This is a genomic window from Clostridium sp. SHJSY1 (assembly GCF_031626875.1).
Lineage (GTDB): Bacteria > Bacillota > Clostridia > Clostridiales > Clostridiaceae > Clostridium.
Map to the genome: position 1 here is coordinate 1 of NZ_JANDMF010000046.1, position 42,954 is coordinate 42,954.

Below are 42,954 nucleotides of genomic sequence, written 5' to 3' on the forward strand. Positions count from 1 at the left end.
AGCTTATTTTCATATAAAAGTAGTTCGTAAAATACTATAAATACTATCTAATTTCCTACACTAGATTTCTTTTTAATTTTTAAACTTTTATTCAATCTTTTACCATTTATAGATACAGTATAGTAAAATATACCTCGCCTGTCAATGTATATTATATTTTAAAATATATTTTTTGGTGAATTATTTCTAAAAATAAATTATATAAAAAAGACACTGCTATTTATGCAATGTCTAAAAAATTATTTAATTCAATTTGCTATATTCTATTTTAAAATCTCTTTTTACTATTAAAAAATCTTCTAAATCATTTAAGAATTGAAATAGTATAGCTCTATTTTCAAATTCATTTCTATTCTTAGGTAAATCCATTAATTGATATTCCCCTCTAAGTGTTGTAAGCTTATTTATTAAGTCAACACAATCATTATCTTCACGAATATTTATAGCTACATTATTTGTAAACTCTGATAATATTCTAGTTTGTTCATATGTCATATCAAATCTTAAAAAGTGTCTCTCCATTCTTTTTATCGCCTCAAGCTGTGCTATTCTCATATCTATGTAACTTATATAATAATTATATTTTTTAAATATATGATTATTACTTATACTCTGAGCTATAATTCTAGTGCTTTTTATTAACTCTTCAACTTCCAATAATATCTTTTGCTCATGAATCGATACAGATTGAGTAACTAAACTAACTGCCATATCAGATAATATCAATCTATATCTCTCTTCAATTTTCTCCCTATTCTCTTCAAATTTATCTTCTAGAGATACTGTATATAAATTAAAAAGCATTGCAACTCCCATACCTATTATGGTTAACTTAGCTTCATTTATAATCCATGAAACATCAATATTTGTGCTTGTTAATAAGTGTGTTGAAAGTACTGCTCCTACAACCATTCCTTCTTCAATTTTCAATCCCTTTGTTATAGATATAAAAATTATTAGAAACAAGCCAAAAACCATTGGATTGTTTCCAAGCAAAATATATAAAAAGAAAGATAAAAGTATAGCTATTGTAGCTGCAAGAAGTCGTCTTCCACTAACTAATAATGCTTCTTTTTTTGTATCCTGAATGCTTAGTATTGCAATTATTCCTGAAGTTACCCCAAATTGTAAGCCTAAATAATTAGATATGGTAACAGCTATTGTAGCTGATAACGCCATCTTAAATGTTTTTGATTGTAAATATTTTATCATCTATTATAACCCTTCTCTTTTAATAATAATTATCTATTTTATTATAAACTAGCTTTCTATTTAAATGAATACATATTTACAACTTATATTTGGGGTAACTTATTTTCTAGTTTTAGTTACTCATCAATATCTTTCTATAAATTTCATAAGCTCCATATTAAACTTATCTTTTTCATCATAAAACAATCCATGTCCGCTTTGTTCAAATTTTACTAATTTAGAGTTTTTAATAAGTCTTTTCTGTTCTTCTGCTAATGGAAATAAACAAATTTTATCATGAATTCCATGTAGAATTAGAGTTGGTACTCTGATTTTTTTCATATCACTAAACAGAGCTTCTTCACCAAGCCAAGTATTTGCAACTAATGCAGTTGACCATCCTGCTGCTTGTAATCCTAATTGGAAAAACCAATCAGAAAAAGACTTACTCACCTTCTTATAAAAAAATGTTTCTCCAAAACCACTTAACATTTTAGGACGATCTACATATGTTCCATTAATTATTTCTTTTACTGCTTCTGTTCTTAGTCCATGAGGAAAGTATGAACGTTTAATAAGACTAGGGGCTGCTGCTGCAAAAAGTGCAAGCTTTGATACACCATATCCACTATGCCTTGCCATATACCTAATAGCTATAGCTCCACCTGTTGAGTGTCCTGCCAATGTAAAATCTTTAAGTTGAAGTTCTTCCACAACAGCTCTAACATCGTCTGACAATGTATCATAATCATAACCAGTCAAAGGTTTATCAGATTCTCCAAAACCTCTTTGGTCTAATCCAATACACCTATAACCCTTTTGAGGAAGGTAATCAAATTGATATTCAAATAACTTATGGCTACCTGGCCATCCATGAAGAAATAAAATAGTATTTTCCCCTTCTGGATTAAGATCTTCTACATAAATTTTTACATCAGGTTTTACTTTTAAATAATATCCCATAATATACCTCAGATAAAAAATTTCATAATGATATTGTATTCTTATTCATATGAAAAGTTTATTTATTATACAAATATTTAGAATTCTTTTATCTTTATAGAAATATACTGCTAAGAAGGTGGTGGTTAAAATGTATAATAAACCATTAATTAAAGCTTATTCTCAAAAGAAACTAAATCTAGAATTATATTCTTTTTATATAAATTGGAAAAATCGTTATATAAGGACTATAGAAAATTCTTCTCCTAAAAAAGAATATCTCTTTTACACCTTAGATCAAGTAACTCTAAATAGTGCAGTTACTTGCTCAGAAGCTATGGGATATGGAATGGTCATCTTCCCTATTATGAGCAAATCTGATTCTACAGCTAAAGATCATTTTCATGCAATTTATAATTATATAAAATCCTATCCAAGCTTTTATAATAAAAATCTAATGGCATGGCAACAAAGAAAGAATAGCCAAGGAGAGATTGTTAATTCTGATTCTGAAACATCTTCTGCCACTGATGGAGATATGGATATTAGTTATGGTCTGCTACTTGCTGATAAACTTTTTAATAAAAATAATTCAGCAAACTACAAAACTGAAGCACTTAAAAGAATCCATGGGTTAATGGATAGTTGTGTTAATAAGAAGGATTATATCTTAACTTTAGGCGATTGGGTGGATGAAATAGAAGATAAAAAATTTAGATATGTTTGCAGAAGTTCTGATTTTTCATCTTATATTATTAGAGAATTTATTAAAGTTGATCCTATTAATTGTGATAAATGGCAACATGTATTAAAGCGAATTAGCTCTATTATCGCTCACCAAATGAAAAGAGAAAGTAAACATAATGGATTAATGCCTGACTTTTTTATGAAAAATAAAGGAAATTATGTAGTTCCCAAATTTAAAGTTTTAGAAAGCAACCATGATGGTGATTATTATTTTAATAGTTGTAGAATTCCCTTTAGATATTCTATGGACATTATCCTAAATAATAGGCCCATAACAAAACAACTTCAAATTTTAAATAAATGGGTTAAATCTGAAACTGGCCTTCATCCTAAAAAAATAAAATCTGGCTATTATATAGCAAATGGTCATCCTGGAAAAAGTTTTGGTCATCATAAGGATTTATCTTTTGTAGCTCCATTTCTTGTTAGTTCTCTTATTGATAAAGAAAATGATGATTGGATTGTTTCTCTTTGGGATATTTTAATTAAGAAGCCTATAGAGAAATGTACATTTTATGAGAATACATTAAAACTTTTAGCTATGATAGTAGCTAGTGGTAATTGGCCTGACTTGTAATTTATTTTTATGTCCCTAAATCCTCTACAACCCGCATTTTACCAGCATATTCTGTAGAATATAACCATATATATGGTGAAGAATATTTCCATATTTATTCTTAAGAATATGCTGTTATAATTATCACAAGGCAATTAGTGCATGATTAGGAGGAGTGAAGATGAATGATATAAACATACTGTTGTGGTTATTTCCTATACTTTTTATTTTTCATCACTTTGAAGAAATAATTTTAACGAAATCTTGGATACATAAAAACAGATTATATTTATGGATATATTCATCAATTCGTAAAAAAAATATGAAGAACAAAGCTAAATGGCCTGTTTATCAAAAACAAGCCATTTAACTTTTTGATTATTCCCATATCTTATTGTTAGCATTTTTATTATTCTTTATATCAGCATATTTCATTTCAAATTCTACATGATCACCAACTGCATGAGGAACATTAATACTAATTCCAATAGAATCTTCAGTTAAGTAACAAGAAGTAGTTGGAATATTCATCATTTCCTCTTTTACATCTGACTTTTGGAAATCTGAAAGCAGAGAATTATCATCCATGGTAGTACTGACTATATTATTGATATTAGCTCTATATTCTTCTTCAGTTTTTGCATCTTCAGTATGAACATATGGAATAAACTTTCCTTTTCTAAAAGAATTCACAAGATTCTTATCTACTTTAACAAGGTCAGATAACTTCATTATTTTTTCATTATTTAAATCTATATTTGTAGTATAAAACACATTATCTGGATGCATGGAACTAGCGAAATTGGCTACACCTGAATATTGAATGCTCACTGCCTTTGAATTCAATAATGTTATTTTATAATTAATGTCCAAAGTTAAATTATCTTCAACACCCTTGCTAACATATGATAAAGCACCATCCTTAATCATTTTATTTATATTAGACTGTTTATTGCTATCACTTAAACCTTTAATTTGAGGATAGTAAATAGTTACTTTCTTATTTTTATACATTTCTTTAGTGGTTTCAAGCTTTTCTTTACTTGTATTTGTAGATTTTGTTTCATTAGTGGTTTTATCTTTTGTAGTGCTATCATCTACTGATTGCTGAGCTTCTGTCTTTGTTCTTTCTTGGGAATTGGTATCATTTGATGCTTGCTTATTACTGCAACCTACCATAAAAATCCCTACAGAAATTAACATAGTTATTAATATTTTTCTATTCATAATTCCTCCACTTTTTCTTGTATTTACTTGAAATCTCTTTACTAATTTTAATATCCTAATTTGCATAAAATGTATTTCAACTTATTATAACATTACTCAACATTTCTAAGAAGAGGATATTAATTCTATTTATTTGATTGTCCCTTATCTAATTCAATTACTATATCATCTAATACTATTTCTCCATGTGCTGGATGATTTTCATCTATTGGAAGATCAAAATTAACTATATTTCCATTTTCATCAGCTTTTGCTCCTCCCCCACCATTTCCCAATCGCATTTTAGGAGAAATTATAAGTTTAGTGGCCTTATCATCTAATTTTTCAAAAGTTTTGCTCCATTTAAACCTTTGTCCATCTGCATCTCTACGACCTCCATTCCCTTCACCCTTATAAACATTACCCAAGTCATCTCTTACTTCAATATCTAAGTCTTGCCAGAACCACTTTTTATCAAACTCTTTAGGTGTTTCTTGAGAGTAATTTATAATACATGACATTTCAGTTTCTGTTATACTGTCAATAAAAGCTTTAATTCCACTTTTTTCTGTAACTTTATTTATAATCTTTTTTTCACTTTCTACTGCTTTTAAGCTTAACTCAAAATCCCAATTTCCTTTTACAGATTTATCCTCACCTTCTTTTGATGTCATATCACTTATTTCTCTTATATTTATTTTAAAATTAACCTCATCCATTTCTTTATTTATAGTATTATTGTCTTGCCCTATATAAGTGTTTTCTCCAACTTTTTCAGTTATTGAACCTCCACCTGTTCCACCCATATATCCATCTATTGTAAGTATAGGTCCACCAGCACTTATAAATGGTTTTTCGCCTAAATCCTTATCACTCTTTATCTCATAGGTATAAATTATAGTTTGCCCATCAAATACTGCATCTTTAATAGTTACAGTAACTCCATTGCATTCTCTACTCATATTAATTTTACTTGCATTCTCTTTATATTTATCATATACTCCAGTCCTACCCCCATCTAAAAACCTAAATATATCCCCAATAACAGGAATCTCAGATGCATATGCTGGATTTGTAACACCAATTGTTACTATTCCTCCAACTATTAGAAACCCTGCAGCTACTGCAACTTTCCATCCTGTTTTGAATTTTCTATTCTTCTTCATTGCTTTTCTTAAATTAGTTTTAACCTTTTCTTTTTCAAAATCACTTACTTCCATTTCCTCTATCTCATTTTCATCTATATTAACCTCATTTAATAGTTCATAAACATCCTTCATCCCTATACCACCTCCAAATTTATGACTTTAGCACTTTTACTCAGTTTTTTCTTTCCTCTGTAAATCCTATTATCTACTGCTGCTCTAGTGATTCCTAACTTTTTAGCTATATCACAAGACTTTGCTCCTAAGAAAAATTTCATGATAAAAATCTCCCTATCTATTGGTTCAAGTTTATTTACTAATTTAAGTATTTCTTTTTTATCTTCACTATAAATAACTTCATCTTCTACTGAATTATTTATAGGTAAATTACTTTCATCAAAACTAACTTCTGAAATTTTATTAATTTTCCTATAATAATCGATAGCCTTAAATTTAGATATTTTATATATCCATTTCTTAAAATCTAAGTCCTCTTCTCCTGAAAACTTTTTTGCATTTTTCCATACAGAAAGGAATACATCATTTATGCATTCATCTACTAATTCTTCTCTATTTATAGGGAATAATACTTTATATACTGCAGCTTTAACTATTGGTAAGTATTTATCTACTATGAATTCTAATGCATCTTCTTTACCATTCTTTAATCTTTTAATATAATTCTCTTCATTACATCTCATATATACTCTCCTCTTTATTTTCTGTAAAAGCTCTTACATAGAATATAACGTAAAAAAATGAATTTTTTCTCATAAAATTAGAATTTCAATATAACTTTTATATATATATTTCCAAATAGTTTGTACAACGCTCTTGCTATAAGAAATATTTTCTTTAAAATATTTGCTTTTATTTTAACTTGCAACAATTAATTTCATAAATCATCTTGTTTTTCCCTATTTTTACATATATAACAAATTATGGTCATGACTTTTTCTATTCAGTTAACTGTACAAACGTTAAAAATACTAAACTTAGGGGGAAAATTTATATGAATAAGAAAAAACACTTACTTACATTACTTGGAACAATATTAATGTTCCTCTCTTTTGTTACTTCTAATATTGCTTTTGCTGCAGATGGAGCTACAACTCCAACTCTAAATATTACACCTAACAATGAAGGAAATTATGTTTCTTTAAATTGGACAAAGCCAGATTCAACACAAAATTATTCTTATATGATTTATTCTAAAAAATCAACTGATTCACTATTTCAAAGCATACCTGCTAAAAATAATGTCAAAGTCTTGAATGTTTATCCTGGCAAAGGAAATAACTTGAAAACATGGATGGAAACTAATGGCTATGGTAAGGGTCTCATATCTGTTGATGAAGTTGATATAGATACATTCAATTCCAGTCCTGATAGTTATTTAAAAGATGTAACTGGCAATTGGAAGTATGATGTTATATATGAAGGTGCTTGGGATTCCAATAATAATAAGGATTTTTCTGAAAACGCTGAAAAAACTATTGAACAATTTATCAAATCTGGACGAGGCTATTTAGCTGGACATGATACACTTTACTCTTCAGGTTCAACCCAAAGTAAATTATCTAGTTACGCGAACATCATTACAGGTGTCTCTACAGTTTATGGTAACACTTCTATAACAATAAATAAAAAAGGGTTACTTACAAACTATCCTTGGAATATAGGTGATGTAGGTAAAAACTTAACAGTTCCAGCTTCTCATACAAATCAATATGCACAAGGAGATATCTGGATTAAATATAATGGAAATTCTTTAAACAATAACACTGAAATAACTAGCTATAATGGTCAAGCAGCTACTAATAACTTCTACTTAACTACATGGAATAATACAGCTATGATTCAAACCGGTCATTCAAATGGTGAAGCTACCGAGGATGAACAAAAAATCTTAGCAAATACTTTATTCTACTTAGCTCAAGTAACAGATACAACAAGCTGGGACGACCATAAAGGACAAGATTTAGATGCCCCAACTAAACCAAACATAACAAAAGTATCAACTGATGTAGTTGGAAATAAAACTAACATAACTTTTGATCCTTCAACAGATAATGGTACTACTTATGATTATTATGTTGAAGCTAAAAATGCAACTACTAGTGCTACAACAAAATCAGATATTAAAACAGGAACTATAACTACTGGATTAAAAGGATATTCTGTTGTAGTTGACCAAAAGCCAGATACAATTCCTTCAAATACAATTACAACTACTTCAAATAACTTTACTGTAGATCAATCATATTCTAGTGATTTTTATGTTCATGTTGCTGCAATTGACAATGCAGGAAATATGTCTGAAATATCACATTATAAATACTCTTATCCAACACTTACATTAACTCAAAATCAAACTTCAGATCCAAGTGACCCTGTTACAATTACTGCAACAGCTACAAGCTCTACATCTGAAATTGAAAAGATTCAAACTCCTGATGGTAATTGGATTAACGCTTCAACTACAGATTATATAGTTAATGATAATGGAACTTATTCTTTCACAGCTATAGATAAAGATGGTCATAAAACCACTCAAAGCATCACAATTTCTAGCATCATTCCTAAAATAGTTTTAAATGTAGAACCTGAAAAAGATAAAATACACTTAAACGAAAATGTATCCGCATTATTAATTATGGATAACATTAAAGAAATCGCAGCTGAAGATGTAAGAATTAAATATGATAGTACTAAACTTCAATTCTTAGGATGTAACGAGCTAGATGGAATAAAATTAGCAAAAAATGATGTTCAAAATGGTGAATTAAGATTTATTTTAGTAAGCAAAGGATTACCTAATGTAGTTAATTCTAAAAAAGCATTATTAAAACTAAATTTCAAAGGAATTGCTCCTGGGGATGCTTTAGTTGATGTAACTAAAGGTCGTGTTTCTGATGGTATTGCAATGGAAAAAAATCTTAAGGACGCAGAATGTGGACAAGCTGTTATTAATATATCTGATAAAGAATTAATTGATGTTAATAATGATGGTGATTTCTCTCTATTAGATTTAGCTATTGATGGAAGACATTATGGTGAAGATCCTTCAACTCTTCCTCAATACAATACCGATGTAGTTATTAATGGTGCTATTGATGACAATGATTTTTCTGAAATAGTTAAACTTATGCTTAAAAATCCTAACTATAATTTCTAAAAATATAAAAAAGAAAGTGATATCTAAATCAGTAGATATCACTTTCTTCTATTTAAATTTCAACTTTTTCTTATGACAATAAAATTCTAAACTATTTCTTCAATTTCTCATTATATAATTTTGTCAATTCATCAACATATTCTTGTCCACCAGTTTTCAACCACAAATCTATTGCTTTTTTATATCCTTCTTTATCAATTTGTCCTGCAACATATTGTATCCTTGCATCAGTCATTATATTGGTCATTTGGACTCCCTTAGTTACAAATACATCTGACATTAATGGTTCTGTTTCATTAACTACCATTTTATTAAGTCCATCCTTCAATAACTCTTTTCCTCTCTTCTCTAGATTTGTTCCTTTATCTTCTTCACGAAGATCATAGTTTGCTACATTAGGCGACATTTGCCAGAATGAATTCAAATTCATAGTATTAGCTTGGTCAACAGCAGTATCTCCTGTTACTATATCCACATATTCATTGCCTTTAACTTCATATTGTTTTCCTTCTATACCTCTTTGCAATAAAATAGCAATATCCTCACTGTTTATTTTATCAAGAAAATCCAAAACCTTCTTTAGCTGCTTCTCATCTTTAACACTTTGTTTAGGTATCATCATCATTGATGAATATCCTGATGATGGTAGAACTTTATCTCCACCACTTGGTGTAGTGACATTACTAATCATGGTTACCCATTGATCACCATTTCCATCCTTTCTTCCATTTCTCTCTGCCATAGCTTCAGCTATTTGGAATGCTCTTGTTTGTGTATCAACTATGACTCCTGCTTTCCCATTTAAGAAGTCATCATTCCATTTATCAGTTTCTCTTACTGCAAAATCATTATTCATTAAACCTTCATCATATAGCATCTTAAAGTAATCTAGTGATTTCATATATTCATCTGTCATAAAATCCGGACTAACTTTACCATCTTCAACTTTTGTAACGTTTGGTGCACCAAACCAGACTGCCATTTGATCAAATGGACTAAATGCATTGATTGCTCCCCACTTTGGAACTATCATTCCATAAGTATCGTTTTTCCCATTTCCATCAGGATCATTATTTTTAAAAGCTTTAAGCATTGCTGTAAATTCTTCTAATGTTTTTGGCTCTTTTAACCCTAATTTATCAAGCCAATCTTTTCTTATTATTGTTGCAAAACGTGCAACATCTCTAATACGATATATGCCATAAGTTTCTCCATTAAATGAAGCATTTAATTTTATTTTTTCATCCTCTTTTGCTAAATTAGGATAGTCACCTAAATAATCATCTAATTTCCAAAAAGCTCCTTTCTTTACAAGATTAAGAGCAGCTGCTGACTTACCTGATACTATAATTTCAGGACATTTATCTGAAGCCATAGTTATTGAAAATTTATCAGCATAACTTGTATTTGGAACCCATGTAATATTTACCTTATATCCTGTTTTTTCTTCAAGGGCTTTAAGAATATCGCAATCATCTTTTGGAGCTGTTTCCATCATTAATGGAACCATTAATGATATAGTCTTGTCATTATTTTCAGTTTTGTTGGACCCACACCCTGCCAAAATATTTAATGACATAAGTGCCGTTAATATTAACCCAATTTTCCTAACTCTCATAAATTTCTCCTCCATAAAATCAATAATTTATAATTATAATATTTCTCTTAAAGTTATTTATTTTGTTTGGCATAATTGTTCTTTTAAATGCTTACATAATCTAATTTCTAGGAATAGGAACCTTTGACCAATCTATATCAGATCCAAAATAGAAACTTGTATATGCTGGTTGATTATAACCATCATTTTGTCTTGCCACATCTGTTCTATATTGGCGATCTTGCATTAAAGTATATAATTTATGATTTGTTATTTCTGTACTAAGATAAATACGTATAGCTGAATTATCTGTTTTTCTAAGCAATAACTCTTCTCTCCAGTCACCAAAAATATCAGCAACCAAACAAGGATTCCCCTTAGTACCATTGTTTGTATAAGTTCCATCAGCTGTGAGAATTGGAATACTCTTTTTAGTATCTTTATAATCCCACTTTTGAATAGTTGGAGTTGTTGCTTGGGAACCATCAATTATTTGTGTTGTCATATCTGCTCCCCACTTTATGTTTGCATTAGTTCCAGGGGCAGTACCTTCCATGACAGTACCATTGGCCTGCCAGAATCCATTTGACCAAAGCTCTAATCCTGGTTTAGTTGGATCAATATCTCCTATCATGCAACGTCCAGTATCTTTTCCTGAATAGGTCCCAAATATAGTCTTTCCAGCTTTTGCATCACGAAGAGAAGATCCATAAGGAACAGAAGTTCCGCCTTCATGACACATAAATATCTCCAAACCTTTTCTGCTAGGATCAATATCAGCAACATGTATTGAATCACCATGTCCAAGTTTGCCCTCTTTTCCTGGCGATGCACTGCCTTCTGGAAGTATATCAGAAGAACTATATAATAATTTCCCATTATGATCTATGGTTGCAGAACCATACACTATCTCATCTTTTCCATCATTATCTACATCTGCTGTAGTTAAAGTATGAGCCCCTTGTCCTGCTAGTGTTGCATACTCTGGATTTAATTCATCCTTCCAATTAGCTCCAGAATCATTAAATGGATTAGTCATCCTTGTCCACCCACTATCTACAAACCAATTTTGCTTAATCTTATTACCATTCCAAGTGTAGGTGGCAATAGTTGACCTTGTATAATATCCACGTGCAAATACAGCATATGGTTTTTTCCCATCTAGATATGCAACTCCTGCAAGAAAGCGATCTACACGATTAGCTGGTTCAATTCTTGTCCACGAATAATCTCCCCACCTAAGTCCATCATCCTCACGCCCTGGAGTGTATTTAACTGTATCCATCTCTTTTCCTGTTGCTCCATTAAATACAGATAAATATTCAGGTCCATCAACTATAAATCCTTCATATTCTCTTAATTTATTTTTTTCACTCCTACTAGGTGCATATACATCCATGAAGTAATCTGTTAACTTCATAGCATCTTCCTTAGATAATGGATAATTATATTGTTTTTCTATACCAAAACATTCCTCAAGAGTTTTTGGCCAGTTCCCATTTACAACTTCAGGATGCTTATCCCAATTCATAAACATATTTACCACATGGTCATAATAACCTTGTGCACTCAATCTATAGTCATCTTTATTACTGTAACCAGCCTCAATATCTTCTTTTGGCATAGTTATATATTTTTCTGAAGATATATTGCCCTTTTTATCATATCTAGTAATTTTTGTTCCAGGTGCAGTCTTTAACATTATTTCAGCTTTTCCATCTCTATCAAAATCATAAACCATAAATTGAGTATAGTGTGCACCTGCTCTAATATTTACACCTAAATCAATTCTATATAAAAGTGTTCCATCAAACTTATAGCAATCAATATAAGTTTTACCTGTATATCCTCTTTGGGATACATCTTTAGAATTTGATGGATCCCATTTTACAAAGTATTCATACTTTCCATCTCCATCTACATCTCCAACACTCATATCATTTGCATTATAAGTATAGGCTTCTCCATTTGGATAAAGTACACCTTTAGGTGTTACTCCATCTGCTGGTTTCTGTAATGGCAGATCATAATACTGATTCTTCCATGGAGTTACAACTTGACTTTTATCAACTTCTTTTCCTTTAACTACAGCTCTTACATAATATTTTGAAGAAGAATCTCCATCCTTGTCTTGATAGTTGGTGCTTTCTTCAACAGTAGCTATTTTCTTACCATCACGATATACATTGAAATTTGCACCTGTAAGTCCAGTATCAGAATGCCCCTTAACTTCATCTGCTGTTAACCTCCAGCTAAGAAATACCCCTTTAGATGAAGTAGTATAAGTTATTGTAGCAACTAATCCCCTATCAAGATGCTCTGATTTCATTAATGAATCACCTGCCCATTTCCCCTCCTTTGAATTAAAACTTTCTTCACTTGCAAATACACTAACAGACCCTGAAAAAAATATAGACATAGATAGAATACAAGATAATATCTTTTTGCTATACAAAGCTTTTTTCTTAAACATTCTTATCCCCCCTAGTATCACCTAATTGTTAATCTTTTTGTAATCGTTTTACTTAAAATGCTAATAGATACACTTTAAGCTACATAACTGCATCCCTAAAATGCTGTTATTAAAATCGAAGTATCTTTTCTTCTCTCCCTCCTTATATGGAACTATTTGTTAAATTTTACATATATATAATTATATCTCACCCTTATACATAGGTATACTAAAATTATTAGAAATAGACTATTAAAGTTTATTTTTATGAAAAATAAACAAAGAAAGTGATATCTCAAAAAATAAATAGATATCACTTTCTTTTTTATAATTAATTTTTCTCTATATTCCAAGATACCTTAAAGCTTCCCTTATGCTCTCCTTCTACCTTAATTTTATATTTACCATCCTTACTTATATTAATCTTTTCCTCTATAGTTTTTTCTGGATTCTCTGTGCTATAAATTTTATTATTATCCTCATCTGTTACTGAGACTTCTAAACTTCCACTTTCTGTTTTCACATCTATATTTAACTCAAGTATATCTCCTGATTGTAATTTTAATTCCGTATACTTATTACCACTAAAACTACTATATAACATTTTCATATATGATTTTCTACTATTTTCCCAACTTAATTTAGTTACATAACTCCCCCCACTACATCCTGTAAAATACATACAAACTAGTAATGTAAGAATTAATGATAATATTTTTCTTTTTAGCTTCATAAAGTCACCTCCAGATAAATCTATACTTCCTTATAAGTATATTAATATATCTATTTTTTATTTTTTCTCTTAAAATACCTTTTTCTGTATATCAAATAAATTATTGTTGGCCAGGGTGCTTGAACTAACCCTATAATTCCCCAAATCCAAGGATAAGGAATATCCTTTTTCATTGCATCTCTAAAAATAAGAGTTCCCTGTATAATAAGAATTATAGGAACACAAATCAAAGTAATTTTTGAACCTAATGTCACCGTGCTTCCCTCCTTGATTTCTTTCTTAAAAGAACAAAATTTATTATCAATAATAATATTAATAACACAGTTTGAACTATCATAATAATTTTTACTGAAGTCTTTATATATATAAATCCAATTAATGTTGCTACTAAAATAGCAAATATTAAAAATCTAAAAGTTGCTTTTCTAAGTTTTAAACTAAATCTTATCTCTTGCCCCTTTTCTACTACAGAACTCACATCAACATTAATAGGAACTTTATCATCAAGGCTACTTACAAGAGACATCTTATCTAGTGCTTCTTTTAATTCCAATTCATCAGAAGTAGATTCATCCAATGAACCATCATAATATTTTTCTATATTTTCATCAAAAGATTTCATTCTATCTACCTCCTTTAAATTTTGAAAGAATTTCTTTTATTCCATAATGTAATCTTGAGCGTACAGTACCAATTGGGCAATTTACCACAGCACTTATTTCTTCATAACTATATCCATAATAATGTTTTAATATAAATACAATTCTTTTATCATCAGGCATAGATTTTAATATTTTTAAAACCTCCTCTAATTCTTCCTTTCTAATTATTTCTTCTTCTAAAGAATAGGAAGATGGAATTATATCTAATAATATATCTGTTTCCTTAATCCTTCTTAAATAATCTCTATATTTATTTGTAGCTATTTTTATAAGCCATGTTGAAAACTTAGCTTTTGGGATAAATGAATCTATATGAACAACAGCTGATAATAATGTATCTTGAAGAATTTCTTCAGTTAAATCTTTATTGCAGGTAAGTTTTAATATATATCCTTTTAATAGTGCTAAATTATTACTAATGAGTATTTCAAAAGCATATTTATCTCCATCTCTAGCTCTTTTTATTAAGTTTTCTTCATTAAAATTATCTAAATCCATTTAACTTACCCCTTTTTGCTGTTTTCATATATTAAACGCAGAAGTTTAATAAAAGTTCACCCAAAATATTTTTATTTTATTATAGCAAAAATTCCCTTTGATGCATTTCTACACCAAAGGGAATTAAATATGTAATTTAAATTTATCTAATCTCTATATTAAATAGCAAATAATATAACAAATAACGCTGCAACAATGTATAATGGTTTAGGAATTTCTTTTCCTCTACCTGTAAATAACTTTATTAATACAAATGATATAAATCCAAATGCTAAACCATCTGTAATTGAATATGTTAAAAGAGTTAATATTAATGTTAAGAATACAGGCACTGCTTCTGTTATATCTGAAAAATCTATTTTGCTTATAGGTTCCATCATTATACATCCTAAAACAATTAATACAGGAGCTGTAGCATACCCTGGTATAACTGTTAATATTGGTGAGAAGAATAATGATAAGAAGAACATAGCTGCTACTGTAAGTCCTGTAAGTCCTGTTCTACCACCTTCTGCAATACCTGAAGCTGATTCAACAAATGCAACTGGTGTTGAAGTACCTAAGCAAGCTCCTACTGCTGACCCTATGGCATCAGCTGTTAAAACTTTGTCTGCATTTTGAACATTACCTTTTTCATCTAAATATCCTGCTTTTGAAGCTAACCCAATTAAAGTCCCAATACTATCAAATACATCTATAAATAACATAGAAAGAATAGCTGGAATTATTCCAATTACCATCGCACTCTTAAAATCAAATTGCATGAATACTGGTGCAACTGATGGAGGCATAGAAACTATTCCTTTTGGAAGTTCTGCAACACCAAAAATTAAACCAAGTATGTAAACAGCAGCCATTCCTATCATGAAAGCTCCCTTTACATTTTTGTATGACAGTACAGCTATTATAACTACTCCAAGTAAAGCTAATAATACTGTTATATCTTTCATATTTCCAATACCAACTAATGTAGATGGATTAGCAACAATTATCTTTCCACCTTGTAATCCTATAAATGCTATAAAAAATCCAATTCCTATACTAATCGCATGTTTTAATGATTGTGGGATACTATCAATAATAACTTGTCTTATTTTAAATACACTAAGTAATAAAAATATAATTCCTTCTATAAGTGAAGCTGCCAAAGCTGTTTGCCATGAAAAGTTCATTCCTAAACAAATTGAAAAAGTAAATAAAGCATTTAATCCCATACCTGGTGCCATACCAAATGGATAGTTCGCTAAAAGAGCCATAATAACTGTTCCTACAACTGAAGCTAACGCTGTTGCTGTAAATACTGCACTTTTATCCATTCCTGACTGACTTAAAATATCAGGATTAACAACTAAAATATATGCCATAGTAAAAAAAGTTGTTATTCCAGCTAATATTTCAGTCTTAACATTCGTATTGTTTTTTGACAAATGAAACATTTTTTCTAAAATGCCACTCTCTGTCTTGTTTAGCGATTCTTTTGATACATTGTTCACTATGAATTCCTCCTGTTTTATTAGGTGTACAACTATTGCTGACACTTAAAAAATAATAATTTTTATTAGTCCTAAAACTAACTTTTATATAAGAATTTAACAAGAATTTGCAAATATTAGTTAAAGAAACCCCTTTGTGTTATACAATACAAAGGGGTTTGAAAGCAAACTAAATACCTGCAAACACCCATAGTCAGACAATTTACGGTAGTCCGGTAGAAACACTTAGACCTTATCACTAAGCATATACGGGTAACTTTTATTTCGACACTATTAATGCTACAATAATTCGTCTCATAAATCAATAGAAAAACAAAAAAATCCGAATATTTTTTTGTTTTATTATTATATTATTTGTATTTTAAACTTAATTTATGTAAATTCCTTCTTAAAAATAGCAATTAATTTATTACAATTACCAAAATAAGTTTTGAAAATCTAATAAAGGTGAAGCATGATTTTCTCAATCTTCTCCACCTAATAATATTTAAATTGTATTTTTAATTGATGTTTGAGGATATAACGTTGTCCCTTTTATTGAAAAAATAATTTCTTTAGTTAATGGTACATTTTTTTCATCTATTATAGTTCTCCACCATTCCCATGCAAGGCCTGTACACTCTCCAACCTTTACCGATATATTCCTTGAATTCCCTTTTAAATATATCCGTGTATTAAAATGAGCTGTTTTACCTTTATTGTTATCTTCCCATGCTTTATGTTCAACAATTTCATTTCCATTTTTATCATAATTAACTTCATCCCATGTTACAATAAATTTTGCAACATAAGCTCCACTATGGTCAAGTATTATTTTTCCATCATTATGCTCTGTTGTAGTTGTCTCTATATATTCTGTTTTATTATTTGTGCAAGCAATTTTATTATCTTTTAAGAATGCAGTTGTATACGAAATTGGATATCCTGGATTTTGTGAACTATATACTGAATTATTCTTAATAACATTTCTTATATCATCAAAATTCTTAGAAATTATTTTATTATGTTCTTGTGCCCCTCCACCTAAAACTACTGCTGTAAATGAACTTTGATTAATTATATCTTGATATTCTGCATTAGTGCTTACTCCTTGATTCTCTATCAATGCATTAAATGCAGCTTTAACATTTGCACTCTTAGAAGTACTTTCAAGTTTAACATAAATGGTTCTCCCATATGAAACACTTGACACATATGCAGGTGGATTATCATTATTTACGCCCCTTACAGTTAAGTCATTATATGTTACATTATCTCCAAATAAATCAGATGGTCTTTGAGGTGAATCTATACTTGCTGTATAAAAAATTTGCTTATACGCTACTATCATAGCCTTTTTTTCACCTTTATATATAGAATCAAAATCTATATTCAATCCATTTTCTAAAATTTTAAAGTTTCCTCCAAACTTTGCAGCTAATTGCGACTTACTATAAACCATAGTATCTGTGTAACTCATTCTTGTAGGAATACTATATCTAGAAGAATATTTTGTATTCCAAGTATCTAATATTGAATTTAATGAAGAATTAACTGAAGAGTATGTAGGTGAATTAACAATTGTTCTACTATCATCACTCATACCTGGTAAATCAACACTCAATGTAATAGGTTTTCTTTCACATGCAATTATGTCAGGTTTATTTTCTATTAAATTTCTATTTGCAAGCTGAATAGCTCCTGGATAAGTTCTATTATTAGTTGAATCGATAACAGATATATCAGAACTTATATCTGAGATACTCTTTTTAGATCTTTTTATTTCTATGTATTTGTTATTATCTTGATACCCTTCAGATGGAACAAAACTTTCAACAGTTTCTCCATTAAATGATAGTATTTTATTAGAATCATAAGACAACCTATAAATATTATTATCTATATCTTTGCTATTATTCTGATTTGACAAAATATTAGCAGTTTGTCCATCATTAATTGATGTTATATCTTGTGTTTTATTAAGATTTATATTTCCATCTTTTATGGTATCAAGAAATGAATTATTTTCATAAGCATAAGCTACTTGTCCACTACTATAACCTAATACACAACTACTTGTAATTCCAATAACTCCCCCCCATAATGTTATTGATTCTAGGATTTTTTTTAATTTCTTCATAAACTTTCCCTCTCCCTGAAAAAATCCATGACATTTCATCATGGACTTAAGAAATATTAATTAAGCTCTTACATCTAAGTTCATACCTTTGCTTGTGTCTACAGCCATTTTTCCCATCATACTTGTCATTTCACTTGCCATCTCTTTACCATTATCCATTGCCATCTTCAATACAGATGTTGAAACAGCACTTTTAATAGATGATTGACTCATATACATCGATAATGCTGCTATATCCATACAACCCACCTTCTCTCTATATAACTTAAACCTACATTTAATTATCGTTAGTGGTATAAATTACTTAATGATTAGTCTTCTTTCTAGAACTAACAAATTATACTTAGAAGTATTTTAATGTCTATCCCTTCATAACCAAATCTCTATAGTATCCTCCACTCTTCACAAGCTTATCATGATTACCTATCTCTTGAACTTTTCCATTCTTCAAAACTATAATAATATCAGCATTTCTAATTGTAGAAAGTCTATGGGCAATTATTAGAGTTGTCCTTTCTTTAGTTATATTCTCTATAGCTTTTTGAATTAATATTTCTGTTTCAGTATCAATATTAGAAGTAGCTTCATCTAACACAAATATAGCTGGATTATGTGCTATTGCCCTAGCAAAAGAAATTAACTGCCTTTGCCCTGCTGAAAATGTACTTCCTCTTTCCATAACTGGTTCTTCAATTCCTTTTGAAAAACCTTTAATAACTTCTTTAGCATGAGATATTTCTAATGCCTTCTCTATAACCTCTTTTTCAATGTTATCATTTAATGTAATATTCTTTTCAATAGTTCCAGAAAACAAAAACACATCTTGAAGCACTACTGAAATATTCTTTCTAAGGTCTCTCTTTTTTATAGTATTAATGTTTACTCCATCAATTAATATCTCACCTTTTTGCACTCTATAAAATCCACTTATTAAACTTATTATAGTAGTTTTTCCTGCTCCTGTTTCTCCTACAAATGCAGCAGTTTGCCCTTTATCTAAGGTAAAACTTATATCTTTCAAAATCCAATCCTTATCATCGTAAGAAAACCATACATTTTTAAATTCTATTTTTCCTTGAAAATACTCCTTATTTACCCCTAAATCTAAATTTTCTAAATTCTCACCTTCATCTAACAATTCAAATATCCTATCTGCAGAAACTAAAGCTGATTGAATTGTTGTATAATTATCTCCTAAATCTGCTATAGGACTAAAGAATTGTTTTATGTAGTTTGTAAAAGCATATAGTACCCCTATGCTTAAAGTGTTATCTGAAATTCTTCCCATTCCATACCACACTAATATAGCTACTGCTAAACTTTGAAAAACATCTGCTGCAGGTTTTAGAAAACTATTCATCCATACTTGAAATAATGTAGCTTTAAAATATTCATTATTTAACTTTGTGAATTCTTCCTTCTTTTCATTTTCCCCATTGAATAACTGTATTATATTCATACCTGATATATTTTCAGCCATGAACCCATTTATTCTTCCAATAAGGCTTTTCATTTTTGCAAAGTTTCTCTTTATCTTAGTCTTTAGAAGAAATACTACTCCAAACATTATTGGAACTACACAAAAAGAAATTAAAGCAAGTTTTATATTTATAGCTAACATGGTATACACTATACCTATTATCAAAAAAACATCTTTAAACAAATTAATTAAAACATCTGTATACATTTCACTTAGAGATTCTACATCATTAGTTGCCCTAGTTATCAACTTTCCTGAAGAGGTTTTATCTAAGTACCAAAGTGGTAATAATTGAATAGTCTTAAATACTCGCCCTCTCAAATTTCTCATTATCTCTTGTCCTACTTTATTAATCAAAAGCACCTGACTTATTGAAAAAAATCCACTTAAAATAACAACTACAAAATAAAGAATTCCCATAGTTGTTATTGAAAAAATACCATTTTGCTCTATTTGTTTTGTTAAAAAATCATCTACTACTACTTTCAAAATATATGGTTTAACTAACTGAGTTCCATTTACTAGAAGTACACATATAGATGCTAAAATAATCTTCTTCTTATAAGGAAGCATTAACTTTAATAACCTTGTAAGTGTTTTTTTCTTGGGAGACTTCATTTCTTTATCACTTATCTCCTCCTTGGAATTGAGATTTGTAGATACCACAATATATCCCTCCCTTCTCAACTAATTCTTTATGAGTTCCTCTTTCTAAAATTTCTCCTTTATCAAGAACTATAATTTCATCAGCTTCTATAACGGCTGATATTCTGTGAGCAATTATTATTGATGTTTTATCTTTTCTTAATTTTTTTACATTGCTCAAGATTTGCTTTTCTGTAATAGTGTCCACAGCTGAAAGTGAATCATCTAATATCAAAACTTCTGGATTTTTTATCAAAGCTCTTGCAATAGCAATTCTTTGTTTCTGACCACCAGATAAATTAACTCCTCTTTCTCCAATAACAGTATCTAATCCCTTTGGAAATTTCATAATACTATCATAAATACAACTATCTTTAGTTGCTTTTATAACCTCTTCTTTTGAATATATACCCTTAAAAAATTTAACATTTTCTGAAATAGAATCATTAAATAAAAAATTCTCTTGCATAACAAATCCCAAGCTATCTCTATAACTTTTAAGTTCAAAATTATTTATGTCTATCTCATTAGAAAAAATATTTCCATTTGGAATATTATACATCCTTGCAATTAACTTGACTAAAGTACTTTTCCCAGAGCCTGTCTTTCCTACTATCCCTAAAGTATGTCCTTTAGGAATAGATAGATTTATATCATTTAAAACAATTTCTTCAGAACTTGGATAGCTAAAGGTTAAATTTCTTACTCTTATATCTCCTCCAGGTGAAATATTTATAGGCTTTTCAGCTTCTTTTATAAAAACCTTTGTATTAAATATTTCATTTAACCTATTAAAAGAAGCCATACCTCTTTGGAATATTGTAATAATACGCCCCATAGAGATTACTGGGGCCAATATCATAGTTAGATATCCATTAAAAGCAATAAAATCTCCTAAGGAAATACTTCCTCTTAAAACCATCTTCCCTCCAATAATTAGGTTTAGTACAAAACTGATTGCAAAACAAATTTCAATTAGAGGAGCTAGATAAGCTGATACTCTTATCATATCTATATTGGATTCTGCCATTTTATCATTCAGTTTTTCAAAATTATTTACTTCTTCATCTTCTTGAACATAAGCTTTAATTACTCTTATTCCATTTATATTTTCTTGAACCCTATCAGAAATAAGAGCAAAATTTTCTTGAACTCTTTTAAATCTTTTACGAACAATATTTCCTATTTTAAACATTACAAATATAATTAATGGGATTGGAATTAAAGATAGTATTGTTATGATCCAGTTTATTGATTGTGACATTGAATAGATTGATATAGCACATATTACTATTCCATTTATAGATAATGCTGTTGCAGGCCCAAATGTCATTCTAACAGCATTTATATCATTGATTGCATATGCGATTAAATCTCCTGTTTTACTTTTGCTATAAAACTCAGGAGATAACTTTTGAAAATGATTGAATAATTCCTCTCTAAATTTGCATTCCAAGTTTCTAGCATTTCCAATTATAAGATTTCTCCATGCATAAGTAGATATGAATGTTCCCAAAGCAATAAGTAATATATATACTATATTTAAATATACAGATTTAGGATTAAAGTTATTTTCTTTAAGTATGTCTATTGTTTTTCCTAGAACTTTTGGGAAAAGTGTTTGAATATATGAAGTAAGTAACATAAATATTATTCCTAATATATATGAAATTTTATGTTCCTTTATAAAGTTTATTAATATTTTTTTCCCCACATATACTCCTCTTTTCAATATTAAATATTCATTATATTAGTATACTAAATTTTCTAATTATAGTAAATAAATGTTAATTAAACCACTTCTAAATACAACTCCTTTTTGATAACAATAAAAATATCCCTACAGCTTTTTGCAATAAGGATATTTCTATTTATTATAATTTTTTAAACTTTGAATTTTCCAACTACATTCATTAATTCTTCTGATACTTTCATTAATTCTTTTGTACGCTCTGATGTACTCTTCATTGCCACTTCTTGCTCTCCAATGCTTGCAGTAACATTTTCTGCTGATACTGCCACTTCATCTGTTATTAATGATATTTCCTCTATGGACTTAAGTACACCCTCTTTATTTTTATTTAATTTATTAATACTTATTACAAGAATTTTTATTTGTACCATAATATTATTTATAGATGTTGCAATACCATTAATTGATTCAATTGACCATCCCATCATCCTATCAACTTCATCACAAATACTGCTAGAACCACCCATTTTCATCTTGCTTAAAATTAAACTTTCTTTATTTTTATTTATAATTTCCTCAATCTCCTTTATAGCTTCAAATGAATTTTCTGTAAGTTCTCTTGTTTTTTTATCATCATTTTCTTCTGACTTTTTCACATCATCAAGTAAATTTAATTTTAATGCTTCAATTTCCTTATAACTTAACTTAATTTTCTTTACAAGTTTTTCTAACATTTCAAAATCAATTAAGGATTCATCTATATTTTTTCCCATATCCTTTACAAATCTAATATTTGAATTTAACTTTTCACCTAAAACATATATTGATTGACTACCTTGTTCTTGCATCCTTTGAAGTTCTATAGCATTATCTGCAAGAGTTGTGATGCTATCCACACTCTCCTCAATCTCTTCTGCTAGATTATCTAATTTATCAGACCCTATTTTAACGGCTCTAGCTTGCTCACTAGCTCTCTCTAAAAGTTGCTCCATAACATTCGCCATCATAGTTATTGATTCTACTGTTTCATTTTCAGCTGTAGAAATAATATCTGTATGTTGTAAAATCTGAAGTGAATTTTTCTTTAAAACTTTAACAATCTTAATTAATTCATCTCTTTGATGAATTAAGCTTTCTATCATAATACCTGTTTCATCTTTATTAGATCTCATCTTATAAATACTTTCATCACTATCCGTTAAATCTAGTTTTGCTAACTTCTTTATAAACCTAGTAGCTGTTTCTATTGGTATAGATATTTTTCTACTTATAATTAATCCTAAAACACTTGAAAGCACTACTCCTACTAAAATAACTACAATCATAAGAGTTGTCATTTTCTTTAAACCATAAAAAACTTCTTCTGTTGGAACTCTAATTCCAATAATTTGGCCATTCTTTAAGGTATAGTAACCTACTAGAGTTTCTTTTCCTTCAAAGTTTACTTCCAAGTATGATTTTTTATTGCTTTGCATCTCCTTTATAATATTATTATATTGTCCATTTTTCATAGTTGCTAAATTATCTTCAGATGTCTTTTCTTTATCTACTATGAACTCATAATCCCTATCTAGCAAGAAGGCATTTCCTGTGTCATATAATTTAGTATCTATAATCATTTTTTGCAAATTTTCAAAGGATATATCAAGCCCAGCAACCCCTAACAACTTATCATCCTTATAAACTGGCATTGTATATGAAATCATTTTTATATTATTACTTTCAGGATCAATATATGGCTTTGACCATACCCCTGTATTTTCTCTTATAGGATTATAGTACCAAGATAATTCTTTATTATCTTCATGATATTCATCTATTTTATATGAATTATAATAAATTCCACGTTCACCAGTATGTTCATCATAGAAATATGCTAAATCATAAGGCTGTTCTCCTCCTATAAGTTTAGGATTAAAATTAATATATAACCCAACAATCCCTTTATTACTGATTCCTATACTTTTAGTCAAAGAAGCAAATTGACTTTGAAATGAATCCATATACTTTGGATCAGTAACCTTAGATATGTCTATATTATCTGATATTACTTGTGCATATTCCCTTACAGTATTTTCTGTCTTTTCAATTTCTATGGAATATTCATTCCCTTTACTTTCTGCTATGCTTAACATTTTTCCATATGCTTCATCTTTTATTACACTTGTTGATTTTTTAATAGCTGTTATTCCAACAACTGCAGAAATTAAAACAGAACATACTAATATGGATATAATTATTTTGTTACTAATTTTCTTCTCCAATTTCAATTCTCCTCTTTCACCGAATATTTTTACAAAATTTTATTCGACCATTTTTTACAGCTCTATACACATGGAGTAATTTGTTTAATTTAACTCAATTTTAATATATATATCACATTTATTTTGTCGAATCAAAACAAAATAACTTAACCAGCTTCAATAATTTTAAATTATAGCTAATATTTCCACATTATAAATAGAAATATTTCTACCTATAATTAAACCCTTTATCTACAGATATCCTATTTAGAATTTTAAAAATTAATAAGGACCTACTATGTAAGTCCTAAATAAAAACTTTTCTAATTTTTAAACTTTTTTACCACCTTGCTAAGTACCTTCGATACTTCCTTTAACTCTTCAGTACGCTCAGCTGTATTTTCCATTGCAACTTCCTGTTTATTGATATTCTTAGTAACATTCTCTACTGATAAAGCTAATTCTTCTGTTATTAATGATATTTCTTCAATTGATACAATCACCTCATATTTGTCTCTATCAACCTTTTTTATATTGGTTACAAGACTCTTTATTTGTTTCATTGTATTATTTATTGATTCTCCAATACCATTAAATGATTCTCTAGATATGCCCATTACATTACTTGCTTCCTCTAAAGCCACTTTAGAATTATCCATATTAGACTTTCCTAAACTTATTTCCTTTTGAATCTGTCCTACAATATCTTGTATTTCATTAGTTGATTCAGCTGACCTTTCTGCAAGTTTTCTAATTTCAGCAGCTATTACAGAAAATCCCTTACCACTTTGTCCTGCTTTCTCTGATTCAATAGATGCATTTAGTGCTAGAATACTCGTTTGTTTAGAAATTGAACTAATCATAGTTATAATTTCTCCTATTAAATTAGATTTTTTAAGTAGAGAATCTATATTATCACCTACACTCATAGCTGCTTCAAAATTTGCCTCCAATTTTTCATTTAATATATTTATTGATTGAACCCCTTGTTCCTTCACTTTTTGCATATCTTCTGAATATTGTTCAAGTTTTGAGATACTTTCCACAATCTCTTCTATTTGCTTAGCAAGATTATTCAACCTATTTAATCCATTACTTGCCTCATTTGCTTGTTCTTCTGCCCTCCCTGACAATTCTTCCATAGTTGCTGAAATTAAAGCAATTGATTCTACAGTTTCATTACTTGATGTAGAAATAATATCTGTATGTTCTAAAACTTCAAGAGAATTACTCTTTAAAACTTTAATAATTTTTATTAATTCATCTTTTTGCCTAAGTAAACTTTTCATCATAAGCCCTGTTTCATCTTTATTTAAAGCAATACTATTAATATTTTCATCATTATCTGTTAAATCTAATCCAGATAATTTCTCTATACACTTAGTTGCAATTTCTATAGGCTTACTTATTTTCCTACTTATATATAGTGCTAAAACAATTGAAATCAAAACACCTATTGCTATAACAGACCCCATAATAAATGTTAAGTCTCTCATACTTTTAAGCAATTCATCAGTGGGAACTTTAACTCCAATAATTTGCTTATTGCTTAAGGTATAGTATCCAATTACAGTTTTTCTTCCTTGAAAATTCACTTCTAAAACTGATTCTTTTTTATTTTTAATATCCTCTGCAATGTAATTATATTGTCCATCTTCCATAGTACTTAAATTATCTTCAGATGTTCTATTCTTGTCCACCAAAAATGTATAATCCTTATCTAATAAAAAAGCACTACCTGTATCATATAGATTAGTTCCTAGAATCATTTTCTCTAAATTTTCATATGATATATCTAGTCCTACCACTCCAATCAGCTTGTCATCCTTATAGACAGGCATAGTATATGAAATCATTTTTATATTATCACTTTCAGGATCAATATATGGCTTAGACCAGATACCTTCCTTTGCTTTTATAGGTTCATAATACCAAGCTAAATCTTCATTGCTTTCATTGTAGTCATCCATTGTATATGAATTGTAACTTATTTCTCCACTATAATAGGCTAAATCATATGGATTTTCTCCTTCTGTAAGCTCAGGATTAAAATTAATATATAATCCAACTATTTTTTCATTGCTAAATCCTATACTTTTAGTTAATGAAGCAAATTGATTTTCAAATGTATTTATATAATCTATATTATTAATCTTAGACACATCTATTGCATCTGATATTATTTTTGCATATTCTTTTACTGTGTTTTCAGTCTTTTCAATCTCTATAGAATATTCATTGCCTCTACTTTTTGCTATATTTGATATATTATTGTATGCTTCATTTTTAATTACATTTGTAGATACTTTAATCCCTATTATCCCAACTGCTACAGATATTAGAATTGAACATAATACTACACATGCAATTATTTTTGTACTAATTTTATTTCTCAATTTCCTTTCTCCCTTCTAAGCATAAACCACCAACATATTTACATAATTTATCTCAATGAAAATCAAATAAATTTTTCTTAGTAAATTTTAAATAAATTGATTTATAGTTTTCACCCTAATAGTGTCGAAGTTTGCACGCAAAAACTTAAGCTTTTTGAGTAATATTATTATTAAATTAATTTTTCTCTTCTTTTATATTTCACCTTACTATTTGAACTTATAAAAGACTTTATTTAAATATATGCAATATAAAAAAGGCACTATATCTCAGGTATCACACCTAAAACACATTGCCTATAATCAATTTTTCCTTACATATTCAATTTTCTATTGTTATTTTAATAATATAGAGGAGGTAAATATTAAATCTATCACAGTAACTGTTAATAATATAAAACTAATTATTATGCTAATTCTCTTTTGAAAATATTTATCTAATACTTTATATATAAACGAATGCCCCCACTTTACTATAATTAAACCAAAAAATCCAAAAGCTAAAGAACTTATTAAACTTATTCTTCCCTGAAGATTATATATCCAAGTACTATAATCCCACCAAACTCTATGAAATAATTTTTCCATCATCCATGAAGTAAAAAATTCTAGAATACCTATTACAATTGTACTTCCCAAAAAGATAGTAAATAAATCATAATCTCCTCTATAATACAGAAATAATATTAGTAGTGCTCCTACCCCATATATAATACAAACTGGTATATGTAAAAAACCTATTTCACGTAATTCTCCATTAAAAACTAATGTGAATATTTTTTCCCATACCCAACCTAAGAGACTATATATCATAAAATATAAATAAATCTTTCCAAATTCATTTAAATTCAACTCTCTTCTCTCGTGTCCATCCATACTCTTTGTTATTTTCATTATGTTGCTAGAGACATACTTTCCATTAACCCCAATAATAGTTACCATCTCCTATTCTATAAATCAGTTCTTACTAGATATTTTTGCCCTTATAAATTATTGTAACCAACATTTTAAAAATCAATTCATAGATAAATAATAAAAAGATTTCTCCCATTACCTTAATAGGTTATTAGAGAAATCTTCTAGTTCATTATTAAATCAATCTATATTAATAATTTTATCTAACATTATTTCTTCTCCTTCATTTTCATAAGTTGTATCATAGTCTCCATCAGATTTTTCAATAGTTTCTTTCAACTTCATTTTGTTTCTATATATAATTATCCTTAAACTTTTGCTCTCCTTTGGTACTGAGCCAAAATAAATTGTTTGTTTATTTTCATCAGAAATTTTCCCACTATCACAATGAATTTCTGTATTATTATCATCAATTACTCTTACTCCATAGAATTTTTTATCAGGATTTGTATTAACAATTGTCATCTGAAATGGAGTAATTGTGATTGAATTCAATATGAATCCATTATCTTCTCTTTCATTAATCTCTATATTTTTACTTATAGATTTATTTACTTTAACAGGGATTTTAAATGCCCAAGTTCCAGTAAAATTTTGATCCTTATCCTCTTCTTTTAATGCACTTGTTCCTATTGAAGTAAATTTAATTAAAAAATCGAATTCATTAGGAACTTCTTTCTCCAGAGAATTAAGATGGTATGTTTTCATTCCAATAAAAGTATTATCATCTACAAACTTACCTTCTAAACCCACAAGTCCATTGCCTTCTAGCTCCTTATTTGAAAAACTAACTTTATTATAAGCTTCTTTAGTTATTAATTGATTCATATCTAATGGTTTATCGTCCCATGAAGTATATTTAAATGGCTTTTCACTTTCTACTTTATAGGTAACATATAACCCCTCACCATCACATAAAATCTCTGATAATGTTACTTTTACCCCATTACTTTCTACTGTTTCATTTATAGCTGTAGCATATTCAGAATAATTCCCTGTAAAATGAATATTCTTTTCTATTGATTCAAAAACACCTCCTAATATGGGCATTTTTGATGCTACTGCTGGATTTGTAATTCCAAATGTAAAAAATCCTATAATAATAGCTGCTATACTGGAAACAACAATTTTTCTTTTTCTATATTTTATTACTTTAATTTCTGTTGAAGCTCTTTCAATACCCTTATCTATAGCTCTATCAAGACCTTCACTAATTTCTATATTCAAAAACTCATTATTAATCACTTATATAATCCTCCTTCAAAATCTTACTTAGGCTATCTTTTGCTCTTCTTAAATAAGTTTTAACTGTATTTTCAGGAGTTTCCATTATCTTTGAAATATTTTCTATAGTCATGTCATTAAAATACTTTAGTATAATTACCGTTTTATAGTTATCTCTTAATAAATCTATAGCATTATATAAATCTAACTTTTCATCAATGGATATATTACTCTCCACAATTCCAATCCTTACATTATCATCTAACCCAATTATTGACTTATTTCTATTCATAAAATCTAATGCACAATTTATAACTATCCTAGTTATCCATGTTTTAAAATACTCTGGTTTCTTTAACTTCCTAATATTCAACATAGCTCTATAGGAACATTCTTGAATTATTTCTAAAGCATCATCCTCATTTTTTACATAACTATATGCTATTTTATATAAATAAATCTTATGCTCCTTAATAATTTCCCCAAAACTTTGTCTATCTCCAGATATAGCTTTCTTTATAAGATAACTCTCCTTATTCTTTTTAAAATTAATAATGTTTTTCAATGTAGCCACGCCTTCCCACTTATCCCCTAGTCATTAAAATATTAAACATCGATGTTCTGTATATTAGACTGATACCAGCTTAATAAAGTTTCAATTTTTTAAATTAATTTTATCATTATATAGAAATAATAAAAAATCCCTCATAGCATCTATGCCATAAAGGATTAAATTATATCTCTTATTATGATTTAAGTGGATTAAGCTTCATATAACTACTATACTGATAAGGATAAAATTCCTTTAAATGCTGTAAATAGCTTGTCCATTGAAAAGTTAATGCCTTATACACCCTAACCACATCTCCTTTAAGGTGTCCACAGTCTTCTTTTGTTAATTCTTTATATCTTACAAGTACAATTTCATCCCTTAAATGTACCAAAGCAATAAGTAAATCAGCAAAAGTTTCATGCTCTAAAATATTTTCATTACTTATTAAGCTAGCTAAAATATCCCTGTTCTCAACCACAAGATTTTTCAACTGATTATAGTCAATCTTTTCAAAATCTATATCATGATCATATTCTCTTAACCAATTATTGCATAATTTTAAATCATTAAAATCTAGTTTTTCTTTTTTTATTTTCTCATCTCCAGCTACTATAACCTTTAACAGCTTGTATCCTATATCACTGAAAAAAAGTCCAACTAACATATTAAGTTTACTTAATCGTTCACTATATCTACGTCTCTCTGCAAGCTTGTCAAACAATACAGTTACAGCAAGAATATTTATTGGAATAAAACAAATGTTCATTACAGAATAATATATAGTATTTTCAAGTTGTCCAAAAACTTCATAATGGATAAAGAACATGCCCAATGATAAAATGATTAAAATAATAGAAACAAATAGATAGTGCTTTAAATTTTTCATATGTACTCCTTTTGAATGTTTATTAAATTATCACTACCATTTTAATCTATTATGCCAATTTATCCAATCATACTCTTCATTAAATTGCCATGTATTTCTTCATCTTTAATCATTTCTTTAATATCTGGAATTTTTTTGATATATTTGAATAGGACACAGCCCTATTAAACTCTCCTTTGGAAAGTATATTTAAAATAAATTTCAAACACATACCTATTACTAAAAAAGATAACCTCTTCTTTGGCATTAAATCTTCACCTGTATATTTTTTAATAATACTTGCAGGCCTTCCTTTATCTGCTGCAACTCTTAAAATCATTTCATTCATATTTATTGGTTTTACCATATAGTCATCTGACCCTAAAATAAATGCTTTTTCCTTATCTTCAAAATTTTCTTTAGCTGTAACTATTAATACAGGAATATTACAATTACTCTCCCTTAAGCTTTTAGTCAATTCAAAAACATCTAAACTAGGCATCTAAATCTACTTGCTGACTTTCTAAAACATCTAATGCTTTGTTTCCATCTTCAGCTTGTATTACTTCATCCCCCTCTTGTTCCAATCTAGCAGCCATAAGCTTTCTTATATTTTTGCTATCCTCTACTACTAACACCCTAAACATCCTAAGTTCACCATCCTCTATTTAGATATTACCATATGGTAATAAAATATGAACTACTCAATGTTTAGCAAATCTTTCACATCACTTTCCTTTTGAAAAAGAAGACATCCCCCATCATGTTCCCCAACTAACATTCCAGTTTCATTAAGCTTTCTAAATAATGGTGATTTTAAGGTTTCTCTCAAGCTAGTATTACCTATATTAGTATCTGAATATGGTGAAAATGGACATGGTTCCGCTGATCCATCTACATTTATATGGAAGAATCCTCTACCTGCAGCTAAACATCCTTCTAAATATTTTTCATCCCCAGGGAATGATATAAAAATAGAATCTTTATATTCTTCTCTAAGCTTTTGCTGTTCTACCTCTAATATGTTCCTCTCATTATCTGTAGGTGCTAAATGTTGAGTTCCTTCAGTTACTGGAACATATTCTACAAATATTAATACCCTACAACCTTTTTTATATAAGTTATCAAAGAAAGTTCTACTAGTCACTGTATTAATATTTTCTTTAGTTACTGTTACAGATGCCCCATATAATATTCCTTTTTTATTTAGACTATCCATTAGATTAATTAAAGCATCATAAGTTCCTTCTCCACGCCTATTGTCAGTTTGATTTTTATCTCCTTCAATACTAAGCATAGGAATAAGATTTCTGTTTTTATCAAATAAACTTATATAATTTTCATCAAAGATTGTTCCATTTGTGAATATGGGAAACATAATATCCTTTACTTTTGCTGCCTTTTCTATTACATCTTTTCTCATTAAAGGTTCTCCACCTAAAAGAACTATAAAAGGTATTCCTATCTCTTTTGCTTCATTAAATATTTCTCCCCATCTATCACTAGATAATTGTTTCTTTTGAAGCCCTTCCCCACAGGATTTATTTGCCCTTGCATAACACCCTTTACAAAACAAATTACAACTACTAGTTATGCTTGAAATTAAGAATACTGGGACATTTTCACCCTTTTCTTGAAAAGCATCTCTTTTCTTTTTTGCCTCCTTAACAGACAAAGAATACTTTAATATAAACTTAGTTTCTTTAGGATTTTTTAAAGAGGCTTTAATTACACCTTTCACCATATTCTCAATGCCACTACTCATATACTCAGCTAAATTAAAATTACTTTCCATTCCTACTCTCCCCATAAAAATTATTATTTCACAATACTTCTAGCAAATTTTCTTGCAAGATTTAAATCATCTGCATTTGGTCTTCCTCTATGAAGCATCTTAAATTCTCCTCTGCAATGGAACTCATTATCATAAACATAAATATTTTTGGCCTCTAATAATTTTTTTATATCTCCATAAGCTGATTTTGCAATTGATGCTGTACTAAATATGGCAACTTTTTTAACTGAATTATCCAAATTATTTATAAAACTCTTAAGTTCATTATCTACTCCAGACCAATATAAAGCTCCTCCTAAAAATAAAATATCAGTTTTACCTAAAAGCTTGTCTGTAATGTCTCTAGCTATTACTTCAACTTCTTCTCCAATAGCATCTGCAACCTTCTTTGTATTTCCTGACCTTGAATAATATCTAATTTCTATTTTCATTATAACAACTCCTATATATATATTGTGAAGTTATTATAAAATTTCAATATGACCTAAATATGACCCAAAAAATAGCAGCAAACTAAAACTTAGTTTAAACTGCTAAATATATCCAACTTAATTCTAAACCTTTTCTCTTGCTTATTATATGGGCTTAAATACCATTTGCTACTTAAACTGGATCATCAAAAACTTTTTTACAATATACTAATCAGTCTTTCTAATAAAAAGTTTATTATACTCATAGATTTTAAGTCAAAACTAAATATAAAAAAGTTAGGAGAGCCCCTTAGTTTTTATCATCTCCTAACTTTAAATAATTCTATTAAAAGGTAATTATTTAAGAATCTAATTCTGTTTTTAAATTCTTATTTTTCTTCACTAAGTTTTTTTAGCTTATTTTGAACTAGCCACAATTTCTTTTGCTTTCTATTATAAGCTACTAATCTGTTTTTATTGTTTCTATTTTCATCAATTAATCTTATATATTCTGCATCAGCTATTTTTAATGCATCCTCGATTACTAAAAGTTCATCTTTACTAAACATAATTTTCCTCCAGGTTATTTACTAAGTTTTCTTTATTATATACTTATTTAGAACTATTTTATAGCCAATATAGTAAACTGTCCTGAATTATTATCATTTGTCCACTCTGGATGTTCATCAAATTGTTTCAACTTAAATCCAACTTGAAGAATTGAATTTATAATCTCACTTAATGTATATATTTTCAAATAATCAAAAGTAATTCTTTCTTGTCCATTTTTATCACAATAATTTTTATTTTCTACATCACCTTTATACAATTCTTTATCAATATAAGATTCTTTTATAAGATATTTTTCTGAATCAGCCTGTTCTATTGGACGAAAATCCTCTAACGCAATTCTCCCCCCATTTTTCAGCAAAGGATAAAGAATCTCCATAAACTTATTAATATCATTGAAATAATGTAATACTCTAACTTCTAAATAAAGTATATCAAAATATTCTTTATATTTATTTAAATTAATACCAAATATATATTGTACTATATATTCAATTGATATATTTGCATATTTGGCTAATTTCAACGCATGTCTTTTTTTTTCTTCTGATAACTCAAATTTAGTAATATCTGCCCCCATTAATGCTAATGGATTTGTTTTCTTACCATCATATTCACAAATAATAGCTACTCTATTTCCTTCTAAATTATTAAAATACTCCTTATAATCCCAATTCTCTTCATTTATTCCAATTTGATTATTCATCTTTTTACCCTCTTACACCTTGCAAATCCCATTTTCACGTTTGAATATTTTTACAATACAGTATATTTTATCATTTTTTATGTATAAAATAAAGGACTCTATTATCTTTTTCATAATAAAAAGTCCTTTATAAATTTAATTACTATTTAAATGCATCTATAGCTGTTGAAAATTTCAATACATTATTTGATACTTTAATAGTTGCTCCTAGTGGATATTTATCTGGAAGAACACTTGAATTGGCCTCTGGTTCCCAATAAAACACACCTAATCCTTTTCCATTTGGAACAGCCTTTACTTTGCTTATTACTGCTTTAACCATGTTATATGTGTTCTGAGGATCAGTTTCAAGTCCTCCAACTTCACAAATCATAACCTCTTTACCATATCTAGATACCATATCATTTAAATTTTTACCCAAAGCATCAATATTTTTAGTATAATCAACTCCATTCCAATATGGATAATATGACATTCCTATTACATCATACTTTGCTCCTGCTTTCTTAAGACTATCGAATACACTTCTATAAAGGCTATTATCAGCTCCATTAGATAAATGAATTATAGCTTTTGAAGATGGACTTACAGCTTTAATAGCATCATATCCTTGATTTATTAGCTGAGCCCAGTTACTATAATTTGAAGTACTTGCTGTAGGCCATAGCATTCCTGAATTTGTTTCATTGCCTATTTGTACCCACTCTGGAGTTACTCCAGCATTTTTTAAAGCATTCATAACATAATATGTATGACTATACACATCAGTTTTTAATTGATTAAAATCATGATTAGCCCATTCTGCTGGCTTATCTTGATAAGCTGGATCTGCGAAATGATCACTATAATGGAAATCTATCATAACCTTCATTCCAAGTACTTTTGCACGTTTAGCCATATAGACTACTCCAGTTGTATCACCATAACCTAACAAACAAGTTGATCCATCATTTTTAGTCCACTGAAAACTTGATGGAGGATTAACAAATACCCTTAACCTTACAGAGTTAATCCCATGATCTTTTAAAATTTGGAGAGCATCTTGTTGAACTCCGGAATCATTTTGCCACTTTACCCCTTTATTCTCTAATTGATTTAACCAGCCAATATCAGCCCCTTTTGCAAAAGTTGCAGCTTGTACAGTTGTTGATGTTGCCCCAATACCTATACAGCCTACTAAAATTGCTAATCCAAGAGTTCCTGTTATAATTCTTCTAATACTTTTTTTAAACATATTCTTTCCTCCTAAAATATACTTAATTTATAATATAGCGAGTCAATAATATATTAAATTTCTTCTACAATAACTTGTTCAAGTAATTCATTAACTATATATTCCTTTACACACCCAGTTTCCTTTTCTACAGCATTTGCTGTGCCACATGCTGATGCTAATTTTAGTGTTTCTTCTATTCCATATCCTCTCTCTAGTGCAACTGCTATTCCTGCTACATATGAATCTCCAGAACCAACTGGATTAACAACTTGGATTTTAGGGAATGTTACTTTATAGAACTTTCCTTCATATCCAACTATTGAGCCTTCCCCTCCTAATGATATTGCAACAAGTTTTATCCCACCTTTTTGAAACTCCTTTATTTCCTTTATTGCATCTTCTACACATGTGATTTTTCTTCCTGTTAATGATTCTATTTCATCTCTATTAGGTTTAATAAAATATGGTTTACCTTTAATTCCTTCTTTTAAAAGTTCTCCACTACTATCTAATAAGAACTTTTTACCCTTAGAATTAGCCATTTCTATTAACTTCTTATATATATCAACAGGAATATTTCTTGGAGCACTCCCTGATGCTACAACTATGCTAGCCTTGGAAAGTAGATCATTATACTTTTCTAAGAATTTTCTTTGCTCTTCTATACTTACTTCTGGCCCTGGTTCTAGTATTTCTGTTTGTACAATCTCATCTGTTATAAAAGCTAAACATTCTCTTGTCTCTCCTTTTATTTTTATAAAATCTCCTTTTATGCCATAACTCTTAAGCTTTTCTTTTATAAATTCCCCACTCTTTCCACCAAGAAATCCTGTGGCTATACAATCTTCTTTTAATAAGGTTGTTACATTAGCCACATGTAACCCTTTACCTCCAGGGGTGTTTTCAACAGTCCTTGCTCGTATTACTTGACCTTTTTTTATATCCTTAATTTCATATCTTTTGTCTACTGATGCATTCAAATTTATAACTAATATCATAATTTTTCTCCTTTTATGGATTAAACTCACTAATCAATAAAATATTTATATCTTCGCTAATATTCTTATTTTTATAACGGCGTAGATTTTATATTTTTAATATCTATTTGCACTTCCACATATAGCAATCTTATGTTTTACTATTTTCTTCATAGCTTCCTTCCCTGGAGTCATATATTTTCTAGGATCATTTTCTTTTGGATTTTCTTTAAAAAATTCCTTTACAGCATCTGAAAATGGAATCTTTAAATCAGTTGCAACATTAACCTTACATATTCCAAGTGATATAGCTTTCTTAACTAAATCATCTGGGACATCTGATGCTCCATGAAGTACTAATGGTACATTAACTTTATTTCTTATTTCTTTTAATCTTTCAAAGTCAAGTTTTGGTTCTCCTTTATATAATCCATGAGCTGTTCCTATTGCAACAGCTAATGAATCTACCCCTGTTCTCTTTACAAACTCTTCAGCATCATTTGGATCTGTATACATAGTATCTTTTTCATCTACAACTAAATCATCTTCTCTTCCTCCAAGCTTTCCAAGTTCTGCTTCTACAACTGCATCATGTTTATGAGCATATTCTACAACATCCTTAACAATTGCTATATTTTCCTCAAAAGGCTTCTTTGAAGCATCTATCATACAAGATCTAAATCCTATATCTATATCTCTTTTAATTGCATTCACGTCCTCAAAATGATCTAAATGTATAGCTATTGGCACCTCATATTTACTGGCTGCTACCTCTGCCATAGCTTTCACATAATCTGGACCTGCATACTCTTCTATTGTTGATGGAGTCCCAGCTATTATAACTGGAGATTTCATTTCCATTGCAGTTTCAACAACTACTTGAAGTGTCTCTAAATTGTGAATATTAAATGCTGGCACTGCATAACCTTCTCTTTGTGCTTTTAAAAGCATCTCTCTTGTTGATAATATCATCCTTGTCACTCCTTAATATTCAATTTCCTTTGGATCTATTAATTCTTTAGTCTCAGCAACCTTTTTATACCAATATGCACTTTTCTTTGGATACCTCTTTTGATCCTTATAATCTACATAAAATAACCCATAACGTTTGTTGTATCCATTTGACCAAGATAACACATCCATCAATGACCAAATATAATATCCTTTAACAACAACACCTTCATTTATAGCTTTTAATATATATTCAAAGTGTTTCTTAACATATTCAATACGTGGAGTATCATCTATTTTTCCATCTATAAAATCATCCTTATATCCCATTCCATTTTCAGCTATATATATCTTTTTATAGTTAGGATAATCTCTCTTTATTCTGAGTAAACTTTCATAAAGGCCTTGTGGGTATATTGGCCAATCCCAATCAGTAGTTTCAACTTCTGGATTTGTAACACGTGCACCTATACCTTTTAGGGCAAATATGCTTGTTCCTTTTTTACCAGTTCCATTATGATAAATCTGACTTTCTCCATCATAAGCCTTTAAAAAATGACTAGAGTAATAATTCATTCCTAAAAAATCTATCTTCTCAGCAGCTGATTTAATTACATTCATATCTCCATCAAATATGATAAGTCTTCCATCATTTTTAGAAAGTATTCTATTTACTGTTTCTAAAGTTTCTTCTGAATATGTTCCTTTAAAACATGCATCAAGCATAAATTTGTTTGCTAAAGTATCATCTAAATTAGCAGCTCTTTTATCTTCTTCTGAATCAGTTATTGGAACTTTTCCTTCAAGTGTATGCACTATTCCAATTTCTCCATTTAAATTCATACTCTTATATAACTCAACTACCTTTGCATGAGCAACCATCATATTATGCATAACTTGAACAGCTTTCTCTATGTCATACTTTATACTTGGAGGGAAATTGCCAATTATATATCCATTTTGAGCCACTGACCAAGGTTCATTAAATGTTGCCCATTGTTTAACCCTGTCCCCAAAATTATCAAAACACACTTTTGCAAAATTAACAAAATGCTTTATGTTATCTCTATCTAGCCAGTCACCATTTTTAAATAGTTGTAATGGTGTATCAAAATGATGCAATGTTACAAAAGGTTCCACTTTATTTTTTAAACATTCATCAATAAGATCATTATAATATTTGATACCGTTTAGATTAACTTCACCTATGCCATCTGAAATTACCCTACTCCATGATATAGAAATTCTTATTCCATTTACTCCAAATTTATTTGATAATTCAAGATCATCTTTATACTTATGATAAAAATCACTTGCCATATCTCCATTAAATTTACTTTCAGGTCTATTTAAGTATTCATCCCATTCACAAGGACCTCTTCCATCTTCTAATGCTGCCCCTTCAACTTGATATGCTGCTGTTGCTCCACCAAATATAAAATCCTTTTCAAACTTATTCATTACTAACACTACCTCCTATAATTAGTCCCTGATTGTATTTCTATTTATTTATTAAATCTAAAGCAAATTTCAATGCTGCCTCTGAATCTCTAGTTAATTTTACATATTCCTTTCCTGATGTTGTTGCTGATTTAGTTCCCTTTGCATCACAATCACTCTTAAGTTCATCATACATAGATGCCATTTGAGGTGCTAATACAATTAAATCAAAATCTGTTATTTGCTCTTTATGTTGACCATATGCCATAGCTATTGAATCTAAATTCACACCATTCTCTTTTGCACCTTTTGATATTGCTTTTGCTAGCATACTACTTGTAGCACCACTTGCTCATAATACTAATACAGCTAGTTCTTTGTCTGTTTTACTTTCAAAGTTAACTTCTTTTTGAATTGGTTTAACAGTTTCTTCAGGAACTTGGACTACTTCTTCTCCTGAAACCTCTGCTTCTTTCTCAAGTAATTCTTTATCATAAAATTTAAAGAATGGATAGTAAATTACAGTATCTATTACTAATAATAATAGTGCTAATAAAAATGATAATTTTGCAAATCCTGTTCCTAGAATTAATCCTATTGTTCCAGGTGTTGTCCATGGTAAAGTATATATGAATCCATTCATTCCTAAACCATCTATAAAGAATTTAAACAGCCATACATTCACTATTGGTGTAATTATGAAAGGTATAAAGAAAATTGGATTTAATACGATTGGTGCTCCAAATAATATTGGTTCATTTACTGCGAATAATACTGGAATAATAGATGTTCTTCCTACAGCTTTTAACTGCTTTGACTTTGCCATAAATGCACATAATGCTGTAAACATTAAAGTTGCTCCAGTACCTCCAAGAGTTGCTATGAAATATGATGTTCCATGAGTTAAAGCATTTGATGCATGTTCTCCAGCTTGAAATAACTTTAAGTTAGCATCAACATTTGCTATATATATTGCTGTTACTGCTGGTTCTACTATAGATGGTCCATGGATACCAACAAACCAGAACATAGCCATTGCTCCGAAAATTACAGCTAGTCCTAAATATCCATCTGCTGCTGTAAATAGAGGCTTAAACACTTCTAAAATCCAAGCACTGAAGCTCATTCCAGCAAGATTTACAAATACAATATCAGCTAACCAGAAAAATAAAACTGATAAAGCTAGTGGTATTAAATCTGCAAAAGTTTGTGATATGTTATGTGGAACTTCATCAGGCATCTTTATAGTTAAGTTATTTTTCACACACACTTTATATATATTAGGTACCACAAAGGCTACTACAAAGGCTGCTAATAATCCTTTAGTTCCCATATAAGTACTTGAAAATCCACCTTCAATAGAATCTACACTTACTAACAAGAAAGAAATTATAGATACAATCATTACTGATATAGGGTTTATTTGCCTAAGTTTAGGCAATTTATTATTAAAATTATCTGCTAAACTTTTAGCGATTGTAGCTACCATTAAAACAGCTAATATCCCCATTGAGTAGTTATACGCTTTCCAAAGCATATTATTTATATTATCTGGCCAATAAAAATTAAATATATTAGGTACAGAAGCAATCAATATAAAAATACTTGAAAATAGAACAACAGGTATACAACTGATAAATCCATCTCTTATAGCTCTTAAGTATGGATTATTTGAAATTTTTTCAAATACTGGTTTCATCTTTTCAATTAACTTAATTAACTTTCCCATTATAATATCCTCCCTAGGTTTATTTAATAAAAACAACTTGTCAGCTTACTCATCCTATGTTTTTAATGACTTATACTTAATTGCATTTTTTGCTCAATTTCAAGAAACCCTTTACAACGTCCCTTAAAAGCATAACTGTCATTAAATGATCTTGAGCATGTACCATTAGAAATCCAACTTCTATTTTTTCTCCTCTGGCTTCCATTTGAATCATATCAGTTTGCACCTTATGAGCTTCTAATATACATTCATTTCCTTCTTCTATCAGCTTTTCTACCTTTTCAAATTCTCCATCTGTGGCAGCGTTCATTGCCTCTATATATTTTGTTCTTGCATCTCCTGCAAAAGCTACTATTTCAACTGTTGTTAACTCTAATTCTTCTCTAGTCATCTTTAATCATCCTTTCAAACTAATTATTAATCGTGATATTCTCCTCTGTCCCATTTCTCTAAAAATTCATCAAAGAAATGTTCATTTCCAAATTGTCCATCTTTATTTATAGCTATGGAATCTATTTTTTCTATAAGTTTTTTATCTTCTTCTGTTGGTTGGAATTTTGTTTCAATAAAAGCATCTATTATATTTTCCATTAACCCAACACCTGTTATCCTACCTCCAAATGCAATAATATTTGCATTTAAATGTTTTTTAGCATAAATAGCTGTTGATACATCTCTTACTAATGCTGTTCTTGTTCCTACAACTTTAGCTGTAGATGCTGAAATCCCAACGCCTGTCCCACAAAGAACTATTCCTAAATCTGCCTCTTTAGATACAACCTTTTCAGCTGCCCTTTTTCCAAAGATAGCATAATGTGTTCTTACATGATCATAAGTTCCACAATCAATAACTTCATGTCCCTTTTCTGTTAAATACTCTACTATATGAATTTTTCTATCTGTAACTATGTGATCACATGCAACTGCAATTTTCATATTATTTTTCCTCCTATAACATTTTATTTAGCATATCAACTCTTATTTGATGTCTTCCACCTGCATACTCAGACTCTAAATATGAATCTGCTAATGCTTCAGCTAAAGTTTCTCCAATTATTCCTGAGCCCATTGCTATAATTGATGTGTTATTATGACTTCTTGTCATATATGCTGAATGTTCATCAGACACTTCTGCACAAATTATTCCTTTGTGCTTATTAGCTGCCATAAAAGATCCTGCTCCATACTCATCTATAAGTATTCCTCTATCTCCTTCATTAGATAGGATTCCTTTACAAACCCTATCCGCAGAATCAACAAAATCTACTTCATCTTCTGTTTTATCAATTACCTCATATCCCTTCTTTAATAAATATTCTTTTAAATGTCCTTTTAGCTTGATTCCAGCCTTATCTGAACCTATTAAAATTTTCAAATTTATTCCTCCTCTATCTTATTTATTACTTTACAATATCTTGAATACTTCTTCTTTATTTCTGAGTCAATTCCTGAATCTGTTACTAAAGCTGTAACATCTTCTAATTGATATAATGTATAGAAATCTTCTTTTTCAATTTTTGTTGAATCACAAATAACATACCTACTTATTGCATTATTCATAATTATTTTTTGACATACCCCTTCATCTTCATTAGATGTCATTATGTTATTATCTGAAATTCCATTTGCACCTATAAATGCAGACTTAACTCTTATTTTACTCAAAGCATCATTTGCAAAACTTCCAATAAAAGTGCTTGTTTTTGTTCTTAATCTTCCTCCAATTAATATTAATTCAAATCTGTTATCATCTTTAAACTTGTCAAACACACTAAGACAATTTGTTATAATTTTTGCTGAGGAAACATTTAAATAGTCATATATATGTTCACTTGTAGTCCCAGGACCAATATATACTATGTCATTTTCCTTTATCAAACTTGCTGCAATTTTTGCAACTTCAATTTTCTTTTCTATATTTAATGTTCTTTTTTCATTAGGGGACAATTCTTCGAATTTAACATTTTCTTTACTTCTTGCTCCCCCATGAATCCTAACAAGCAAACCTTGTTCTTCTAAAAATTTAAGGTCTCTTCTTAAGGTCATTTCAGTAGCTTCTAATTTTTCTGTTAATTCTGAAACTCTTATTATTCCAAGCTTATTTACTGTTTCTAGAATTATTTGTTGTCTTTCCTCTTTTAACATCTTTACCTCACTTTACTTAACTTTAATTTTTAGTACTATGGAAAAGTAAGTTTATCTCTTCCTTCTATCTTTTTGCTCACTTATGAATGCTTTTGTTTGTTTATTTTCTTTTTTGTTCGATTTTGTTTATATTTTTATTATATATCGTTTTCATTTTCTTGCAACTTACCATTTATTTCATTTAAGCCTAACTATTATCCATTATTCAAATTTATATCTATTTTGCTCCATTTTTCTGCGTTTTTTATATTATTTTTTTATTTAACATAACCATAACTTCTGATATATTATCTTCAAATGTTCATTTCAAACATCTTAAGATAATAATACTAAATTAAATATTCATAAAATTATTGTAATATGGATTTTACTCCTCATTTAGTTTTAGCATATTTGAAAATAAATAAGCCTGAATTATTCATACAAAAATAAAAACCATGCTTAGCATGGCTCGGAACTTACTATTATATAAATTTTTACTTTCA

At 28.9% G+C, this 42,954-nt stretch carries 40 protein-coding genes, 1 pseudogene and 1 riboswitch; of the genes and pseudogenes, 3 read left to right on the forward strand and 38 right to left on the reverse strand.

The genetic code is table 11. From position 1 onward, the window contains the following. Positions 1–243: 243 nt before the first annotated feature. A complete protein-coding gene (locus NNC19_RS18200; protein WP_310940109.1) occupies positions 244–1,212 on the reverse strand; it encodes an aromatic acid exporter family protein in 969 nt (322 codons plus the stop codon). A 123-nt stretch (positions 1,213–1,335) separates the two neighbouring features. Further along, complete coding sequence (locus NNC19_RS18205) at positions 1,336–2,154, reverse strand: alpha/beta hydrolase (protein ID WP_310940110.1); 819 nt, start codon at positions 2,152–2,154, stop codon at positions 1,336–1,338. Between the two features lie 130 nt (positions 2,155–2,284). On the opposite strand from NNC19_RS18205, the gene NNC19_RS18210 reads away from it, so the two are divergent. Beyond that, positions 2,285–3,457: a glycosyl hydrolase family 8 gene (locus NNC19_RS18210; protein ID WP_310940111.1), complete on the forward strand. Its 1,173-nt coding sequence runs from the start codon at positions 2,285–2,287 to the stop codon at positions 3,455–3,457. Positions 3,458–3,617: 160 nt separating this feature from the next. Continuing rightward, positions 3,618–3,806, forward strand: coding sequence for an HXXEE domain-containing protein (locus tag NNC19_RS18215; protein ID WP_310940112.1), 189 nt, complete (start codon positions 3,618–3,620; stop codon positions 3,804–3,806). Positions 3,807–3,814: 8 nt separating this feature from the next. On the opposite strand, the gene NNC19_RS18220 is transcribed toward NNC19_RS18215, so the two are convergent. From NNC19_RS18220 to NNC19_RS18230, 3 genes are all read right to left on the reverse strand, one after another. Continuing rightward, positions 3,815–4,663 (reverse strand): hypothetical protein, encoded by an 849-nt coding sequence (locus NNC19_RS18220; RefSeq protein ID WP_310940113.1) that lies wholly within the window; start codon positions 4,661–4,663, stop codon positions 3,815–3,817. A 125-nt stretch (positions 4,664–4,788) separates the two neighbouring features. Next, entirely contained in the window at positions 4,789–5,922 is a 1,134-nt protein-coding gene (locus NNC19_RS18225; protein WP_310940114.1) for a DUF4179 domain-containing protein, read from the reverse strand. Between the two features lie 2 nt (positions 5,923–5,924). Beyond that, complete coding sequence (locus tag NNC19_RS18230) at positions 5,925–6,488, reverse strand: sigma-70 family RNA polymerase sigma factor (RefSeq protein ID WP_310940115.1); 564 nt, start codon at positions 6,486–6,488, stop codon at positions 5,925–5,927. Positions 6,489–6,799: 311 nt separating this feature from the next. Between NNC19_RS18230 and NNC19_RS18235 the strand changes: the two genes are divergently transcribed. Next, positions 6,800–8,965 carry a hypothetical protein gene (locus tag NNC19_RS18235; RefSeq protein ID WP_310940116.1) on the forward strand — a complete coding sequence of 722 codons (2,166 nt, stop codon included), beginning with the start codon at positions 6,800–6,802 and terminating at the stop codon, positions 8,963–8,965. Between the two features lie 91 nt (positions 8,966–9,056). Here NNC19_RS18235 and NNC19_RS18240 read toward each other — a convergent pair whose 3' ends face one another. The 33 genes and pseudogenes from NNC19_RS18240 to NNC19_RS18400 all read right to left on the reverse strand — a co-directional run bounded on the left by NNC19_RS18240 (position 9,057) and on the right by NNC19_RS18400 (position 42,469). Then, positions 9,057–10,583, reverse strand: coding sequence for an extracellular solute-binding protein (locus NNC19_RS18240; RefSeq protein WP_310940117.1), 1,527 nt, complete (start codon positions 10,581–10,583; stop codon positions 9,057–9,059). A gap of 100 nt (positions 10,584–10,683) precedes the next feature. Further along, positions 10,684–13,035 (reverse strand): rhamnogalacturonan lyase, encoded by a 2,352-nt coding sequence (locus NNC19_RS18245; RefSeq protein WP_310940118.1) that lies wholly within the window; start codon positions 13,033–13,035, stop codon positions 10,684–10,686. 310 nt (positions 13,036–13,345) lie between these two features. After that, positions 13,346–13,747, reverse strand: a complete 402-nt coding sequence (locus tag NNC19_RS18250) for a hypothetical protein (protein WP_310940119.1) — start codon at positions 13,745–13,747, stop codon at positions 13,346–13,348. A 50-nt stretch (positions 13,748–13,797) separates the two neighbouring features. Then, entirely contained in the window at positions 13,798–14,001 is a 204-nt protein-coding gene (locus NNC19_RS18255) for a hypothetical protein (protein WP_310940120.1), read from the reverse strand. Next, positions 13,998–14,369, reverse strand: coding sequence for a hypothetical protein (locus NNC19_RS18260; protein ID WP_310940121.1), 372 nt, complete (start codon positions 14,367–14,369; stop codon positions 13,998–14,000). The genes NNC19_RS18255 and NNC19_RS18260 overlap by 4 nt, the downstream gene beginning before the upstream one ends. A 1-nt stretch (position 14,370) precedes the next feature. Next, complete coding sequence (gene sigY, locus NNC19_RS18265) at positions 14,371–14,907, reverse strand: RNA polymerase sigma factor SigY (RefSeq protein ID WP_310940122.1); 537 nt, start codon at positions 14,905–14,907, stop codon at positions 14,371–14,373. A gap of 158 nt (positions 14,908–15,065) precedes the next feature. Next, on the reverse strand, positions 15,066–16,400 hold the full coding sequence (locus NNC19_RS18270; RefSeq protein ID WP_310940123.1) for an NCS2 family permease: 1,335 nt from the start codon (positions 16,398–16,400) through the stop codon (positions 15,066–15,068). A 170-nt stretch (positions 16,401–16,570) separates the two neighbouring features. Then, positions 16,571–16,672, reverse strand: a riboswitch (purine riboswitch). A gap of 215 nt (positions 16,673–16,887) precedes the next feature. Next, a complete protein-coding gene (locus NNC19_RS18275; protein ID WP_310940124.1) occupies positions 16,888–18,519 on the reverse strand; it encodes a thiol-activated cytolysin family protein in 1,632 nt (543 codons plus the stop codon). Between the two features lie 60 nt (positions 18,520–18,579). Beyond that, the gene (locus NNC19_RS18280) at positions 18,580–18,759 is read right to left on the reverse strand and encodes a YjfB family protein (protein WP_310940125.1); all 180 of its coding nucleotides are present in this window, start codon (positions 18,757–18,759) and stop codon (positions 18,580–18,582) included. A 121-nt stretch (positions 18,760–18,880) separates the two neighbouring features. Continuing rightward, positions 18,881–20,665 carry an ABC transporter ATP-binding protein gene (locus NNC19_RS18285; protein ID WP_396136452.1) on the reverse strand — a complete coding sequence of 595 codons (1,785 nt, stop codon included), beginning with the start codon at positions 20,663–20,665 and terminating at the stop codon, positions 18,881–18,883. After that, entirely contained in the window at positions 20,625–22,358 is a 1,734-nt protein-coding gene (locus NNC19_RS18290) for an ABC transporter ATP-binding protein (RefSeq protein ID WP_310940126.1), read from the reverse strand. Before NNC19_RS18290 ends, NNC19_RS18285 begins: the two co-directional genes overlap by 41 nt. Before the next feature lie 170 nt (positions 22,359–22,528). Next, complete coding sequence (locus NNC19_RS18295; RefSeq protein ID WP_310940127.1) at positions 22,529–24,601, reverse strand: methyl-accepting chemotaxis protein; 2,073 nt, start codon at positions 24,599–24,601, stop codon at positions 22,529–22,531. 302 nt (positions 24,602–24,903) lie between these two features. Beyond that, positions 24,904–26,976 carry a methyl-accepting chemotaxis protein gene (locus NNC19_RS18300; protein WP_310940128.1) on the reverse strand — a complete coding sequence of 691 codons (2,073 nt, stop codon included), beginning with the start codon at positions 26,974–26,976 and terminating at the stop codon, positions 24,904–24,906. Positions 26,977–27,309: 333 nt separating this feature from the next. After that, positions 27,310–27,867 carry a putative ABC transporter permease gene (locus tag NNC19_RS18305; protein ID WP_310940129.1) on the reverse strand — a complete coding sequence of 186 codons (558 nt, stop codon included), beginning with the start codon at positions 27,865–27,867 and terminating at the stop codon, positions 27,310–27,312. Positions 27,868–28,068: 201 nt separating this feature from the next. Beyond that, positions 28,069–29,133: a DUF4179 domain-containing protein gene (locus NNC19_RS18310; RefSeq protein ID WP_310940130.1), complete on the reverse strand. Its 1,065-nt coding sequence runs from the start codon at positions 29,131–29,133 to the stop codon at positions 28,069–28,071. Continuing rightward, positions 29,126–29,686, reverse strand: a complete 561-nt coding sequence (locus tag NNC19_RS18315) for a sigma-70 family RNA polymerase sigma factor (RefSeq protein WP_310940131.1) — start codon at positions 29,684–29,686, stop codon at positions 29,126–29,128. Before NNC19_RS18315 ends, NNC19_RS18310 begins: the two co-directional genes overlap by 8 nt. 172 nt (positions 29,687–29,858) lie before the next feature. Further along, positions 29,859–30,551 carry a hypothetical protein gene (locus NNC19_RS18320; protein ID WP_310940132.1) on the reverse strand — a complete coding sequence of 231 codons (693 nt, stop codon included), beginning with the start codon at positions 30,549–30,551 and terminating at the stop codon, positions 29,859–29,861. A 109-nt stretch (positions 30,552–30,660) separates the two neighbouring features. After that, entirely contained in the window at positions 30,661–31,032 is a 372-nt protein-coding gene (locus NNC19_RS18325; protein WP_310940133.1) for a response regulator, read from the reverse strand. Continuing rightward, positions 31,025–31,168: a hypothetical protein gene (locus NNC19_RS18330; protein ID WP_310940134.1), complete on the reverse strand. Its 144-nt coding sequence runs from the start codon at positions 31,166–31,168 to the stop codon at positions 31,025–31,027. Before NNC19_RS18330 ends, NNC19_RS18325 begins: the two co-directional genes overlap by 8 nt. A 62-nt stretch (positions 31,169–31,230) precedes the next feature. Beyond that, positions 31,231–32,325 (reverse strand): radical SAM protein, encoded by a 1,095-nt coding sequence (locus NNC19_RS18335; RefSeq protein ID WP_310940135.1) that lies wholly within the window; start codon positions 32,323–32,325, stop codon positions 31,231–31,233. Between the two features lie 23 nt (positions 32,326–32,348). Next, positions 32,349–32,756, reverse strand: a complete 408-nt coding sequence (locus NNC19_RS18340; protein ID WP_310940136.1) for a flavodoxin family protein — start codon at positions 32,754–32,756, stop codon at positions 32,349–32,351. Between the two features lie 368 nt (positions 32,757–33,124). After that, positions 33,125–33,304, reverse strand: coding sequence for a hypothetical protein (locus tag NNC19_RS18345; RefSeq protein WP_310940137.1), 180 nt, complete (start codon positions 33,302–33,304; stop codon positions 33,125–33,127). A gap of 53 nt (positions 33,305–33,357) precedes the next feature. Beyond that, positions 33,358–34,011, reverse strand: a complete 654-nt coding sequence (locus tag NNC19_RS18350) for a methyltransferase domain-containing protein (protein ID WP_310940138.1) — start codon at positions 34,009–34,011, stop codon at positions 33,358–33,360. Between the two features lie 142 nt (positions 34,012–34,153). Beyond that, complete coding sequence (locus tag NNC19_RS18355) at positions 34,154–35,245, reverse strand: glycosyl hydrolase 53 family protein (RefSeq protein WP_310940139.1); 1,092 nt, start codon at positions 35,243–35,245, stop codon at positions 34,154–34,156. A 53-nt stretch (positions 35,246–35,298) separates the two neighbouring features. Continuing rightward, positions 35,299–36,225 carry a 1-phosphofructokinase family hexose kinase gene (locus NNC19_RS18360; RefSeq protein ID WP_310940140.1) on the reverse strand — a complete coding sequence of 309 codons (927 nt, stop codon included), beginning with the start codon at positions 36,223–36,225 and terminating at the stop codon, positions 35,299–35,301. 96 nt (positions 36,226–36,321) lie between these two features. Then, positions 36,322–37,176, reverse strand: a complete 855-nt coding sequence (locus tag NNC19_RS18365) for a tagatose bisphosphate family class II aldolase (RefSeq protein WP_310940141.1) — start codon at positions 37,174–37,176, stop codon at positions 36,322–36,324. A gap of 12 nt (positions 37,177–37,188) precedes the next feature. After that, complete coding sequence (gene lacG / locus NNC19_RS18370; RefSeq protein WP_310940142.1) at positions 37,189–38,616, reverse strand: 6-phospho-beta-galactosidase; 1,428 nt, start codon at positions 38,614–38,616, stop codon at positions 37,189–37,191. A gap of 40 nt (positions 38,617–38,656) precedes the next feature. Then, a pseudogene (locus NNC19_RS18375) lies at positions 38,657–38,932 on the reverse strand (PTS lactose transporter subunit IIB); the annotation flags it as partial. Positions 38,933–38,947: 15 nt separating this feature from the next. After that, positions 38,948–40,324 (reverse strand): PTS transporter subunit EIIC, encoded by a 1,377-nt coding sequence (locus NNC19_RS18380; protein WP_310940143.1) that lies wholly within the window; start codon positions 40,322–40,324, stop codon positions 38,948–38,950. Between the two features lie 76 nt (positions 40,325–40,400). Next, entirely contained in the window at positions 40,401–40,715 is a 315-nt protein-coding gene (locus NNC19_RS18385; protein ID WP_310940144.1) for a PTS lactose/cellobiose transporter subunit IIA, read from the reverse strand. 26 nt (positions 40,716–40,741) lie between these two features. Next, positions 40,742–41,260, reverse strand: coding sequence for a galactose-6-phosphate isomerase subunit LacB (lacB, locus tag NNC19_RS18390; RefSeq protein WP_310940145.1), 519 nt, complete (start codon positions 41,258–41,260; stop codon positions 40,742–40,744). A gap of 13 nt (positions 41,261–41,273) precedes the next feature. Continuing rightward, positions 41,274–41,699 (reverse strand): galactose-6-phosphate isomerase subunit LacA, encoded by a 426-nt coding sequence (gene lacA / locus NNC19_RS18395; RefSeq protein ID WP_310940146.1) that lies wholly within the window; start codon positions 41,697–41,699, stop codon positions 41,274–41,276. Positions 41,700–41,701: 2 nt separating this feature from the next. Beyond that, positions 41,702–42,469, reverse strand: a complete 768-nt coding sequence (locus tag NNC19_RS18400; RefSeq protein WP_310940147.1) for a DeoR/GlpR family DNA-binding transcription regulator — start codon at positions 42,467–42,469, stop codon at positions 41,702–41,704. Between the last annotated feature and the right edge of the window lie 485 nt (positions 42,470–42,954).

Excerpts from the sequence above, each read along its gene's own strand:
- NNC19_RS18350 (WP_310940138.1), bottom strand. The coding sequence starts at position 34,011 with ATGAATAATCAAATTGGAATAAATGAAGAGAATTGGGATTATAAGGAG.
- NNC19_RS18225 (WP_310940114.1), bottom strand. The coding sequence starts at position 5,922 with ATGAAGGATGTTTATGAACTATTAAATGAGGTTAATATAGATGAAAAT.
- NNC19_RS18355 (WP_310940139.1), bottom strand. The coding sequence starts at position 35,245 with ATGTTTAAAAAAAGTATTAGAAGAATTATAACAGGAACTCTTGGATTA.
- NNC19_RS18340 (WP_310940136.1), bottom strand. The coding sequence starts at position 32,756 with ATGAAAATAGAAATTAGATATTATTCAAGGTCAGGAAATACAAAGAAG.
- sigY (WP_310940122.1), bottom strand. The coding sequence starts at position 14,907 with ATGGATTTAGATAATTTTAATGAAGAAAACTTAATAAAAAGAGCTAGA.
- NNC19_RS18210 (WP_310940111.1), top strand. The coding sequence starts at position 2,285 with ATGTATAATAAACCATTAATTAAAGCTTATTCTCAAAAGAAACTAAAT.
- NNC19_RS18220 (WP_310940113.1), bottom strand. The coding sequence starts at position 4,663 with ATGAATAGAAAAATATTAATAACTATGTTAATTTCTGTAGGGATTTTT.
- NNC19_RS18380 (WP_310940143.1), bottom strand. The coding sequence starts at position 40,324 with ATGGGAAAGTTAATTAAGTTAATTGAAAAGATGAAACCAGTATTTGAA.
- NNC19_RS18200 (WP_310940109.1), bottom strand. The coding sequence starts at position 1,212 with ATGATAAAATATTTACAATCAAAAACATTTAAGATGGCGTTATCAGCT.
- lacB (WP_310940145.1), bottom strand. The coding sequence starts at position 41,260 with ATGAAAATTGCAGTTGCATGTGATCACATAGTTACAGATAGAAAAATT.
- NNC19_RS18400 (WP_310940147.1), bottom strand. The coding sequence starts at position 42,469 with ATGTTAAAAGAGGAAAGACAACAAATAATTCTAGAAACAGTAAATAAG.
- NNC19_RS18365 (WP_310940141.1), bottom strand. The coding sequence starts at position 37,176 with ATGATATTATCAACAAGAGAGATGCTTTTAAAAGCACAAAGAGAAGGT.
- NNC19_RS18320 (WP_310940132.1), bottom strand. The coding sequence starts at position 30,551 with ATGAAAAATTTAAAGCACTATCTATTTGTTTCTATTATTTTAATCATT.
- lacG (WP_310940142.1), bottom strand. The coding sequence starts at position 38,616 with ATGAATAAGTTTGAAAAGGATTTTATATTTGGTGGAGCAACAGCAGCA.
- NNC19_RS18250 (WP_310940119.1), bottom strand. The coding sequence starts at position 13,747 with ATGAAGCTAAAAAGAAAAATATTATCATTAATTCTTACATTACTAGTT.
- NNC19_RS18230 (WP_310940115.1), bottom strand. The coding sequence starts at position 6,488 with ATGAGATGTAATGAAGAGAATTATATTAAAAGATTAAAGAATGGTAAA.
- NNC19_RS18260 (WP_310940121.1), bottom strand. The coding sequence starts at position 14,369 with ATGAAATCTTTTGATGAAAATATAGAAAAATATTATGATGGTTCATTG.
- NNC19_RS18245 (WP_310940118.1), bottom strand. The coding sequence starts at position 13,035 with ATGTTTAAGAAAAAAGCTTTGTATAGCAAAAAGATATTATCTTGTATT.
- NNC19_RS18345 (WP_310940137.1), bottom strand. The coding sequence starts at position 33,304 with ATGTTTAGTAAAGATGAACTTTTAGTAATCGAGGATGCATTAAAAATA.
- NNC19_RS18335 (WP_310940135.1), bottom strand. The coding sequence starts at position 32,325 with ATGGAAAGTAATTTTAATTTAGCTGAGTATATGAGTAGTGGCATTGAG.
- NNC19_RS18235 (WP_310940116.1), top strand. The coding sequence starts at position 6,800 with ATGAATAAGAAAAAACACTTACTTACATTACTTGGAACAATATTAATG.
- NNC19_RS18275 (WP_310940124.1), bottom strand. The coding sequence starts at position 18,519 with ATGAAGAAATTAAAAAAAATCCTAGAATCAATAACATTATGGGGGGGA.
- NNC19_RS18280 (WP_310940125.1), bottom strand. The coding sequence starts at position 18,759 with ATGGATATAGCAGCATTATCGATGTATATGAGTCAATCATCTATTAAA.
- NNC19_RS18215 (WP_310940112.1), top strand. The coding sequence starts at position 3,618 with ATGAATGATATAAACATACTGTTGTGGTTATTTCCTATACTTTTTATT.
- NNC19_RS18360 (WP_310940140.1), bottom strand. The coding sequence starts at position 36,225 with ATGATATTAGTTATAAATTTGAATGCATCAGTAGACAAAAGATATGAA.
- NNC19_RS18305 (WP_310940129.1), bottom strand. The coding sequence starts at position 27,867 with ATGAAAATAACAAAGAGTATGGATGGACACGAGAGAAGAGAGTTGAAT.
- NNC19_RS18385 (WP_310940144.1), bottom strand. The coding sequence starts at position 40,715 with ATGACTAGAGAAGAATTAGAGTTAACAACAGTTGAAATAGTAGCTTTT.
- NNC19_RS18240 (WP_310940117.1), bottom strand. The coding sequence starts at position 10,583 with ATGAGAGTTAGGAAAATTGGGTTAATATTAACGGCACTTATGTCATTA.
- NNC19_RS18325 (WP_310940133.1), bottom strand. The coding sequence starts at position 31,032 with ATGCCTAGTTTAGATGTTTTTGAATTGACTAAAAGCTTAAGGGAGAGT.
- NNC19_RS18205 (WP_310940110.1), bottom strand. The coding sequence starts at position 2,154 with ATGGGATATTATTTAAAAGTAAAACCTGATGTAAAAATTTATGTAGAA.